The sequence below is a fragment of the Parendozoicomonas sp. 2304DJ65-17 genome (genome assembly GCF_058148445.1).
The window spans coordinates 1-57,671 of the sequence record NZ_JBYVJV010000003.1 but is presented as its reverse complement, the minus strand read 5'-3'; the positions used below and the strand labels follow the sequence as shown (position 1 = coordinate 57,671).

At 48.4% G+C, this 57,671-nt stretch carries 49 protein-coding genes, 9 tRNA genes and 1 rRNA gene (1 of these 59 running past the window's edge); 17 read left to right on the top strand and 42 right to left on the bottom strand.

Annotation, left to right across the window (positions count from 1 at the left end; genetic code table 11):
* Nucleotides 1-1,532, bottom strand: partial view of an ExeM/NucH family extracellular endonuclease gene (locus ACY2RR_RS09690; RefSeq protein ID WP_490107942.1) — the 5' portion only. 1,099 nt of this gene lie to the left of the window's left edge; only the first 1,532 of its 2,631 coding nucleotides appear in the window; its start codon is at nucleotides 1,530-1,532; its stop codon lies beyond the left edge, outside the window.
* Nucleotides 1,533-1,921: 389 nt separating this feature from the next.
* On the opposite strand from ACY2RR_RS09690, the gene ACY2RR_RS09685 reads away from it, so the two are divergent.
* On the top strand, nucleotides 1,922-2,137 hold the full coding sequence (locus ACY2RR_RS09685; protein ID WP_490107941.1) for a hypothetical protein: 216 nt from the start codon (nucleotides 1,922-1,924) through the stop codon (nucleotides 2,135-2,137).
* Here the strand turns inward: ACY2RR_RS09685 and ACY2RR_RS09680 are convergent.
* From ACY2RR_RS09680 to ACY2RR_RS09650, 7 genes are all read right to left on the bottom strand, one after another.
* Nucleotides 2,131-2,574 (bottom strand): CopD family protein, encoded by a 444-nt coding sequence (locus tag ACY2RR_RS09680; RefSeq protein WP_490107940.1) that lies wholly within the window; start codon nucleotides 2,572-2,574, stop codon nucleotides 2,131-2,133. The genes ACY2RR_RS09685 and ACY2RR_RS09680 overlap by 7 nt on opposite strands.
* 104 nt (nucleotides 2,575-2,678) lie before the next feature.
* Nucleotides 2,679-4,028, bottom strand: a complete 1,350-nt coding sequence (locus tag ACY2RR_RS09675; RefSeq protein ID WP_490107939.1) for a replication-associated recombination protein A — start codon at nucleotides 4,026-4,028, stop codon at nucleotides 2,679-2,681.
* Nucleotides 4,025-4,753, bottom strand: a complete 729-nt coding sequence (gene lolA / locus ACY2RR_RS09670) for an outer membrane lipoprotein periplasmic chaperone LolA (protein WP_490107938.1) — start codon at nucleotides 4,751-4,753, stop codon at nucleotides 4,025-4,027. Before lolA ends, ACY2RR_RS09675 begins: the two co-directional genes overlap by 4 nt.
* 33 nt (nucleotides 4,754-4,786) lie before the next feature.
* Nucleotides 4,787-7,138, bottom strand: coding sequence for a DNA translocase FtsK (locus ACY2RR_RS09665; RefSeq protein ID WP_490107937.1), 2,352 nt, complete (start codon nucleotides 7,136-7,138; stop codon nucleotides 4,787-4,789).
* Nucleotides 7,139-7,208: 70 nt separating this feature from the next.
* Nucleotides 7,209-8,267 (bottom strand): ADP-ribosylglycohydrolase family protein, encoded by a 1,059-nt coding sequence (locus ACY2RR_RS09660; protein WP_490107936.1) that lies wholly within the window; start codon nucleotides 8,265-8,267, stop codon nucleotides 7,209-7,211.
* 198 nt (nucleotides 8,268-8,465) lie between these two features.
* Entirely contained in the window at nucleotides 8,466-9,269 is an 804-nt protein-coding gene (locus ACY2RR_RS09655) for an ABC transporter permease (RefSeq protein WP_490107935.1), read from the bottom strand.
* Nucleotides 9,253-9,915: an ABC transporter ATP-binding protein gene (locus tag ACY2RR_RS09650; RefSeq protein WP_490107934.1), complete on the bottom strand. Its 663-nt coding sequence runs from the start codon at nucleotides 9,913-9,915 to the stop codon at nucleotides 9,253-9,255. The genes ACY2RR_RS09655 and ACY2RR_RS09650 overlap by 17 nt, the downstream gene beginning before the upstream one ends.
* A 98-nt stretch (nucleotides 9,916-10,013) precedes the next feature.
* Here ACY2RR_RS09650 and ACY2RR_RS09645 point away from each other — a divergent pair, with 98 nt between their 5' ends.
* The gene (locus tag ACY2RR_RS09645) at nucleotides 10,014-10,979 is read left to right on the top strand and encodes a response regulator (protein WP_490107933.1); all 966 of its coding nucleotides are present in this window, start codon (nucleotides 10,014-10,016) and stop codon (nucleotides 10,977-10,979) included.
* A 65-nt stretch (nucleotides 10,980-11,044) separates the two neighbouring features.
* Here ACY2RR_RS09645 and ACY2RR_RS09640 read toward each other — a convergent pair whose 3' ends face one another.
* Both ACY2RR_RS09640 and ACY2RR_RS09635 read right to left on the bottom strand, forming a co-directional pair.
* A complete protein-coding gene (locus ACY2RR_RS09640) occupies nucleotides 11,045-11,887 on the bottom strand; it encodes a nuclear transport factor 2 family protein (protein WP_490107932.1) in 843 nt (280 codons plus the stop codon).
* 72 nt (nucleotides 11,888-11,959) lie between these two features.
* Nucleotides 11,960-12,895, bottom strand: a complete 936-nt coding sequence (locus ACY2RR_RS09635) for an SET domain-containing protein-lysine N-methyltransferase (protein ID WP_490107931.1) — start codon at nucleotides 12,893-12,895, stop codon at nucleotides 11,960-11,962.
* A 118-nt stretch (nucleotides 12,896-13,013) separates the two neighbouring features.
* Here ACY2RR_RS09635 and fabI point away from each other — a divergent pair, with 118 nt between their 5' ends.
* On the top strand, nucleotides 13,014-13,811 hold the full coding sequence (fabI, locus tag ACY2RR_RS09630; RefSeq protein WP_490107930.1) for an enoyl-ACP reductase FabI: 798 nt from the start codon (nucleotides 13,014-13,016) through the stop codon (nucleotides 13,809-13,811).
* 84 nt (nucleotides 13,812-13,895) lie between these two features.
* On the opposite strand, the gene ACY2RR_RS09625 is transcribed toward fabI, so the two are convergent.
* The 12 genes from ACY2RR_RS09625 to ACY2RR_RS09570 form a co-directional block, all read right to left on the bottom strand.
* Entirely contained in the window at nucleotides 13,896-15,812 is a 1,917-nt protein-coding gene (locus ACY2RR_RS09625; RefSeq protein ID WP_490107929.1) for a SurA N-terminal domain-containing protein, read from the bottom strand.
* Between the two features lie 258 nt (nucleotides 15,813-16,070).
* On the bottom strand, nucleotides 16,071-16,346 hold the full coding sequence (locus ACY2RR_RS09620) for an HU family DNA-binding protein (RefSeq protein WP_490107928.1): 276 nt from the start codon (nucleotides 16,344-16,346) through the stop codon (nucleotides 16,071-16,073).
* A 263-nt stretch (nucleotides 16,347-16,609) separates the two neighbouring features.
* Nucleotides 16,610-19,024: an endopeptidase La gene (gene lon, locus ACY2RR_RS09615; protein ID WP_490107927.1), complete on the bottom strand. Its 2,415-nt coding sequence runs from the start codon at nucleotides 19,022-19,024 to the stop codon at nucleotides 16,610-16,612.
* 302 nt (nucleotides 19,025-19,326) lie between these two features.
* On the bottom strand, nucleotides 19,327-20,622 hold the full coding sequence (gene clpX / locus ACY2RR_RS09610) for an ATP-dependent Clp protease ATP-binding subunit ClpX (protein ID WP_490107926.1): 1,296 nt from the start codon (nucleotides 20,620-20,622) through the stop codon (nucleotides 19,327-19,329).
* A gap of 299 nt (nucleotides 20,623-20,921) precedes the next feature.
* Nucleotides 20,922-21,569 (bottom strand): ATP-dependent Clp endopeptidase proteolytic subunit ClpP, encoded by a 648-nt coding sequence (gene clpP, locus ACY2RR_RS09605; protein ID WP_490107925.1) that lies wholly within the window; start codon nucleotides 21,567-21,569, stop codon nucleotides 20,922-20,924.
* A gap of 90 nt (nucleotides 21,570-21,659) precedes the next feature.
* Nucleotides 21,660-23,015, bottom strand: a complete 1,356-nt coding sequence (gene tig / locus ACY2RR_RS09600; protein WP_490107924.1) for a trigger factor — start codon at nucleotides 23,013-23,015, stop codon at nucleotides 21,660-21,662.
* Nucleotides 23,016-23,198: 183 nt separating this feature from the next.
* Nucleotides 23,199-23,283: transfer RNA gene (locus tag ACY2RR_RS09595), tRNA-Leu, on the bottom strand.
* Between the two features lie 40 nt (nucleotides 23,284-23,323).
* A tRNA-His gene (locus tag ACY2RR_RS09590) sits at nucleotides 23,324-23,399 on the bottom strand.
* A gap of 36 nt (nucleotides 23,400-23,435) precedes the next feature.
* Nucleotides 23,436-23,511: transfer RNA gene (locus tag ACY2RR_RS09585), tRNA-His, on the bottom strand.
* A gap of 92 nt (nucleotides 23,512-23,603) precedes the next feature.
* Nucleotides 23,604-23,679 (bottom strand) — tRNA-His (locus ACY2RR_RS09580).
* A gap of 154 nt (nucleotides 23,680-23,833) precedes the next feature.
* A tRNA-Arg gene (locus tag ACY2RR_RS09575) sits at nucleotides 23,834-23,910 on the bottom strand.
* Between the two features lie 67 nt (nucleotides 23,911-23,977).
* Nucleotides 23,978-24,054 (bottom strand) — tRNA-Pro (locus ACY2RR_RS09570).
* Nucleotides 24,055-24,281: 227 nt separating this feature from the next.
* Here ACY2RR_RS09570 and ACY2RR_RS09565 point away from each other — a divergent pair.
* Nucleotides 24,282-24,851 (top strand): PhnA domain-containing protein, encoded by a 570-nt coding sequence (locus tag ACY2RR_RS09565; protein ID WP_490107923.1) that lies wholly within the window; start codon nucleotides 24,282-24,284, stop codon nucleotides 24,849-24,851.
* A gap of 69 nt (nucleotides 24,852-24,920) precedes the next feature.
* Here the strand turns inward: ACY2RR_RS09565 and ACY2RR_RS09560 are convergent, their stop codons facing one another.
* Entirely contained in the window at nucleotides 24,921-25,643 is a 723-nt protein-coding gene (locus ACY2RR_RS09560; RefSeq protein WP_490107922.1) for a DUF3581 family protein, read from the bottom strand.
* Between the two features lie 197 nt (nucleotides 25,644-25,840).
* Here ACY2RR_RS09560 and ACY2RR_RS09555 point away from each other — a divergent pair, with 197 nt between their 5' ends.
* Nucleotides 25,841-27,535 (top strand): serine/threonine-protein kinase, encoded by a 1,695-nt coding sequence (locus ACY2RR_RS09555; RefSeq protein WP_490107921.1) that lies wholly within the window; start codon nucleotides 25,841-25,843, stop codon nucleotides 27,533-27,535.
* A gap of 59 nt (nucleotides 27,536-27,594) precedes the next feature.
* Here the strand turns inward: ACY2RR_RS09555 and cysS are convergent, their stop codons facing one another.
* From cysS to ACY2RR_RS09540, 3 genes are all read right to left on the bottom strand, one after another.
* Nucleotides 27,595-28,977: a cysteine--tRNA ligase gene (gene cysS, locus ACY2RR_RS09550; protein ID WP_490107920.1), complete on the bottom strand. Its 1,383-nt coding sequence runs from the start codon at nucleotides 28,975-28,977 to the stop codon at nucleotides 27,595-27,597.
* 33 nt (nucleotides 28,978-29,010) lie between these two features.
* Nucleotides 29,011-30,708, bottom strand: a complete 1,698-nt coding sequence (locus tag ACY2RR_RS09545; RefSeq protein WP_490107919.1) for a glutamine--tRNA ligase/YqeY domain fusion protein — start codon at nucleotides 30,706-30,708, stop codon at nucleotides 29,011-29,013.
* A 154-nt stretch (nucleotides 30,709-30,862) separates the two neighbouring features.
* Nucleotides 30,863-30,988 carry a hypothetical protein gene (locus ACY2RR_RS09540; protein ID WP_490107918.1) on the bottom strand — a complete coding sequence of 42 codons (126 nt, stop codon included), beginning with the start codon at nucleotides 30,986-30,988 and terminating at the stop codon, nucleotides 30,863-30,865.
* Nucleotides 30,989-31,071: 83 nt separating this feature from the next.
* Between ACY2RR_RS09540 and yjjX the strand changes: the two genes are divergently transcribed.
* Nucleotides 31,072-31,686 (top strand): inosine/xanthosine triphosphatase, encoded by a 615-nt coding sequence (gene yjjX, locus ACY2RR_RS09535; protein ID WP_490107917.1) that lies wholly within the window; start codon nucleotides 31,072-31,074, stop codon nucleotides 31,684-31,686.
* A 68-nt stretch (nucleotides 31,687-31,754) separates the two neighbouring features.
* Here the strand turns inward: yjjX and ACY2RR_RS09530 are convergent.
* From ACY2RR_RS09530 to uvrC, 5 genes are all read right to left on the bottom strand, one after another.
* Nucleotides 31,755-31,841, bottom strand: a tRNA-Leu gene (locus tag ACY2RR_RS09530).
* A gap of 62 nt (nucleotides 31,842-31,903) precedes the next feature.
* Nucleotides 31,904-31,977, bottom strand: a tRNA-Cys gene (locus ACY2RR_RS09525).
* Nucleotides 31,978-32,006: 29 nt separating this feature from the next.
* A tRNA-Gly gene (locus ACY2RR_RS09520) sits at nucleotides 32,007-32,082 on the bottom strand.
* Between the two features lie 90 nt (nucleotides 32,083-32,172).
* On the bottom strand, nucleotides 32,173-32,742 hold the full coding sequence (gene pgsA / locus ACY2RR_RS09515; RefSeq protein WP_490107916.1) for a CDP-diacylglycerol--glycerol-3-phosphate 3-phosphatidyltransferase: 570 nt from the start codon (nucleotides 32,740-32,742) through the stop codon (nucleotides 32,173-32,175).
* A 94-nt stretch (nucleotides 32,743-32,836) separates the two neighbouring features.
* Entirely contained in the window at nucleotides 32,837-34,675 is a 1,839-nt protein-coding gene (uvrC, locus tag ACY2RR_RS09510) for an excinuclease ABC subunit UvrC (RefSeq protein WP_490107915.1), read from the bottom strand.
* Between the two features lie 130 nt (nucleotides 34,676-34,805).
* On the opposite strand from uvrC, the gene ACY2RR_RS09505 reads away from it, so the two are divergent.
* Nucleotides 34,806-35,693, top strand: a complete 888-nt coding sequence (locus ACY2RR_RS09505; protein ID WP_490107914.1) for a hypothetical protein — start codon at nucleotides 34,806-34,808, stop codon at nucleotides 35,691-35,693.
* A 2-nt stretch (nucleotides 35,694-35,695) separates the two neighbouring features.
* Here ACY2RR_RS09505 and ACY2RR_RS09500 read toward each other — a convergent pair whose 3' ends face one another.
* The 3 genes from ACY2RR_RS09500 to ACY2RR_RS09490 form a co-directional block, all read right to left on the bottom strand.
* Nucleotides 35,696-36,373, bottom strand: coding sequence for a response regulator (locus ACY2RR_RS09500; RefSeq protein ID WP_490107913.1), 678 nt, complete (start codon nucleotides 36,371-36,373; stop codon nucleotides 35,696-35,698).
* 189 nt (nucleotides 36,374-36,562) lie between these two features.
* Entirely contained in the window at nucleotides 36,563-37,177 is a 615-nt protein-coding gene (gene bamJ, locus ACY2RR_RS09495; protein WP_490107912.1) for a BamJ family beta-barrel-assembly machinery protein, read from the bottom strand.
* A gap of 165 nt (nucleotides 37,178-37,342) precedes the next feature.
* The gene (locus ACY2RR_RS09490; RefSeq protein ID WP_490107911.1) at nucleotides 37,343-38,800 is read right to left on the bottom strand and encodes a catalase; all 1,458 of its coding nucleotides are present in this window, start codon (nucleotides 38,798-38,800) and stop codon (nucleotides 37,343-37,345) included.
* Between the two features lie 268 nt (nucleotides 38,801-39,068).
* Between ACY2RR_RS09490 and ACY2RR_RS09485 the strand changes: the two genes are divergently transcribed.
* Both ACY2RR_RS09485 and ACY2RR_RS09480 read left to right on the top strand, forming a co-directional pair.
* A complete protein-coding gene (locus ACY2RR_RS09485) occupies nucleotides 39,069-40,673 on the top strand; it encodes an alkaline phosphatase (protein ID WP_490107910.1) in 1,605 nt (534 codons plus the stop codon).
* 78 nt (nucleotides 40,674-40,751) lie between these two features.
* On the top strand, nucleotides 40,752-41,297 hold the full coding sequence (locus ACY2RR_RS09480) for a DUF3299 domain-containing protein (protein ID WP_490107909.1): 546 nt from the start codon (nucleotides 40,752-40,754) through the stop codon (nucleotides 41,295-41,297).
* On the opposite strand, the gene chrA is transcribed toward ACY2RR_RS09480, so the two are convergent.
* The 5 genes from chrA to ACY2RR_RS09455 form a co-directional block, all read right to left on the bottom strand.
* Nucleotides 41,281-42,504, bottom strand: a complete 1,224-nt coding sequence (gene chrA / locus ACY2RR_RS09475) for a chromate efflux transporter (protein ID WP_490107908.1) — start codon at nucleotides 42,502-42,504, stop codon at nucleotides 41,281-41,283. The genes ACY2RR_RS09480 and chrA overlap by 17 nt on opposite strands.
* On the bottom strand, nucleotides 42,504-42,821 hold the full coding sequence (locus tag ACY2RR_RS09470) for an antibiotic biosynthesis monooxygenase family protein (protein ID WP_490107907.1): 318 nt from the start codon (nucleotides 42,819-42,821) through the stop codon (nucleotides 42,504-42,506). The genes chrA and ACY2RR_RS09470 overlap by 1 nt, the downstream gene beginning before the upstream one ends.
* Nucleotides 42,822-42,880: 59 nt before the next feature.
* Nucleotides 42,881-43,063, bottom strand: coding sequence for an NF038104 family lipoprotein (locus ACY2RR_RS09465; protein ID WP_490107906.1), 183 nt, complete (start codon nucleotides 43,061-43,063; stop codon nucleotides 42,881-42,883).
* Nucleotides 43,064-43,304: 241 nt separating this feature from the next.
* Nucleotides 43,305-44,234 (bottom strand): electron transfer flavoprotein subunit alpha/FixB family protein, encoded by a 930-nt coding sequence (locus ACY2RR_RS09460; protein ID WP_490107905.1) that lies wholly within the window; start codon nucleotides 44,232-44,234, stop codon nucleotides 43,305-43,307.
* On the bottom strand, nucleotides 44,234-44,983 hold the full coding sequence (locus ACY2RR_RS09455) for an electron transfer flavoprotein subunit beta/FixA family protein (protein ID WP_490107904.1): 750 nt from the start codon (nucleotides 44,981-44,983) through the stop codon (nucleotides 44,234-44,236). The genes ACY2RR_RS09460 and ACY2RR_RS09455 overlap by 1 nt, the downstream gene beginning before the upstream one ends.
* A gap of 330 nt (nucleotides 44,984-45,313) precedes the next feature.
* Here ACY2RR_RS09455 and ACY2RR_RS09450 point away from each other — a divergent pair, with 330 nt between their 5' ends.
* Both ACY2RR_RS09450 and ACY2RR_RS09445 read left to right on the top strand, forming a co-directional pair.
* Entirely contained in the window at nucleotides 45,314-46,969 is a 1,656-nt protein-coding gene (locus ACY2RR_RS09450) for an electron transfer flavoprotein-ubiquinone oxidoreductase (protein ID WP_490107903.1), read from the top strand.
* A 120-nt stretch (nucleotides 46,970-47,089) separates the two neighbouring features.
* Nucleotides 47,090-47,545 (top strand): DMT family transporter, encoded by a 456-nt coding sequence (locus ACY2RR_RS09445; protein ID WP_490107902.1) that lies wholly within the window; start codon nucleotides 47,090-47,092, stop codon nucleotides 47,543-47,545.
* Between the two features lie 31 nt (nucleotides 47,546-47,576).
* On the opposite strand, the gene ACY2RR_RS09440 is transcribed toward ACY2RR_RS09445, so the two are convergent.
* Complete coding sequence (locus ACY2RR_RS09440; protein WP_490107901.1) at nucleotides 47,577-48,152, bottom strand: DUF1285 domain-containing protein; 576 nt, start codon at nucleotides 48,150-48,152, stop codon at nucleotides 47,577-47,579.
* A 121-nt stretch (nucleotides 48,153-48,273) separates the two neighbouring features.
* Between ACY2RR_RS09440 and ACY2RR_RS09435 the strand changes: the two genes are divergently transcribed.
* Both ACY2RR_RS09435 and ACY2RR_RS09430 read left to right on the top strand, forming a co-directional pair.
* Nucleotides 48,274-49,200: a YiiX/YebB-like N1pC/P60 family cysteine hydrolase gene (locus ACY2RR_RS09435; RefSeq protein ID WP_490107900.1), complete on the top strand. Its 927-nt coding sequence runs from the start codon at nucleotides 48,274-48,276 to the stop codon at nucleotides 49,198-49,200.
* A 198-nt stretch (nucleotides 49,201-49,398) separates the two neighbouring features.
* Nucleotides 49,399-50,382 (top strand): hypothetical protein, encoded by a 984-nt coding sequence (locus ACY2RR_RS09430; protein WP_490107899.1) that lies wholly within the window; start codon nucleotides 49,399-49,401, stop codon nucleotides 50,380-50,382.
* Between the two features lie 38 nt (nucleotides 50,383-50,420).
* Here the strand turns inward: ACY2RR_RS09430 and ACY2RR_RS09425 are convergent, their stop codons facing one another.
* On the bottom strand, nucleotides 50,421-51,311 hold the full coding sequence (locus tag ACY2RR_RS09425; protein ID WP_490107898.1) for a prenyltransferase: 891 nt from the start codon (nucleotides 51,309-51,311) through the stop codon (nucleotides 50,421-50,423).
* A gap of 205 nt (nucleotides 51,312-51,516) precedes the next feature.
* Between ACY2RR_RS09425 and ACY2RR_RS09420 the strand changes: the two genes are divergently transcribed.
* The 4 genes from ACY2RR_RS09420 to ACY2RR_RS09405 are packed head-to-tail and all read left to right on the top strand — an operon-like array spanning nucleotide 51,517 to nucleotide 57,067.
* The gene (locus tag ACY2RR_RS09420; protein WP_490107897.1) at nucleotides 51,517-53,322 is read left to right on the top strand and encodes an extracellular solute-binding protein; all 1,806 of its coding nucleotides are present in this window, start codon (nucleotides 51,517-51,519) and stop codon (nucleotides 53,320-53,322) included.
* Nucleotides 53,323-53,362: 40 nt separating this feature from the next.
* Nucleotides 53,363-54,454 carry a microcin C ABC transporter permease YejB gene (locus ACY2RR_RS09415; RefSeq protein ID WP_490107896.1) on the top strand — a complete coding sequence of 364 codons (1,092 nt, stop codon included), beginning with the start codon at nucleotides 53,363-53,365 and terminating at the stop codon, nucleotides 54,452-54,454.
* The gene (locus ACY2RR_RS09410) at nucleotides 54,451-55,497 is read left to right on the top strand and encodes an ABC transporter permease (RefSeq protein WP_490107895.1); all 1,047 of its coding nucleotides are present in this window, start codon (nucleotides 54,451-54,453) and stop codon (nucleotides 55,495-55,497) included. Before ACY2RR_RS09415 ends, ACY2RR_RS09410 begins: the two co-directional genes overlap by 4 nt.
* Entirely contained in the window at nucleotides 55,490-57,067 is a 1,578-nt protein-coding gene (locus ACY2RR_RS09405; RefSeq protein WP_490107894.1) for an ABC transporter ATP-binding protein, read from the top strand. The genes ACY2RR_RS09410 and ACY2RR_RS09405 overlap by 8 nt, the downstream gene beginning before the upstream one ends.
* A 295-nt stretch (nucleotides 57,068-57,362) precedes the next feature.
* On the opposite strand, the gene rrf is transcribed toward ACY2RR_RS09405, so the two are convergent.
* Nucleotides 57,363-57,478 (bottom strand): 5S ribosomal RNA (gene rrf, locus ACY2RR_RS09400).
* Nucleotides 57,479-57,671: the final 193 nt, after the last annotated feature.

Genomic DNA, 57,671 nt, shown 5'->3' with positions numbered 1-57,671 from the left:
TTGGCCTTCTTGGTGTCGATCTTGCCGCTGCTGGTCAGAGGGATTGGCTGCTGGTATTCGTTGTAATCGTTAAAGCACTGCGAGCCCTTGGACTTGAAGTGATTGATAACAACGGAGAGTGAACGGACAGAGCCGTCTTCCAGAGGGATCTCGAATTCCTGCAGCAAGGAATTACGCTGACCTTTGAACAGCGTCTTGGTAACAGTTTCATCCTTTTGGATGCCCTGGTACTCAGCCTGCTGGGTGGGCATTTCGATAATTTCAGAAGTGCCTGCTAGCTCTACGCGGGCTGGACGGAACAGCATTCCCACTGCGATGGCATCGGTGCCGATGTGCTGGCCGTCTGGAGATTGTACAAACTGGTAATGATCTGCAGGGTTTGGCAGGGCATCGTTAATGCCGTTTACCAGATCCTGGATAGCAGAGTTAGCACCAAAGCCGTTGTTTTCAATTTCCAGCAGACCAACGATGTCGGCATCAATCTTCACAATAGCGTTGATGATCTTGGTACGCTGTTTGGTGAAGTCTTCAACGTTGTCGCCAGCACCACGATTCTGACCCAGTGGGTTGCTGTCGCCGCCAACACCAGAGTTGAAGTAGTTCAGTACGTTAAAGCTGGCGACTTTCAGGTCACTGTCGTAAGGAACGTCAGGGTATTCCTTGCGATCTGAGAACTCGTGAACGAAGTCAGCAGCTTCCAGATCTTCACCGGTTTCAGGAATCAGACGGAACTCGCCATAGCTGTAACCGATCACACCTTCCAGGTTCTCAACCTTGTCGCCAATACGGATGTAGCCGTTATAGGCGTTAAAACCCTCGAAGTAAGGCACTACACCGTTTTTAGGTTTCTGGTCCGTGTCGATAAACAGTTGACCTTTGCTGTTTTCGGCGGCGAGGGCTTTGGCTTCTGGGCTGAGGGCTGGGAATTTCTGGGTGGGCTTGAAGAGAGGCTTTTCGAGAGACAGCATCATGTTATTGCGGTAGCTGCTGTAATCGAAACCAAAGTTACGGGTTACTACCAGGCCGGAGTCAGAAGTCGTGACCAGCATACCTTCATAAGGTTCCAGCTGTTCTTCCAGTGGCAGGTCTGGATCAAGCTCAAGTACGGCAGGCTCTGGTGGCGCAATGTTCTCTTCAATGATCTCAATGTTGCTGCCGGTCAGAGAGAGCTGGGTCTGGCCATAATACTCACGTACCTGCCCTTGCAGGCAGACATGACTGCCCTCTTCAACACCAGCAGGAATATTTTTGGAGTAAACAAAAATACCATCAGACGTTGCTGGATCATTATCGCTGTTTATGTCCTGCACAAAGAAACCTTTGTACAGGGAGGTGGCTTTTTTGGTAACGACACCTTCTATTACGACCTGATCGCCAGAAAAACTACCGTCAGGTACCAGCGGGCTGCGGTCGCCATCGCCCTGTACATCATAAATTGGTGTTGGGGAGGTGTCGCATACCCAGGCGGAAGCCAAGGGAGAGGTCAACGTTGCGACAACCGCAGCGGCCAGAGGAGTCAGTTTTGTATTCATGGTCTTAAATCGTTATTAGTTATTGCGCTTTGTTTTTGCTGTTCAGGGGTTCAGCCAAATGCGGGTGTGCGAGTTATACCTGAGGATGCACCCAGGCTTATGCTCAAAAAGCCACAAACAAAGGTGTTCTTATTGGTTGTTTTTGTGCGTTTTATAAGCAGCGCATTAATCTCATGATGAAAAGTCGCTGTCCAGTACTGAAGAGAATCTTATTAAAAATCATTGATCCAGATTGGGGAACAGTAGACAAAAAAGGTGAAACAGATAACGAATAACCAAGTTAGGCTTACAATGATAAAAAGCATTGAGTGGGAGGGTTCATGATACGATCGAGGCAAACTCTTATTTGCCTTCATGGTCTGTTGGTCTGCCTGCTACTTTCAGGGTGCATGACCGAAGCCGCAAAACATGCCGTTAGCAGCCAGCTGCCAAAATTTAAAATTCCCGAGATACCAGAGGAGCTAGCCCAAAGCGCCCCCCCTCCCACGATACAGCCTCGCCCCGGACAGCTGGCAGCATTGATTCAACAACAGATTGAGAGTGGCGGACAATGTCTGATTCTGGAAGTTGCTCAGGAACATTCAAACTGGCTTGAGAGTCAGTAAAACCAACCGGTTTTGAAAGACACACCAGCCACAACAAATAGCACAGAAAGAACAGTGACTGGGACAATATGGAAAGCCAGTGACACCATATTATCCTGTGACAATTTAGGAATAATTCTTAACCTTGCATCAATAGCCAAAGCGAAGGTACAACCCAACAGGGCAAGCTTCATAGTGATTATCCGCGCCAGCGGGTTGGAAAAATCAAACCATTGCGATAAATCTGGTAACAAACGAAATGCCAGGTGCAGCCCTGTCAGGATCTGAATAATCAGTGCCGGTATTCCTATCTTTTCATAGGCATTCTCGAATCGAGACAGAAACTCAATATCTTTATTCCTAAGGGCTTGGGGAAGTATCGTGGTTGCCAGCACCAGGTGGCCACCCGTCCAGACAGTTGCTGCCAGAACGTGAAGAAACAGCATAATTCCGTACATCACCCCACCTCATAAATTATTTTTGGTAACTATACAGTGGCACTTCAACAGATGTGAGTAGATGGCAGAAATATCTACACAATCTTTGTGAAAACGAAGAGGAGTTACCCTCTTCGCCTTTGATTGGAATGTTGATCCAGTGACTTAAGCCAGTTCAGTTTTTCACTGATCTTACGCTCCAGCCCACGGTCGGATGGGTCGTAGTACTTCCGGGGCCCCATATCATCCGGGAAATAGCACTCCCCAGCCGCATACGCATGCTCTTCATCATGAGCATAGCGATAGCCTTCTTTGTAACCCAAGTCTTTCATCAGCTTTGTGGGTGCATTACGCAGATAGATAGGCACTTCAGAAGAAGGATTAGTGCGAACATCTTCAAAGGCTGCAGCCATAGCCCGGTAAACAGCATTACTTTTCGGGGCACTGGCGCAGTAAATTGTTGCATGAGCAATAGCCAGATAACCTTCGGGAGCACCCAGTCGTTCAAACGCCTGCCAGGCATTGAGAGCCATCTCTAATGCTCTCGGATCAGCATTACCAATATCTTCACTGGCAATAGCCACCAGACGACGAACGATGTATAGCGGATCAGCGCCACCATCAATAATTCGCGCCATCCAGTACAGTGCCCCATCAGGGCTGGAGCCACGCACCGATTTATGGAAAGCGGATATCTGGTCATACCACGCTTCTCCGTGATTATCGAACCGGCGCAGGTTATCAACCAGAACACCTTCAAGAATTTCACGGGTGATCACACCATCAGCGGCCAGATCACTGGCAACCTCCAGCAGGTTTAAAACCCGGCGGGCATCACCATCGGCAGCCTGAACAATAATATCCCGTATCTCATCAGAAACCTGAATATCCTGGTCACCGAGACCTCGCTCTTTATCAGACAGGCCATGATCAAGAACATTACGCAGCGCTTCATTTCCCAGGGATTTGAGCACATAAACTCTGGCACGGGAAAGCAATGCGTTATTCAGTTCAAAACTGGGATTCTCAGTGGTAGCTCCCACAAAAATCACAGTGCCATCTTCAATATGGGGAAGAAAAGCATCCTGCTGGGCTTTGTTAAACCGGTGCACTTCATCAATAAACAGAATTGTGCGACGGCCGGATTGAATCCGATCCATCTTGGCACGATCAACAGCCGCACGAATATCCTTTACCCCAGCCAATACCGCAGACAGGCTTTCAAAGCGCGCATCACAAACATTGGCGACGAGACGGGCAAGGGTTGTCTTCCCCACGCCAGGCGGCCCCCACAAAATCATTGAATGAGGAAGCCCCTGCTCTAACGCAACTCGAAGCGGTTTACCCTTTCCGAGAATATGCTCCTGCCCTAGGTAATCATCAAGGGAGCGAGGACGCATACGGGCAGCCAGGGGTTCATAAGCCTGACCTCTGGCATCTGCCACAGGCTCTGAGAACAGTGATTCAGTGGTCATTTCTTTACAGCTGGAGGATTAAGGGCAACGGATGTTTGATCAATTACATCGGTGCCGGGTGGCACGTAGAGTTCAAAGTCCTTATCCTTTGCTTTTACATTCTGTTTTACATCAGAAAATTGAATACGGGTACGGGAACCAAGAGTATCCAGCAAACTCATCTCTTCCAGAGTTTTGCCTTTGAAGTACAGTTGCAACTCCTGGAACGGGCTGTCGGTATTTTTTGGCATCAAAGTAAACAGATGATTGCCATCAGCCTTTGACATTTTCACCCGAAACTCTCCCAGCATCTTGGTGGTATCACCACTCAGAAGAAGCGCAGGCGTGGCACTGGTACGCTGATCAAGATCCTGCAGGGTGACCTGATCGAGATCCTTATCGTAGTAACTGACCCGATTACCGTCAGACACCACTTCCTGAGGGAAAGGTTCTAGCACATTCCAGCGGAACAGATCTGGTCGCTTGAGCAACATAGTACCGTTGCTTTGCTGAAGCCTGCGACCGCCATCATCCAGAGTCTGTTGGTCAAACTTGGCACTCAGAGTTTTTACCCCAGACAGCAGGGATGACAATTCATTAGCAGCTTCCCGTTCTTCCAGGGAAATCACCTTCACATCTGCTGCCTTATCAGTTTTTGCCACCGGTGCGGCCATAACATTCCAGCTCAGCGAGCAGCAGATCACGACAGCGGTCAGCGGCTTAGTCAGCCTGATACCTGATAACATGTTCCTGTCCATAACAATAATTTTTGCTCCTGCTTATCGCGGAGGCGGTGGAGCAATCACTTCCCGATTGCCGTTGGAGCCAGCTGGGCTGATAACACCAGCACGCTCCATCGCTTCAATAATATTCGCAGAACGGTTGTAACCAATCTTCAGCTTTCTCTGCACCGAAGAGATGGACGCTTTGCGGGATTCAGTCACAAAGGCCACGGCTTCATCATAGAGTGGGTCCTGCTCTGAATCGGCATCACCAAACTCACCACCGCCCTCTTCGGTTACGCCGTTAAGAACTTCGTCAATGTAGTTGGGTTCCCCCCGACGCTTCCAGTCCGCGACCACTCGGTGAACTTCTTCATCACTGACAAAAGCGCCATGAACACGTACGGGCAGACTGGTTCCCGGTGGCAGATACAACATATCACCATGTCCCAACAATTGTTCGGCTCCACCCTGATCCAGAATGGTTCTGGAATCAATTTTGGAAGAAACCTGGAAGCTGATTCGGGTTGGCACGTTTGCCTTGATCAAACCGGTAATGACATCCACAGATGGACGCTGAGTGGCAAGAATCAAGTGTATACCAGCGGCACGGGCCTTCTGGGCAATACGGGCAATCAACTCTTCCACCTTCTTGCCAACAATCATCATCATGTCGGCAAATTCATCAATTACCACCACGATAAACGGCAGTGTTTCCAATTCTGGAGCAAGATCTTCGGGAGAAATCGATTGATAGAGGGGATCACGCAAAGGCTCACCGGATTTAGCCGCTTCTTTAATCTTGCGATTAAAGCCGGCAACGTTTCTCACGCCCATAGCGGCCATCAATTTATAACGCCGCTCCATTTCCGCCACACACCAGCGCAGGCCGTTGGCTGCTTCTTTCATATCGGTGACAACTGGTGCCAGAAGGTGAGGAATACCATCGTAAACCGACAGTTCCAGCATCTTGGGGTCAACCATAATCAATCGCACATTTTCTGGAGAAGCTTTGTACAACATGCTAAGTATCATGGCGTTCACGCCCACAGATTTACCGGAACCTGTGGTACCCGCCACCAGCAGATGCGGCATTTTGGCAAGGTTGGCTACAATGGGCTGCCCCGCAATATCGTGACCAAGAGCCAGAGTCAGTGCTGAATCTGCCCCATCAAACACTTGGGAAGCAATCAGTTCACTGAAATAAACAATCTCCCGGTCTTCGTTGGGAATCTCAATTCCAACAACTGACTTTCCGGGAATCACCTCAACCACACGCACACTGATCACGGCTAGTGAGCGGGCCAGATCTTTGGCAAGGTTAGTAATCTTGCTGACTTTTACCCCAGCGGCAGGTTGAATTTCAAAGCGGGTAATCACAGGTCCGGGATGAACAGCCACTACCTCTGCATCAACACCAAAATCTTTGAGTTTCAGCTCCAGCAAACGGGACATGCCTTCCAGAGACTCTGGGGAGTAACCCTTCTGCTGGTTTTTATCTGGGGCATCCAACAAACCAAGTGCTGGTTTTTCACCAGCAGGAGCATCATCAGCAAACAAAGTCTGCTGCTTTTCTTTGACAACCTTCGGACTGATTTCCGGAGCTTTAGGCGGTGGCGCAATCTTTGGAGGTTCACGGCGTTGCTGGCGGGCTTTTTCTTCAACCAGCACTTTCTCCCGCTCTTTTTTCGCTTTTGCAGCATTCCGCTTTTCTTTGAATTCCTGCAATCGTACTAGAAAAGCAAGCCATCCTTGCTTAATAGCCGACAGGCTTTTCAGAGCGTAATAACCAACATTGTCCATCAGCGCAAACCAGGACAAATCAGTAAGCAGGGTGACACCAAACAGCAACAAGGCAAATAAAACCAGCGTTGTACCGTGGAAGCTCAGCAGGGGCAGAATCAGCTCTATGGCTTGCTGACCAATAATCCCGCCATTGCTGGAAGGCATATCGCCCATGCCTCCAAGATGCAGAGTCAGCAAAGCTCCACCACAGACCAGACAAAGAACCATACCGATAAAACGCAGGGTCAGCATGGCACCGTTCAGAGGTTCAGGATCATATCGATCTCGGAACACGGTCCAGCCCCGGAAGAAAAACAGGAAAGGAAAAAGAAAACCAAAATAGCCAAACAGGTTCAGAAACACATCAGCCAGCCAGGCTCCTGCACGCCCCCCCATATTGGCTACATCAGCAACAGGGCCAATACGGGTCCAGCCCGGATCATCTGGCGAATAGCTAACCAGCGACATTAACAGGTAAAGACCCAGCACCAGAAAAGCCAGCATCAGCCCTTCACGTAAACGAAGGGAGAGCCAGTTCTGAGCGTCTCCGGCATCCTGCGCAACTGCTTTTCCGGAACTCTTTACTGAGCTTTTACCTGAATCGGAATTCTTCCCTTTCTTCACACTGCCCGCCGCATCCGTGATTTTTAAACATACGTCCTTGTATTGTATGGCTTTTTAGCGAGCTAGGAAATCAGTTCACCATATCCCCTAACTTACGGGCTTTATTAATGATGGCCTCGCCGTCTGCCAAACCTTCGAGAAAACGTATGGGAATTTCGTTTAAACCATTAACCGCACCAGCCATCGCCCCGGTCAATGCGGCTCTTGCCATATTATTTCCGCCGCCGTTACTGGCTGAAAGCGTGGCCATTTCATAATCACTGGGGAAACGATAAAGAAGGTAATACGCCGCAGGGGCCAGATGCATAAACTGGCAATCCATACCAAACACATGACTGATATATTTTGGTTCTTTGATAGTGACCAAACCCTGATGCTGGGCAACTTCACCATACCCCGGTGTTAAGAAGCGGTCATAGCCACCAACAATGCGATAAATTTCTTTGTTTTTGGTCAGGCCTCGCATGTAAGTGCTGATATCCTGCACAGCCACACCATTAATAAGCCCCTGAACTACCAGGCCATAGGCAACCTGGTTGCCACGGGTAAATGAATCACTGAATATCACTTTCAGAAACTGATCAGACTCACGGGCAAACACTTCAGGATCCGCATACAGTGCAGCCAGAAGAACAATAAGCTGAGCGCCATCCGAGGTATCCTGACTGGTGGCCATACCGGAGCTTTGCCAGGTAAGACCATCACGGCGTTTTTTCAGAAGGATGCGATATAGGCTCTCGGTATAACGGCCTGAGTAGGATTCCCCATCAAGGGTTTCAAACAGGTCATCAAGACGCTGGAAAAAGTCAGGCGGGTTAAAGCGCCCTTCACTGGTTATGCTCTCCAGCAGCAAGGTATAGATTTGGCCACTTTGGGAAACATCCCCCGCCCGCAGCCCCTGGTCGTAACGGTGCTTGCTGACTCTTGCAAAGGCATGATCCCCATCAGGCTTGGGGTCAACATAATTATCAACCCAGGCCCCATGCTCTTTGTGGAGAGCCGCCATATCGTAATACCAGTGGGCGCCCATCCCCAGAGCTTCGCCCACCAGTAATCCAACAACTGCGCCTGCAGCACGCTGAGCCCGCGCATCTACCTTTTTCTTCTGCGTATCATTTTTGTCAGTCATAACAACACCAACCTGTTTGTCAGAGCTACTTGCAGAGGTGGCTTCAGAACCTGAAAGACTAAAGCAACCTGTAGAAAACATTGTTGAAAACACAACCGTAAAGGCCAACCTCCATCTTTGCAGCTGCCTGAAAGCTGAATACGCCATGTACATCCCCCTCAAAATAAAAGCCGTTAGAGCGGGGAAGATAGACAGAGTTCAACTACTGTGCCGGAGAAACACGGTTTTATCGAGAACACCGAAAGGATTGAAAGCAACCCGCAGGCAAGGCTGCAGGTTCATGGCGATAGCGCAGATCACAGATAAAAAAATCCCCACCATAATAGCTATCTGGTATTTGGCGGCCACAAGAGGCAAGGCACCACCAAGAATCTGTCCGGTCATCATTCCTGGCAGGAAAACAATACCCAGTGTTGCCATGCTGCCTAAAATAGGAGCCAGAGCAGAGCGAAACGCCTTCTTCATTGCCACATCAGAAGCCTCAGCAGGTGTTGCCCCAAGAAGAAGATCTGCAAGATAGGCTTCCTCATTATCTTTCAGCTCACCAAAGAACACTTCGAGCGCACGAATATTTCCCTGCAGGCAGTTACCCAACAACATGCCAGTAATCGGTATCAGATAGCGGGCATCAAATAAGGAATCTGGCTGAACCAGCATCACCAGAAATAAACCTGTCACTAACCCGGTGGAAACCAGCAAGCTAATCTGGGTGATGATAAACAGACGGGAAACCCTGAGCCCTGCTCTTTTCACAATATCGGTATTAGCAACGGTTATCATCACCAGCAACCAGACAATATTGACCCAGATATTATTCAGCTCAAACAGGTACTTCAGATACAGACCGACCAAAAGCAGCTGCACGACCATACGGCCGACACTGGTTACCATGTTTTTGCAAATATCAAACAGTTGCCAGCGATACAGCATCACCAGCGGCAATAAAAGCAGTGCTGTGAAAGCCAATAAATTGATCAGGGAAATATCAACCACACTGGACATGACCATCTCCTGTGCTTTCGATTATCTGACCATTGTCTACGATAAGCTGCCTTGAACATCGACAAACCCAGCGCTGGTCGTGGGATGAGGAAATGATTGTTTTGCTTCCAGATAACAACAAATCAATAACAGCCTGGGCTGCTTTATCATCAAGAGCCGATGTGGGCTCATCGGCAATTATCACATCAGGTTGCAGAAGCAGTGTGCGAGCAATATTCACTCTCTGTCGTTGACCGCCCGAAAGAGATGAAGCTGTTTTATTGAGAATGGAGACTGGCAATAACAGTTGGTCCAGTAACTCTCGAATATCCTGATCCGTGCATTTGCGGGATTTGTAAGCTGCAAAATGGAAAGGTCTGAGCAGGACTTCCTTAACACTGTCGTCAAATAGACGAGATTCCTGCCCTATATAACCAGAGCGACTGCGAACAGCGCCAATACTGGTAGGCGTTACAACTTCTCCATCAAATTTATACTCACCCTGCTGCCACTTAACACCGCCAAGAAGCAGTTTCAGCAAAGTGCTTTTCCCACCACCAGACGGCCCGGTCAGCACAACACTGTCCCCGCTAACGATCTCAAGGTAAAGATCGCTAAAAATAGTCACCCCTTCTCGTGTGACTTGAATACCGTTTAGATCGATCATACTTGTTGTCTGGATAATTGAACTTTCTGGCACTTTACGGCCAGTGTTGTTTATTTGAAGAAATGTTAATGGTATAAGGTCATACAACCATAACAATAATGACCAGCCACATTATGACTGCAATTACTCAGGCACTAGTTGTTGACGATTCCAAATCTGCCCGTTATTCCTTAAAGAAAATGCTGGAAAAGCAGGGTGTTGAGGCAAGCTTTGCAGAGTCTGCCGGAGCTGCACTTAACATTCTTGAAACCCAGAAGCCCGATGTCATTTTTATGGATCATCTTATGCCGGGCATGGATGGGTTTGAAGCAACTAAAGCCATCAAATCAAATCCTTTAACCAGTACCATCCCCGTAGTTATGTGCACTTCTCGCGAAGGTGCCGCTTACGAAGATGAAGCGAAAATAAACGGTGCAACTGCTATTTTACCGAAGCCAGCACCAGAAGAAATCCTGATCAGAATCCTGACAGAACTCTCCGAAACAAAAGACATTGCTACCGAAGAGGAAGTTCTTGAGACTTCCAGCAATGATGAAGCAAACATCCAGCAAATTCTGGATCAGCGCCTGGAACAACAACGCCCCGCCCTGCTTTCAGAGTTGGAAGGATTAGCAGAAGGAATTGTACAGAAACAGATCCAGACGCAAGCCGGACAGCTGGATGCACAGCTGCAGCAACAGATTGGCGCATTGTTCGAAGAACATCAGAATGAGCAGGTTCAGCTCAATGATGGCCGTATCGCAGAGATTCAACGGAAACTGCAAACATCTTTCGACACACTTATCGATGAAAAAGTTAAGCACTCCGTCAGGCACGAACTATCTCAGCAGAATACCGATGAGGAATTCATTAATCAGATAAGCGCCAAGGTTAAAGACGAACTCAAGGATCAGCTTACTGGCGAGCTCAAGACCGCACTGGCCGAACAAGAAAATGCTCTCTCACAAACCCTCAAAAAAGAGCTTGAGCAGACATTCAGCAAGAAAATACAACAATCCCAGATGATTGGTTTTACTGGCGTAGCTGCTGGGTTTGCCGCACTGGCTGCAGCCTTAATTCTTTAATCGATTGAATTGAACTCAGGTGCTGTGTATTCAATACCTGAGTTCAACCCAAAATAAGTCAGTTATCAAATACTCTCTAGCAGTAACGGCAGAGAATAATGACCATGCCGACATAACCATTCCCCCTTCATTTTCTGTAGAAAGAATGTTGATCGTACAGGTTGAAGAGTGTGAGTCTTACCCGTCTCTTTATGTGTGGCAACTGTTGCACCGTGGCATGACAAGCAGGCATATTCGCCTGACAGAAAGACAATTGGCGCAACCGTTTGGGTCTCCAGAGAAAACTCACTAAACATTTTGCTATACCAGTGCCTGCACTCCTCAGCAGACCGAGCACCTTCCCCCTGACAAATACCAAAAAACAGGCTTCCCTGATCTTCAGATATTTGAGAAACCATACCTTCAACATCTTCCGAGCGAACATACTCTGTACGCTTTTTTAGCCAGCCATGAATTGCATCGGTTTCTGCGCCGTTTGAACCATAACTTTCCAAACTGGGGAGTGGTCTTTGGACCATATCTGCAGACGAGACAGGCAAACTGATATGGCCATGGCGTATTTTCCAACCACCATCCACCCATTCCAGAAACCAGGTTGTCCGAATACCCTTTGTTTCCTTACTTCCACCGGTCAACATATGCTGGGTTAAATCCATTTCTGTCACCAGGCAACAGGTGAGATCATCACCAAACACAAGTACAGGGTGCTGAATGACTTCAGCCGTTTTTACAACCTTGTTTCGCTCATCTGATGCAGTTCTAAGCAGTTTACGGGAGGTATAAATATCTTCTTCAAACAATCCCCAGCCACTGATATCCCCATCAATATTGAGATTCATGATTCTGCTGGTATCACGATCTCTGCAGTACTGCGTGAATTCTGAGAAAAACCGTTCAAGCCCTTTCATAACTGCACTCAATAACTGAAAGCAGCAAGCATAGATTAACTTCAAGAAAGGAGGGGCAGGCAGACAGGCTCTTTAATAGCCCAACCAGTAGAAGCGACCGTAATCAACCAGAATCTCTTCGCCTTTGCTGATCGGGCGCTTGCTGACAACGTAAATGTAGGGCCAGCCCTGACAGATCACCATGGTGAAAAAAGCATTATCCTGAAGCACCGGCTCACCGGGGCGATAGGTTGTATTGGCATTAATGCAAACAGTGACATTGCCATAGCCATAACCACACAGATCAAGGCGCAGGGTATCCATAGAACAATCCACTGCGTAGCGCCCCACGTTATGACCGTGAACCCCCTGCTCTTCCTGCAGGTCCTGACCATGACAGTATTTACCCAGATATGGCCCAAGCACTGTGAACTGATCAATATCACGGGCTGCGAGAACGCCACTCTGCCCCCGCAATCCAAGTCTGGCATCATCTTCCGGCAAAATAATATGCTTCATTGTTTTTTCAAGGGTGCTCGCTCGCTCGGAAGCCTCCATGGCAAGCCAACTCTCAACAATCCCTTCCCAGGTTGCTGAGCTTGTTAATGAACGATGCTTTCCCTTGGGGCGAATACCTTCAGGCATAATCAAGCGAGTTTTGTGCTGACCACTGCTAAGCCGCTTGTAAAGCCACTCGGCTTCCTGCCCAAAATGCTGCATAGGTGCCCGGTTATCCCAGTACCGGGTCAGAATTTGTATGGCTGAAGCTTTACGTTTACGTGGTTTAACTTCTTCTTCCTCCTGCGGCCGAATAAGACTGTAGTCAGGAGGGATGGCAACAGGAATCACAGGAATCCCCTGTAAAGTGATACGTCTTTCCCATTCTGGGTCGGTGGAGTCAGCAAGCTTTCGACCAACATCATCGAGCTTACGAGTAGATTCTGAGGACGACTGCAACTCCGCAGACTCCTGTGGAATACTGGTATGAGTGTGAATGGCTCCCGAAGGAATGCGCGAATTTCCCGGCATAGCAAACCTATTCAACATTTCCTTACATATTCACTATAAGCCGTTATCGAAAGAGATGTTCGGTTTCTCTATACTGGAGCAATTCATTTTTTAAGCCACAAAGCCAAAGGAAGACCACATGTCTTTTCTCAAGGGAAAACGTGTATTGATTGTGGGTGTAGCCAGCAAGCTGTCTATTGCTCATGGCATTGCCGAAGCCATGCACCGGGAAGGTGCTGAACTGGCTTTCACTTACCAGAATGAAAAGCTCCAGGGACGCGTTGAAAAGTTCGCTGAAGGCTGGGGCTCTTCTGAAGATCTTTGCTTCCCCTGCGATGTTGCTGACGATACTCAGATCGAAGCCGTATTCACAGAACTGGGCAAGCGCTGGGATGGCCTGGACATTATTGTTCATGCAGTTGGCTTTGCTCCTGGTGACCAGCTGTCTGGCGATTTCACCTCTGCCACTACTCGTGAAGGCTTCAAGATTGCCCACGATATCAGCTCTTACAGCTTTATTGCCCTGGCTAAGGCCGGTCGTGAGATGATGCAGGGTCGCAATGGTTCACTGCTAACACTGTCTTACCTTGGCGCTGAACGCACCATGCCCAACTACAACGTTATGGGTCTTGCCAAAGCCAGCCTGGAAGCCAGCGTCCGTTACCTTGCTACCAGCCTTGGCCCTGAAGGCATTCGCGTTAACGGCATTTCTGCAGGCCCCATCCGTACACTGGCCGCCAGCGGTATTGGCAGCTTCCGCAAGATGCTGAACTACAACGCCGACCGTGCCCCTATGAAGCGTAATGTAACCCAGCTGGAAGTCGGAAATGTGGCTGCTTTCCTGTGTTCTGACCTGGCCAGCGGCATGACTGGTGAAATCACCTATGTTGATGGTGGCTTCAATATCACGGCTATGGGCTCCCTGGAAGAAGCGTAATCTAGCTTTTAACCCCAGAAACTCAGACACAAAAAAACCGCTCATTGAGCGGTTTTTTTTGTCCTGAAAAAGGAGTGAAAGCTTTTAGCCTTCACCACCTTCCTCAGTCTGAACATTCAGTTTCACATCAGCACGTTCGCGCAGGTTACGAACATACTCATCATAAAGCTGAGTACCGTTTCTCACGGCTAGGTTGGCACCCATCATACGCATCTGATCGGCAGATACGATTTCAGTACCAGGAATAACATTGCTCACACGAATAACCGCAATATCACCATTAGGTAGACTGGTTGAAGCGAAGCTGGAACCACCATCAGCAGGGTGTGGCAGACGGAAAGCTTCAGCAACTATCTGGGCAGGAACTTCACGACTGAATCGAAGAGACTTAGCCTGTTCCTGCCAGTTCAACGCATTAGCCTTAGCAACAGATGCCACGTCAGCACCACCAGACAATTCGGTAACCAGCTTGCCAGCTTTCTCCTGCAGCTGCTCTTCACCCAGCTTAGTCCGCAATAAAGTCTCTACTTCTCCGCGAACATCTGCCAGTGCCTTACGCTCTGCCTTAACATGCTCACGAACACGAACAACCATAACCTGACCTGGAGACACTTCAATCAGATCACTGTTTGCACCAAGATTCAGAACATCTTCACTGAACGCAGCAGTAACAACAGCCTGATTAGCAGCAAGACCTTCACCACCTTCACGACCGAACAGACCGGTATGCATAATTTCCAGCCCCAGAGTCTCTGCAGGCTGAGCCAGGTCAGAGGCTTCAAAGCTGATATCAGCTAACTGCTGAGATTTCTCTACGAAGACTGGACCAACAGTCTGTTCTCGTAGCTCCTTAACAAGGGAAGCACGCATTTGGTCAAGAGACGGGATACGAGTTTCAGAAGCTGCATCACGGCGAATAATCACCACACCAAACTCTGCAACTACTGGCTGGGATACTTCACCACTTTCAAGTGCCGCGAGGGTGTCATCAAACTCATCTCCAAAGAATCCGGACTCTACAACACCCAGGCTACCGCCTTTTGCAGCAGATTCTGGATCATCAGAGAACTCTTTTGCCAGAGTTGCAAACTGAGTACCGCCATCAATCTTCGCACGCAGACCTTTAGCTTCCGCTAATGCAGCCGCTTCATCGCGGTTATCATTGATTTCGAGAAGAATCATGGATGCAGACACCTGCTCTTCCGCAGCCTGCTTCAATTCCGCAACACGAGACTCATAACGAAGACGAATATCTTCGTTGCTGATTTCAACCTTATCGGCCAACTTGTCTCTGTTCAGGACAATGTAATCAAGGCTAACCTGTTCAGGCTGCATAAAGCGGGAAGAATCTTCTTCATACAACGCCTGAATTGCATCTTCAGAAATCGCAGCGGCCTTGCGAGCCTGCTCAGAATCAAGAATCATCCAGGCGACATCGCGGATCTGGTTCTGCAGATTGCTCAGGCTTTGCAGCTCATAAGCTGTCATAAATTCTGAAGCAGCAATACCAGCTCTCAGCTGGGTAGCAATCATCTCTTCACGAAGGAAGGAGCGGAACTGCGCCATACTCATACCCATGCTGCGCACATACTGGAGAACACGGTCAGGGTTATAGCTGCCATCTACCTGAAACTCAGGGGCTGTGCGAATAACCTGATCAATCATCTGATCAGAAATCGCCATATCGTTAGCTGCGGCCTCTGCACGTACAACACTACGCTGTACCAGAGATTCCAGAGCACTTTGCTGGAGAAGACGATCATCCAACATAGACGGATCAAAGTTCTGGCCCATCTGCTGAATCAGCATCCGGCGCTGTTGATCCATAGTTTCCAGCAACTGCTGCTGGGTAATGGTTTCATCGCCAACCGTAGCAATATCCGGATTGCTGGTATTGGGCCTCAGACTCTCCAGTCCGAATACGGCGAATGTAAAGGCTATAGCTGCCACGATCACTTTTGCGACCCAGCCTTGCGCCTTATCCCTCATGTCCTGCAGCATAATGACCCCTGCAACGTCCTAAAAATCATGGCCATACGGGCCAACTTATTTCCCCCTGACAGCATATTCAGGGGGCAGCAAAATAAAGTCCGAAAGCATAACAGACCCCACACCAAGAATCTGCCTCAACCCGCAGTATTAACAATATTTTATGGACAGCAACCTATCCAAAAACGTTGCCAATGGGTATTTATCTCAGACAAAAGAAAGGCGCACCCACAGGGCACGCCTTTTGAAACCGCTATGGCTAATCTGGGATTAACCGTTTACAGCTTCTTTCAGAGCCTTACCAGCCTTGAAGCTTGGCACCTTGGAGGCAGCAATCTCGATAGGCTGACCAGTCTGTGGGTTACGGCCTGTACGAGCGGCGCGGTCTTTCACGTCGAAAGTACCGAATCCAACCAAAGATACAGCGTCACCGCCGGTCAATGCTCCGGTGATGGAATCGATTACAGCATCCAGTGCACGGCCTGCAGAGGCCTTAGGGATGTCAGCAGAAGCCGCAATAGCATCAACCAGTTCTGATTTATTCACTCTTTTCCCCTTACGATATACTCATCGTTCTCGTGATGTGAAACCCGGTAGAACATCTGCCCTGCAGACATTCCAGTGCTCTCCCTGAACACCGGTAAACTCAGAAAAGTTACGGTAAAACCCGTTGGGCAGAACGTCCAGGCATGTCTAAGTTTATAGGTATTTTTTATACCAACTGATTTCCTTAACTGTCAAGAAGACCGCTAAAATAAAGAGCCGACGCGGGAATTTTCTTGCGCCGACTCATTATTACCAGAAATAAATCAGTGGGTATTGATACCTGTTTCCTTGACTTCTTTACCCTCTTCTTCTTTCACCACAGCTTCCGTTTCAACCAGTGGCTTGGGAACATACTGGAGTGCAACCTCAAGAACCTGATCAATCCACTTCACCGGACGAATATCTAGATCCTGTTTGATATTCTCAGGAATCTCCTTCAGGTCACGGGCATTCTCATCAGGAATAAGAACCGTACGAATACCGCCACGGTGAGCGGCAAGCAGTTTCTCTTTCAGGCCACCAATCGCCAGCACCTGACCACGGAGAGTAATCTCACCAGTCATGGCTACGGAAGCACGCACAGGAATACCCGTGAGTACGGAAACCAGCGCTGTGCACATGGCAATACCGGCACTTGGGCCATCTTTAGGCGTCGCACCTTCCGGCACATGGATATGCAGATCGTTCTTTTCGTGGAAGTTCGCAGGAATACCCAGAACTTGTGCACGGCTGCGAACAACAGTCATTGCCGCCTGAATAGACTCCTGCATGACATCACCGAGAGAACCTGTTTTAGTCACCCGGCCCTTGCCAGGGACAGAAACAGTTTCAATTGTCAGCAGCTCACCACCAACGGACGTCCAGGCCAGACCAGTGACCTGACCCACCTGATCCTGTTCTTCGGCAAGACCATAGTTAAACTTACGCACACCGGAGTAATGTTCAAGATCATCAGGACCAACCACATCAGTCACATCTTCACGACCCAGGGCTTTCTCTTTGATAACTCGGCGGCAGATCTTGGCAATTTCGCGCTCAAGACCACGAACACCAGATTCGCGGGTGTAGTAGCGCACCAGGTCACGCACAGCATCATCACTGACGTCCAGCTCACCTTTCTTCAGACCTGTACGTTTCTGCTGCTTAGGCACCAGATAACGACGGGAGATATTAATCTTTTCATCTTCCGTGTAACCCGGAATACGGATCACTTCCATACGATCCAGCAAAGGCGCAGGAATATTCATGGAGTTAGATGTGCAGACAAACATCACGTCTGACAGATCGTAATCCACTTCCAAGTAGTGGTCGTTGAAGGCACTGTTCTGTTCCGGATCAAGAACCTCAAGCAGCGCAGATGCGGGATCACCACGCATATCAACGCCCATCTTATCGATCTCATCCAGCAGGAACAGTGGGTTTTTCACGCCAGATTTAGACATCTTCTGGATCAGCTTGCCAGGCATAGAACCAATATAGGTTCTCCGGTGACCGCGAACCTCAGCCTCATCACGCACGCCACCAAGGGCCATACGCACAAACTTACGGTTAGTGGCCCGGGCAAGAGACTCACCCAAAGAGGTTTTACCAACACCAGGAGGGCCTACCAGACACAGAACCGGACCTTTAAGTTTGCGGACACGTTGCTGCACGGCGAGGTATTCAAGGATACGCTCTTTAACTTCTTCCAGACCGTAATGATCTTCATCAAGAATCTTTTCAGCGCGCTTGAGGTCATGACGAACCTTACTGCGCTTTTTCCAGGGCACATTGATCATCCAGTCAATGTAACCACGCACCACGGTAGCCTCCGCAGACATTGGAGACATCTGCTTGAGCTTCTTCAGCTCAGCCATGGCTTTGTCCATTGCCTCTTTAGGCATTTCTGCCTTTTCAATGGACTCTTTCAGGGCTTCCAGCTCATCCTGCTCATCTTCCAGCGTACCCAGCTCTTTCTGGATAGCCTTCATCTGTTCATTCAGATAGTACTCCCGCTGACTGCGCTCCATCTGCTTCTTAACGCGGCCACGGACACGTTTCTCAACCTGAAGCAGGTCAATCTCGGTTTCCATCAGGTTGATCAGGTATTCAAGACGCTCAACCAGATCAACAATCTCAAGAATCTTCTGCTTCTCTTCAACATTAAGAACCATATGAGAAGCAATACTGTCTGCCAGACGGGCAGGCTCACTTACCTCAGAAAGGGAGCTGAGAACTTCTGCCGGAACCTTCTTGCTCAGCTGAACATACTGCTCAAACTGACTGTAGAGCGACTGGGTAAGAACCTCACCACGACGCTCTTCGACTTCATCTTCTTCGAGAATATCGATAACAGAAGTACAGTATTTGTCCTGCACTTCCATAGATTTCATAACGGCACGCTGGCCGCCTTCAACAAGAACCTTAACGGTGCCATCAGGGAGTTTTAAAAGCTGAAGAATATTGGCGACCGTACCCAGCTCATAAAGATCATCAGAACCCGGATCATCATCCTGGGCATTACGCTGGGCAACAAGAAAAATACGGCGATCAGCTTCCATTGCAGCATCAAGAGCCTGAATGGATTTGTCTCGCCCAACAAACAGGGGAATAACCATGTGAGGATAGACGACGACGTCTCTCAGCGGTAACAGTGGCAGCTCAGTCCTTTCGCGCTGACGAGTATCTTGTTGTTCCATATACAGCCCTCTCTTGTTGTACTTTCCGGTTATCAAAAATACGTTTTAACCGGAGGTGCTCTAATGACCCTGTTGTCATGAAGAGCTTGTCATCTAAGATGAGGGTTCAAGTCACAAAATACAAGGACAAACAGGGTCAAACCTCAGACTCTTACCTGCTCTACAGGTTCCTGCGAAGCAGTCAGTGTCGATAACAGGCGTGAGAATCAGAGAAAGTTAAGACAAACAGTTATGGGTAACTGTTCAGAAAACAAAAGGCCGGGTAACAACCCGGCCTTTTACTGTTACCAAAAACAGAGATGTTATTCCTCAGGCAACGCACGCTGCTGAGGCTGCTCTTTGTTCTCGTACATTAACAGCGGCTCAGAGTCACCACGGATAACACTGCCGTCAACCACAACCTTGGTAATGGTTTTGTCAGACGGAATGTCATACATGGTATCGAGCAGCACGTTCTCCAGAATAGAACGCAATCCACGGGCACCGGTCTTACGCTCCATGGCCTGTTTAGCCACTTCTTCCAGAGCGTCCTGACGGAAGTCCACTTCCACATCTTCCATTTCCAGAAGACGGCCATACTGCTTGGTCAGAGCATTCTTCGGCTCAGTCAGAATGCGAACCAGAGCTTCAGCGTCGAGCTCTTCCAGAGTTGCGATAACCGGCAGACGGCCAACAAACTCAGGAATCAGGCCGAACTTCACCAGATCCTCCGGCTCAACAGTCTTGAACGTTTCACCAACACTCTTGCCGTTATCCTTGCTCTTCACTTCGGCAGTGAAACCAATGCCGCCCTTTTCGGTACGGTCACGGATAACTTTTTCCAGGCCGGCGAACGCACCACCACAGATAAACAGAATGTTAGAGGTATCTACCTGCAGAAATTCCTGCTGAGGATGCTTTCTGCCGCCCTGGGGAGGAACAGAAGCCACCGTTCCTTCAATCAGTTTCAGCAGCGCTTGCTGCACACCTTCACCGGACACGTCACGGGTGATGGATGGGTTGTCAGCCTTGCGGGAAATCTTGTCAATCTCATCGATATAGACGATACCCATCTGGGCTTTTTCTACATCGTAGTCACATTTCTGCAACAGCTTCTGAATAATATTTTCAACGTCTTCACCCACATAACCGGCTTCGGTCAGAGTTGTTGCGTCAGCCATGGTGAAAGGAACGTTAAGAAGACGGGCCAGAGTTTCGGCCAGCAGAGTCTTACCAGAACCAGTCGGTCCGATCAGCAGGATATTGCTCTTGCCGAGCTCCACATCGTCTTTTTTGCGGCTGTCGCCGGCCTGCAGTCGCTTGTAATGGTTATAAACGGCCACAGAAAGGACTTTCTTGGCACGTTGCTGACCAATGACATATTCATCGAGAATATTCTTGATCTCCCGGGGCACAGGCAGCTTTTCGCTGGCACCTTCAGGCACATTCTCCTGAACCTCTTCACGAATAATATCGTTACAGAGATCAACACATTCGTCACAGATGAAGACCGAGGGACCAGCAATGAGCTTGCGCACTTCATGCTGGCTCTTGCCGCAGAAGGAGCAGTAAAGAAGCTTTCCGCCGTCTTCGCCCTTTCCATTTGTTTGGTCGGTCATTCGCTAATACCCTGTTATCACGGGACTATATAATTGAGAAACACAATCGAGAAACAGTCAATAAAGACACAGATTAATAGAAATACGGTCTTTTATCACACTCTTCATCAGAGCCGGCACATCCGGTACCTATCCTGTCCACTCACAAACAAGATGCGGGTTTTATACTGATTTTTCAAGGTCAAACCCCATTCAGTAACAAAACCGGCACAAGATAGCTGCAAAACACTGCCTCAAAATACAGAAAAACCTGCACGGTCACATATTATGACCGCACAGGTTCGGAGATATCAAAGAACCTACTTACCGGACTCATCATCCTGAACGCGGCGATCCATAACCTTATCCACCAGACCATATTTCATGGCATCTTCAGCAGACAGGAAGTTATCCCGGTCAGTATCCTGCTCAACAACCTCAAGAGGCTGGCCAGTATGATGAGCTAGAACCTTGTTGAGTTTTTCCTTGATGGTCAGGATTTCACGGGCATGAATCTCAATATCTGAGGCCTGCCCCTGGAATCCGCCCAGTGGCTGGTGAATCATAACCCGGGAGTGAGGCAGGCAGAAACGCTTACCATTCTCACCGGATGCCAGCAGCAGAGCACCCATACTGGCCGCCTGACCAATACAGTAGGTGCAGACATTTGGCTTGATAAACTGCATGGTATCGTAAATCGCCATACCAGCTGTTACCGAACCACCGGGAGAATTAATGTAGAGATGAATATCCTTGTCAGGATTTTCGGCTTCAAGAAACAGCATTTGGGCAACAATCAGGTTGGCCATATGGTCTTCAACCTGTCCAACCAGGAAGATGACCCGTTCCTTGAGTAATCGGGAGTAGATGTCGTAAGAACGCTCACCGCGAGCAGTTTGTTCCACAACAATCGGCACCAATCCGCTGGCACTGATGTCGGGAGCGCGGTAATCGATAAAATTGGACATATCCTTGGGTGGCTCCTTGTCAGTCTGGAATGCCGCCTTATGGCGACATTCCGTTCAGGGGCCGGGGGGAGTGAAAAACGTCCGCCTTAATCAGGCTTCAGCTTCTTCCTCTTCGGCACCCTCTTCGGTTTTGGCCGGGGCCGGCTTGATAGCTTCTTCGTAGCCGCAGGCCTTTTCAGTTACCTGAGCAGCTTCAAGAATAGTATCTACCACCTGCTCTTCGAGCACAACATACTGAACCTGACTCAGTTGCTGTTCGTTACCGTAGTACCAATCGATAACCTGCTGAGGCTCTTGATAAGCAGAAGCGATCTCTTCAATCATAGCCCGAACACGATCTTCATCGGCCTTCAGCTCTTTCGCCTTAACGATTTCGCCAACAATCAGACCAAGACGTACGCGCTTCTCAGCTTCAGCCTTGAACATTTCGCCTGGCAGCGCGGAAGCGTCCAGACCCTGCATGCCCTGACCAGCGAAACGCTGAACAGCCTGCTCCTTCAGACGATCAATTTCCTGATCAACCAGAGCGGCTGGCAGGTCAACAGCGTGAACGTCCAGCAGACCATCCATAACCTGATTCTTAACCTTGTTCTTAACTGCCTGGCTCAGCTCACGATTCATGTTCTTGGTGATTTCAGTGCGGAAACCTTCCAGACCACCTTCCTTCACGCCGTAACGGGCAAAGAAGTCATCATCCATTTCAGGCAGAACAGGCTTTTTCACTGTCTTAACAGCGATAGCGAAGACAGCGTCTTTACCTTTCAGGTTTTCAGCCTGGTAATCTTCAGGGAAAGTGACGTTAACGTCTTTCTCTTCACCGGCCTTCATGCCAACGATACCGTCTTCAAAACCTGGGATCATGCGACCGGAGCCCAGCTCCAATTCCTGACCCTCAGCAGCGCCGCCGTCGAAAGCTTCGCCATCAACAGTGCCCTTGAAGTCGATAACAACAGTGTCGCCCAGTTCAGCAACAGCGTCTTCAGCCACTTCTTCAAAAGACTTGCTCTGCTCACGCAGGGTTTCCAGCATTTTGGAAACGTCTTCGTCAGCCACTTCAGCTACAGGCTTTTCAACCGCGATCTTGGAGAAATCACCCAGTTCGATTTCAGGGTAAACTTCCAGAACAGCGATGAATTCCAGATCGCTACCTTCTTCAATATTTTTGGGTTCAATTTTAGGAGCGCCTGCAGGGTGCAGTTCTTCCTTGATCACGGCTTCCATATAGGAAGACTGCATGACCTCACCCAGGACTTCCTGGCGTGCACTCAGACCGTAGCGCTTTTTAACTACCTTAAACGGTACTTTGCCAGGACGGAAACCGTCCAGCTTCACCTGCTTACTCATTTTCTTCAGGCGGGCATCCACCTGAGTCTCTACGGTTTCAGCAGGTACCGTAATAGTCAAACGGCGCTCGAGGCCGGAAGTCGTTTCAAGTGAGACTTGCATGGTTAATCCTCATAAACCAAGTGTTGCTACGAGCGTTTTTCAGTTGAAAGCTCAGAAAAGTGCAACAGGGTATCAGATTCTTTGGTCGCACAGAACAAAGCTTTTCAGCGGACTGCAGATTTGCACGACATTCACGTACGAAAAAAGGGGATAAGCATGCTTATCCCCTTAATTCAAATTTAATGGTGCGGATGGAGAGACTCGAACTCTCACGCCTTTCGGCACTGGTACCTAAAACCAGCGTGTCTACCAATTCCACCACATCCGCAGATCAATCAATTATCCAAATATCGAATAATTAATCAAATTGGGGTGGACGAAGGGGATCGAACCCTCGACCGCAGGAGTCACAATCCTGAGCTCTACCAACTGAGCTACGTCCACCATCAAACCGAAAAACAAGACCAACCCAAAGGGGAATGGGGTGGACGAAGGGGATCGAACCCTCGACCGCAGGAGTCACAATCCTGAGCTCTACCAACTGAGCTACGTCCACCATCTTATCTTTCAAACACTTATCAAAAAGCCCACTGGACCCTCTGACAACTGAAAACGTTATTTTATAACCATTTCCAGCATTTTTTAAAGTGGGGTGGACGAAGGGGATCGAACCCTCGACCGCAGGAGTCACAATCCTGAGCTCTACCAACTGAGCTACGTCCACCACAATTCTTTAAAACGCAAGGCTTTCACACCCCACAAGCAGATCGGCATACTACCTGACCCACCAAAACTTACAAGCCCTACCAACAAATCCTAGACACAAGAAAAAAACCGCAGAAGGCGACAAAAATAAATGCACTGGGAAGTTTTGGAAATGGCACGCCCGGCAGGATTCGAACCTGCGACCGATGGCTTAGAAGGCCATTGCTCTATCCAACTGAGCTACGGGCGCTCGAAAACTGTCAGACAACTACTAACCCATAAACATGAGCCGTTAAAACAATCTGAATTCTCAAAACTGGTCGGGGTAGAGAGATTCGAACTCCCGACATCCTGCTCCCAAAGCAGGCGCGCTACCAGACTGCGCTATACCCCGAAACTTGTTGCTGAATGCGTTGCCGTGTTCAGCAGACGCGGCGAATATTACTGATCCATGAGGCCTTCGTCAACGGCAAAAAACACATCACCAACAAACAGTTAACTCATATCGAACTTATTACAGATTAAGCAGAAATATAAGAAACAGCCACTATCTCTCCTACCTTTCTTATAATTAAGCGCCACCCCATAATACGCCGCCTTAACTTTCCCAGGTGTAAAACCATGACCGTTGAACAAACCCTGCATCAGCGCAGCGAATCCAAGTGCGAACTTTGCAGCTCTGAAGACAATCTTGGCGTGTACGAAGTTGCCCCTTCAGATTCTTCAGCTGATCAGTGCGCATTGATTTGTCAGAAGTGTCAGGGCCAGATCAATTCCAGCGAACTGGATGAAAACCACTGGCATTGCCTGCGGGACAGCATGTGGAACCCCAACCCTGCTGTACAGGTAATGGCGTGGCGCCTACTGAAGAGCCTGCCTGCCGGAGGCTGGGCACAGGATTTACTGGATATACTCTATCTGGAAGATGATATCCAGAAATGGGCAGAAGCCGGATTAAGCGGTGACGATGAAGATAATGCGCCGACCTTAGATAGTAACGGCACCCCTCTTCAAGATGGCGACACTGTTACCATTATTAAAGACCTTGTGGTAAAAGGCGCCGGCTTCACCGCCAAACGGGGAACAGCGGTTCGAAACATCTCCCTAACCTCGAACCCCGATCACATTGAAGGCCGGGTCAATGGCACCCGCATCGTACTGCTGAGCTGCTACCTGAAAAAATCCAACTAATTCTTTCAGCCAAAACAAAGAAGGGGCTTCGTTTGAAGCCCCTTCTTTATATATTCAATTCAAAAACGCTCAGGCCGCAAAACCACCCTGATAGTCATCTCGCCGCCGAATATACTGATCAACAATGTCATCCATAACCGGCTGATCGAATTCACGAAGACTGGAGAGAACCATGGTCTTCTTACCGCGCCCAACGACTTCACCGCCATCCTTAAAAATAAATTCCAGAGAAACATTACCGCGACGACCATCCACCTGCAGTTCAGCACCACAAGCTTCCAGCTCAGGATTCACAAGATCTGTACGGTCCAGATCAATGGACATGCTTTCATAAATCACTAATGGGCGTGCCGGGTTAATCATCACGCCGCCATCTTTCATTAACGGCACCAGCACGTGAGGGAAGTTTTCTCCGGAAAACGCCACATAACTACGAATCAATTTTTCAATAACACCAGCATCCGTAATTCGCTCGCCATCACTGCAAATTTCCAGATATTCCTTACCGGATTCATTTGCCAGCGCTTTGCATCCACTGGGCAAGTCAATTAACGACAATGATTCATCGTCACCAACCATTCCTTTAAAGTGAACACGCAGGCTTTTACTCACCCCTTCCTCCGCAAGAATCTTGGCAAACAGAAGATCACCAGGCACACAGAATCTTTTGCTATCAACATCGTGAATAGGATTAAAATCGTTAGCCACCTGCTTGGCAAACTGACTGGCCTGCTCGCGGGTAAAAGAAAAACGATTATTGGCCTGAGGAGTAAAGAAACGAGTCAAAAACATACTGTGCGCCAAGGGATAATTCCCTTACATGTCTCCGGAAGATTGGAATAAGGCCATCATAAACCAGAGCCTTGTAATTTCTGTATGGTAAAAACGTAGTTTTTTGTACACAGCCCTTCTCAATGCAACCTGCACAATAGCAACTACTCTACCCCTCTGTGCAATCCTTGCACCGAAATAGCAGCATAAAGGCAACGATGCGTATAAAGTTTTGGATTAACAACCTCATCCTTATTTGTCTTTGCGGTACATGTCTTCCTGTCTACAGCACCTGGTACATAACCATTTTAAAAACAAATGGCACCACTGCGAACATTAAACAAATAGTGAGCAAACAACTTATTGACCAAGAGTGGATAACAGTCACCATTCGCCCCCTCACAGAAGCCTCACCACCATCTCCCTCAGATTTCAAAAAATTAATAAAAGTAGAACAGCCCGGCATCCCATTAAAGAGATACATGGGAGAGAACAACGCGACTTTCCTCGTTGGAGAAAAACTCGGAGCTTCAGGAAACATGCTATTTGCATGCTGGCTTATCAATGATGAGACAGACTACGATGGTCATCGCACCACCCTTGGACAATTATTCACCCAAATCCTTCACGCACGCCCCACCGCAGATCTAGACCTCACACCCCATGAGGCAAAACTCAGCAAAACAGTTAAGGGTTCCCCAGATTACCTTGAAATACCAACTATCAAAGAGGGCAAAGGAAAACTATTCACACTCTCAAACATCACCTTTTCAGGGATAACACGACACACGATCACACCAACCAGTCATCCCCCTCAAACACCCATGGAAGGCCTCATCCAGACATTCGGGACACTTACCCTCGAAAAAAAACCAAGTGCTTTTAGAACGCCACAACCCAAATATACCCCAATGCCTCCGCCAAGCACTCCTGCAACAACCGCAACCCCTCCCTCAATTCCGACATTATCAGGAGAGCGGGATTACCCATCCTTTGTACAGCTTGAAGCCATGGGAATAGAAAATCGTCCCGAATTACTTAACTGGCGCTTTTATAACGAACTCCATACCGGAAAGTTTGGAGCCGTTCATTTATATAAAGCCCCAAAACCTGGAAAGGAAATGCTTGTTTTCAAGAAGATAAACCTGCAGCACGAAAAGGCTCGCTTTCTCTATCGTGAAGCCTACTTTTTGAAAGAGCTCCAACACGAAGCCATTGTGCAAATCCAGGGTATGGCAATCAATCAGACAGACAATGGTGAGGAACTATGGCTGGCACTTGAGTACATTCCACATGGTGACATGAAAAGCCTGCTACGAAACGAACACTTCCGATTCACACACCAAAACATTCGAAGAATCACTCAGGTTATCGCCAAAACCATTCAGTACATCCACCATCGCCACTATGCCCACAGAGATTTAAAGCCAAGAAATATCCTTCTGACTTTTGACGGTCTAAATCCCATCATGATCAAACTGGCTGACTTTGGATTGGCTAGCTACGCCGGCCCCGACGCAACCATTCTGCTAAAAAGTGGCAGTGCAAACTACATCTCAACAGAGATCATGTCCGCCAGTGGCCCCATAGAAAATGTAATGGCTGGAGACATCTGGGGAATAGGCGTTCTTGTGATCACTGCATTTACAGGTGACAACCCTTACCCACATACACTAAACCGACAGGAATTGTTCCAATGGCGTACCGACAATCCAGACAAAGAACCCGGCACTCCCCACTTCAAAAGACGATTGCGACAATGGTCACCCCCCATACCCGAAGAAGCCATTGACGCAGTTCAATTCTGCTGCGCCCCTCTACCAGAACGACCTGATATCGACCAGCTCATGAGCCATCCCTACTTCCAAAGCACCCCAGAAAAAGGGACCTCTCTCCCTCACGCCAACCTCTAAAAAGAAAAAGCACCCATAGGTGCTTTTTCAAGGTCATACTTTACTGGAATAACATCACATCAACGTTCAATCTGCCAAGTTGTACCTTCGCGGGTATCCTTCAGTTGCACGCCCTTCTCTGCAAGCTCCTCACGTACACGATCCGCTTCGGCAAAATTCTTTGCCTTTTTGGCCGCCTTACGCTTTTCGATCATTTCCAGAATCCAGGCTTCATCAACATCACCACCGGATTTCAGGAATGACTCAGGATTGTCCTGCAGAATACCCAGAACAGCACCCAGCTCTTTCACCAGAGCAGCCAGCTCAGATGCATTGCCAGCCTTGTCTGCGCGCGCCTTGTTCAGGGCTCGTACCAGCTCAAACAGCACACCCAAAGCTTCCGGAGTATTAAAATCATCCTCCATTGCCTTATGGAAACGCTGCTCAAATTCAGTACCCCGCTCAGGCGCCACTCCTTCAACATCCAGACCATTCAGAGACGTATACAAACGCTCCAGACGAACAGCCGCTTCTTTGAGGCTATCTTCTGAATAATTGATTGGGCTACGGTACTGACTGGAGATCAGGAAGTAACGCACAACCTCAGCCGGATACTTTTCCAAGACTTCACGGATGGTGAAGAAGTTGCCCAGACTCTTGGACATCTTTTCGTTATCCACCCGCACAGCACCAGCATGCATCCAGGTGTTTACAAAGGCTTTGCCATTAGCTGCTTCACTCTGTGCAATTTCGTTTTCATGGTGCGGGAACTTAAGATCCGGGCCACCGCCATGAATATCAAACGTTTCGCCAAGGCAGCACTTACCCATAGCGGAGCACTCAATATGCCAGCCAGGGCGACCGTTACCCCAGGGAGATTCCCAGTAAGGCTCGCCCTCTTTCGCCCCTTTCCAGAGCACGAAATCCAGCGGATCTTCTTTCTGCTCTTCCACACCAATGCGGGCACCGGCCTGCAGCTCTTCCAGAATCTTGCCGGACAGCTTGCCGTAGCCTTCAAACTTATGAACCCGGTAATACACATCGCCATTACCCGGCGCATACGCAAAGCCCTTGTCGATCAGCGTGCTGATCATGTCCTGCATTTCAGCGATATAAGCCGTTGCCTTTGGTTCTTCATCGGGAGGAAGAACCCCCAGCTCAGCGCCGTCTTTGTGCATCTCGGCAATCATACGGGTGGTGAGATCGGTGAACTCTTCACCATTCTCGTTCGCACGCTTGATGATCTTGTCATCAACATCGGTAATGTTGCGAACATAGGTCACCTTGTATCCGCGGGAACGCAAATAACGGGTCACCACATCGAAAGACACCAGCACCCGGGCGTGCCCGATATGACAGAGGTCGTATACGGTCATACCGCACACATACATACGAACCTCGCCGTCATGAATCGGCTTAAACTCTTCCTTTTTACGGGACAGGGTGTTGTAAATCTGTAACACGTCAGTTTCCCTCAACTGTCTCAGCAGGTTGCCTTACGCTTTGGCAGCCCAAGTGTCTTTCAGGCCAATCGTCAGGTTAAACACAGGCTTTTCAGCACTGTGGTCGTAACGATCCGCGACAAAGTATCCCTCACGCTCGAACTGGAAGCTCTGCTCCGGGTCAGCATTTACCAGACTTGGCTCAACCCAGGCTTCGGTGACCTTGAAAGACTCAGGGTTCATATGAGTCAGGAAGTCCTCATCACCACGGTCTGGAGCTTCATGGTTGAACAGGCGATCATAAATACGCAGCTCAGCCTTCTTACCAAGCTCAGCGGACACCCAGTGAATTACACCACGGGGGCGAACACCTTCTGGTGGATTCTCACCCACGGTGCCAGGCACATAGCTGCAACGGATTTCTACAATCTCACCGCTTTCGTCCTTGATGGTTTCCTCATGTTTAATCACATAAGCACCACGCAAACGAATATATTCCTCACTGACCAGACGCTTGAACTTCTTACGGGACAAAGTGTTGTCTTCGTTAAAGTCCGCACGGTCAACATACAGCTCGCGGGTAAACGGCAGCGTACGCTCACCCAACTCAGGACGATTCGGATGAACCGGAGCCGTCATATTCTGGGTTTCACCTTCTGGCAGATTGGTAATGACAACCTTCAAAGGATTCAGAACCGCCATGGCGCGACCAGCATTGGTGTTCAGGTCATCACGAATCGCATGCTCCAGCATGGAGAAATCAGCAATACCATCCGTACGGCTGATGCCGACCATTTCCGCAAACTTGCGAATAGAACCCGGCGTGTAACCACGGCGACGCATACCAGAAACAGTTGGCATACGAGGATCATCCCAGCCGGTGACTAGTTTTTCATCGACAAGGCGCTTCAGCTTACGCTTGGACGTCACTACATAGTTCAGGTTGGTACGGGCAAACTCATACTGAGTTGGCTTGGCCGGTACCGGCAGATTTTCCAGAAACCATTCATACAGAGGGCGGTGATCCTGGAACTCCAGAGTACAGATGGAGTGAGTCACGCCCTCAATGGCATCTTCCTGCCCATGAGCAAAATCATAGCTCGGGTAGATGCACCACTTGTCGCCGGTCTGGTGGTGAGCAACCTTACGAATACGGTATAGCACCGGATCGCGCATATTCATGTTGGCACTCTGCAGGTCGATCTTGGCACGCAGACAGGCTTTGCCTTCTTCGTACTCGCCGGCACGCATTCTTTCGAATTCGGCCAGGTTTTCTTCCACACTCTTGTTGCGGTCTGCAGTTTCCACACCGGGCTTATTAAAGTTGCCTCGTTTTTCACGCATGGTTTCTGCGTCCTGGTGATCCACATAGGCCTTGCCTTCGCGAATCAAATGCAGCGCCCACTCGTAGAACTGGTCAAAGTAGCTGGAGGCGAAACGAACATTGCCCGCCCACTGGAAGCCCAGCCATTCTACATCTTCCTGAATCGCGTCGATGTAAACCTGTTCTTCTTTTTCCGGGTTTGTGTCATCAAAACGCAGGTTACACTCACCTTCGTACTTTTCCGCCAGACCAAAGTTCAGGCAGATAGAGGTGGCATGCCCCACATGCAGGAAGCCATTAGGCTCCGGCGGAAAGCGGGTGACAATTTTGTTTCCGGGAACACGGCCTTCTGCGAGGTCGCGCTCTATAATCTGTTCCAGAAAATTACTGGCTTTACCTGCTTCACAGGATTTGTCTGTTTTGCTCATGGGTTGCGTGGGTAGCTTTTAAGAGATAAATACCGGTCGCCTTGCTGAAAAAAGGAACCGCTCCTGCGTTCATATTAGCCACAGAGTTGTGAATGAGCGTCAGGTTTGTCCTTTAGAGCATGACAACAGAAGAAAATCTGTTTAACGCGCTTGGTTATTGCGGTTGCTGAACAGCCTGTTGCTGCGCCTGATCAGCAACCATACTACAGCCGCCTACGCCAACAATCACAGCACCCACGAATACAGCTGTCAGCACACTGACCAGCATTTTGCGCATCATCAAACAAATTCCTTATACAACCTCCCGGGAACCCGGGAAGAAAGACACCAAACATCCCTGAAAAAGGGAAATTTCACACGAATGTGCAGATTATCATTATCACCGGAACAGGTACAATTCCACGCTTAATTACTTCCACAAATATTGAGAAGGCACCTGTTTTGCCCAATAGCACCACTCCAGACACCATCAGTATTATTGTTGCCTCAATGAACCCTGCAAAAATCAAAGCGGTAGAAAGCGCCTTTGCGGAAGTTTTTCAGCAACAACTTAACGTTACCGGCATAAAAGTCGCCAGCAATGTTGCTGAACAACCCATGACTGATGCCGAAACTCTTCTCGGTGCCCGCAATCGGGTAAACAATGCCCAAAAAGAACAACCATCAGCGGATTACTGGGTAGGTCTTGAAGCCGGCATTGAAGGCGACCACACCTTTGCCTGGATGGTTATCTGTAACGGCAAACAAAATGGAGAAGCCCGCTCAGCCAGCCTTCCTCTGCCACCAGCAGCACTTAACGGCGTAAAAACAGGAAAAGAATTGGGTGATGTAATGGATGAGCAGTTCGGCACATCCAATATCAAACAGAAAGGTGGGGCGATTGGATTACTGACCAAAGGCATCCTTACCCGCTCATCTGTCTATCATCAGGCACTGATTCTGGCCTTGATCCCATTCGTGAACGAAGAAAGATTTTAAAATTTACAAACCCAGAAACGAAAAAACTCCGGAAAGTCCGGAGTTTTTTAAATACGAAACGCAAAATATGGTGCCCGGAGCCGGAATCGAACCGGCACGACCTAATGGTCGGCAGATTTTAAGTCTGCTGTGTCTACCAATTTCACCACCCGGGCAGAGTATCGCCATTCAGGCAATCTACAAAAAAACATCGAAACGTAATGGTTCGATGTAGATTTGGAGGCGAGTACCGGAGTCGAACCGGTCTAAATGGAGTTGCAGTCCACTGCATAACCGCTTTGCTAACTCGCCTTTATTTCACCACTCTATAACAAAAAGAGTGGAGCGGGAAACGAGATTCGAACTCGCGACCCCAACCTTGGCAAGGTTGTGCTCTACCAGCTGAGCTATTCCCGCATTTCGTCTTTCTCTCTGGGCAGCCCCAGAAGACGAGCGCTATTTTATGAATCTGCGCTTATATGTCAATACGCTGATATATAAAGAGTTTTATTTCTCTTCTTTAAAAGGCGTAAGATCAGGCCAGGCGGCCTTCAAATAAACCATCATCGACCAGATTGTCAGAACCGCAGCCACCAGCAACAGTATCAAGCCAGCAATACCTACCAGCCCTTCACCAAGCTCATTCCCCTTGGTGAGCAGAAGCAAAGTAATAGAACCCATCTGCGCAGCGGTTTTCAGCTTACCGATAAAATTAACCGCCACGCTGGTGCGTTTGCCCAGCTCAGCCATCCATTCACGCAGAGCAGAAATCACAATTTCACGGCTGATAATAATAAGACCAGGAATGGTCATCATCGGGCTATCAAACTTCTCAATCAGAATTGCCAGAGCAACGGCCACCATCACTTTATCAGCGACAGGATCAAGAAAGGCTCCGAACGGAGTTGTCTGGTTCAAACGACGAGCAAGATAACCATCAAACCAGTCAGTGAACGACGCCACCATAAAGACAATGGCTGCCACAAGATATGTCCATTGGAATGGCAGGTAATGAATCACCACGATTACCGGGATCAACAGCAGACGGATAAGGGTAAGTATGTTCGGAATATTCATGGTGTACGGCTTAGGTCCTTGATCTTGGGCGTACTGCCCGCAGGCAAGTCTACCAGACTTGCCTGCCGTAATGGCATAGCAGAAAAGACGGCTTTTAACCGGCGCTCAAGGCATCGTGAATCTGCTGAGCCATAGCCTGACTGATTCCCTGAACTTTAGCCAGCTCCTCCACCGTGGCCTCTTTCACACCTTTAACACTGCCGAAAAACGACAACAAAGCCGCTCTCCTCTTCGCGCCAACGCCCGGAATATCTTCCAGCTGGGATCGGGTTCTCTTTTTATCTCTACGCTGTCGATGACCGGTAATAGCGAATCGGTGGGATTCATCCCGCACCTGTTGCACAAGGTGCAACCCCGGTGTGGAAGCATCCAGAGCGTACTCTTTATTGGTGCGTCCGTTAATCAACACCTCCAGCCCTGGCTTCCGGGTTTCACCCTTCGCTACCCCAAACACGGTTATATGATCAAGCTGCAGGCTATTCATCACTTCCATAGCTTTATTCAGCTGTCCCAATCCACCATCAATCAACAAAAGATCTGGCAGAACGCCCTCTTCCTTTAAAACCCGGCAGTAGCGTCGTTCAACGGCTTGGTGAATAGCGGCATAGTCATCCCCCGGAGTAATACCACTGATATTAAAACGGCGGTAATCACTTTTGCGGGCACCTTCCTGATCGAAAACCACACAGGAAGCCACTGTACCCTCACCCATGGTGTGACTGATATCGAAACACTCAATCCGTTCCGGCATGGAACTGAGAGACAGCGCCTGTTGAAGCGAGAGGAAACGTTCATAAATATTGCGACGATCAGCCAGGTGGGAAGTTAATGTTTGGCGGGCATTGCGTTCAGCCAATGCCAGCCAGTCTTTTCTCTGACCTCTGACTTTATGGCGCAAGGTAACAGCTTTACCAGCCACAGAACGAATGGCTTCTGAGAGCGCCTCATGCCCGGCGATTTCCACCGGAAGAATAATATCCCGAGGGAAATCACGACTCCCCGCAAGACTGATGTAAAACTGCCCCAGAAAACTTTCCAGATTTTCCGCCAGACTGTCTTCATGACTGAAATCAGGAAAGAAATGCCGTGTACCCAGAACCTGCCCTCGGCGCACAAACATTACCAGTACACAGCTGCCACCCGGTTCACTCACGACTCCGACAATGTCCGCATCGCCAGAATCCACAGCAATCACCTGCTTCTCCTGCACCTTACGCAGATGATGAATGCTGTCCCGATAATCAGCCGCAGCCTCAAACTCCAGCTTTTCGGAAGCCTGCTCCATCCGGGAAATCAGATCGTAGATCAGCTCCTGATTCTTCCCCTCCAGAAACCCTATGGAATCCTGCACATCCTGTTGGTACTCAGCATCTTCAACCAAATCAACACAGGGGCCTTTGCAACGCTGAATCTGATATTGAAGACACGGGCGAGTACGGTTGCGAAAGTAACTGTCTTCACACTGCCGAACCCGAAATACCTTTTGCAACAACACAAGGCTTTCCCGGGCTGCTCCAGAGCTGGGATAAGGGCCAAAGTAACGCCCCTTCTTACGTTTAGCGCCGCGATGCAGAGCCAGACGAGGCCAGCGCCCTTCTGACAAAAAGATGAATGGGTAGGATTTATCATCCCTGAGCAGAATATTATAGGGAGGACGATTTTCCTTAATCAGGTTCTGCTCAAGAATCAGCGCCTCCCCTTCACTATTGGTGACAATAGTTTCGATGGAGCGAATCTTCTCAACCATCGCGGTTGTTTTCACGCTGCGTCCCTGAGGACGAAAATAACTGGCCAGCCGTTTTTTCAGGGATTTGGCTTTACCCACATAGAGCTTCTCTCCATTTCCATCCAGCATCTGATACACGCCAGGCTGCTCAGATGCTGTTTTAAGAAAAGCTTTATGATCAAAAGGTGATGTAGATTGCGATGACATACAGGCTAAGCCAAAAAAGTTCTGCGTAAAGGCTGAGAACTCTAGAGTACCTCTCACGTACATTTCAGAAAAGCACCCCAGCACAGCTTTGCTAGACTCACAACAATCACCACACTCAAGGATGAGATCAGTGAAACTGTTCAAGGTCATTAGCTGCGCACTTATACTCAGCTCTTCCGCATATCTGCACGCCGCCCAGACAACCACTGAAAAGCCAGCAGCACAGTCAAAGAAAGACGCCAAAATCGTAGAAAAAAGAGAACGCCTTTCGAAAGAAATGAGGCCACTGGCATTGAGCTATGGATCCACTACTGCCGCCTGGAACCGCCACTCCATAGGGCGCCTCACACTTGGCTCACGTTACATGCTACGGGATCATTATCTGGCCTGGCTTGAAATGGGTCGTAAAGCTGAGCCAAAGAAAAGTTACGAAGAACTTATGAAAGAAGCCATAAAAGAACTTGAACCCAGCACCCATGAGCGCCCCATGAATATGACACAACAGGCTGCTCCCACCGCAATATTGCGTAGTGAGTTCACCAATAAAATGAAGGAATGGACAACCAAGCAAGCTTCTGGGCGATTTTACAACGGCAGCAACACATCACCAGAAGATGCCGTACTGGCCTGCATTAAACCTCAACCAGCAGGAAGTACTGAAAACACCCTCAGGCACACCAGCGAAGCCTGCGAGCCGGGAGTCGATGCCATGAGTCACTGGCATGAAAACCTGGAAGGGAAAACCAGAAAACAATTAATGGAAAGGATGAAAACCTACACCTCCATGTTCATTACCTTTCTGGAAGCTGGTTTGAACTTTTCACTGTACCGGGAGATGGTACAACACCGTTCAGCTTTTCGAGATAACCTTAACGCCATGTTCGATGCAGGCATGCACCCGGAACATATCTCGGAGCGGCTTTATCGCGATGGCGTGTACTTCGAAGTGGTGCATAACAAAATCCGCTACCACTTCAAAAAGAAACAGGTGGGCGTTCCTACGCCCCCAGCTAAATAATGTTAGCTGACAACATCTAGTGTGCCCTTCTCCTGAGGAGGGCCAACTTCAACCAAGCCATGACGAATGGCCAGCCTTGCCAAAGCCACATCATTTTTTACGCCAAGCTTTTCAAAAATCCGGTAGCGATAGCTGTTCACGGTTTTAGATTCAATTTTCATCTGCTCAGCGATCTGGGACACTTTGAAACAATCGATCACCATCATTGCCACCTGAAACTCCTGAGGTGACAAAGCATCAAACGGATTGGATGTTTGGGTAAAGGATTGAACAGCAATTTCCTGAGCGATATTAGGACAGATATAACGCTGACCAGAATAGACACTCTTTATTGCCCGCACCATTTCCTGCAAGTCTCCACCTTTAGTGAGATAGCCCCAGGCACCGGCTTCAAGAATTTTTCGGGAATGAACTGCATCATCCAATGCAGAGAGAGCGATAACTTTTGCATCAGGACAACTGGCTGCTAAACGACGAGTGGCTTCCAATCCACCCATACCCGGCATCCGGATATCCATCAAAACTATGTCGACAGGTGTTGTACGACAAAAAGCCTGAACTTCTTCACCTGAACATGCTTCCCCGACAACATCAACACCCTGGGTATCTGCCAGCATGCGAACAAGACCACATCTTACAAGCTCATGGTCATCTGCTACCAGAACACGAATGAGAGCCACAAAGCACCCCATATATTATCGTTATTAGTGGTGGCGTCCTGCCGTCTATATCCAAACATCTTTTACATTTCTCCTGAGAGAATCAGAGAAATGTAAAGAAACAGCATACCATTTCAAGGGGGCTGGTAAATAGCTTCAAAAAAATAACAGCAGCCTGAAGAGGCTGCTGTTATTTATAAAGAGTCAGTTTCAGGCAACAACTGCCAGAACTTCCACTTCAAAGACCAATACAGAATATGGAGGGATGGAGCCGGCACCGTTTGCGCCGTAAGCCAGATCCTGAGGGATAAACAGCTTGAACTTGTCGCCTACAACCATCAGCTGCAGAGCTTCAACCCAGCCTGCGATAACGCCAGTTACAGGGAACTCAGCTGGATCATTACGGGCAACGGAGCTGTCGAAAACAGTACCGTCAATCATGGTGCCGTGGTAGTGAACACGAACAGTGTTGTCTTTAGAAACAGCTTCACCGTCGCCTTTTACCAGCACTTCATACTGCAGACCGGATTCAGTGGTAGTTACACCTTCACGGGCAGCGTTATCAGCCAGGAAAGCGTTACCAGCAGCGATAGCGTCGGCAGATTTGGCTTCAGCAGCTTCCTGCATTTTCTTGGTGATAATCTGGAAAGCTTCGTTGATAGCTTCCGGAGCAACGGCCATCTCTTCACCGTTCAGGGAATCCGCCAAGCCTTGCTGTACAGCAGCGATGTCCAGGCCTTCGAAAGTCTGACGGGCAAGCTGGTCACCCATTTGACGACCGATACCGTAGCTGGCTTTTTGTTCCATGGATTCGTATTGAGACATTGACAACACTTCGTTTTGTTGGAAAAGCCCGGAGTCTGCTGGAAACAGACCATAAATACAAGATCAGGGGGCATCTGCAGGGAAGGGGAAAGCGGCAGAGCTACCATTCAAACCCAAAAGGAAGCATTTCAATGGCAGCGCCCGGTTGATACATGCTAAACGATACTAACCAGCATCCAAATCAGATACCGGAATATTTAAAGCTATTGCAACCCCCTCCCCATAGGCTTTATCGGCCTGCATACAGTGGCAGATATGGCGTAACTGTATTTCTTCAGGTGCATCACCAATGGAGCGGGCAGTGTTTTCAAACAATAACTGTTGTTGCTCAGCAGACATCAACCGGAACAAATTACCCGCTTGGGAGAAATAATCTTTATCTTCGCGATGATCCCAGTGCGCAGCAGCACCACTCAATTCGAGAGGCGGCTCACCATGCTCTGGTTGCTCTTGCCACTCTCCTTCACTATTGGGCTCGTAACCAATAGTACTGCCATAGTTGCCATCCACCCGCATCTGACCATCACGGTGGTACCCATGTACCGGGCAACGGGGCGCATTCACAGGAATAGAATTATGGTTCACGCCCAAACGGTAACGCTGGGCATCACCATAGGAAAATAATCGCCCCTGAAGCATTTTATCTGGAGAGAAACCAATACCAGGAACAATGTTGGCGGGATTAAACGCAGCCTGTTCCACTTCAGCAAAATAGTTTTCAGGGTTGCGATTCAACTCCAGAACACCAACATCCATTAGCGGATAGTCTTTGTGGGGCCAAACCTTGGTCAAATCAAAGGGATTATAAGAAACCTTTGCAGCATCAGCTTCTGGCATTACCTGAACCTTAAGATTCCATTTTGGATAATCGCCAGCTTCAACACTTTCAAACAGATCTTTCTGGTGGCTTTCCCGATCTTTACCAATCAACTCTTCTGCTGCTTCATCGGTCAGGTTTTTTATACCCTGCTGAGACTTCAGGTGGAACTTCACCCAGAAACGCTCATTATCCGCATTAATAAAACTGAAAGTATGACTGCCAAAACCATGCATATGGCGATAGGTTGCAGGAATGCCACGATCACTCATAACAATGGTGATTTGATGCAGAGCCTCTGGCAATGCCGTCCAGAAATCCCAGTTATTTTTGGCGCTGCGCAAATTGGTTTTTGGGTCACGCTTCACCGCATGATTGAGATCCGGAAACTTCAGTGGATCACGAAGGAAAAATACAGGCGTGTTATTTCCAACAAGATCCCAGTTGCCTTCTTCCGTATAGAACTTTACGGCAAAACCGCGAATGTCTCTTTCCGCATCAGCGGCACCACGTTCGCCAGCTACAGTTGAGAAGCGGACAAAGAGATCAGTTCTCTTACCAACCTCTGAAAAGATTTTCGCCTTGGTAAATTTGGAAATATCGTGAGTAACAGTGAATGTACCGTAGGCGCCCGAGCCCTTGGCATGCATACGCCTTTCGGGAATAACTTCCCGGTCAAAATGCGCCAGTTTCTCTAAAAACCACACATCCTGCAGAAGTTGAGGACCTCTGGGACCAGCCGTCATTACATCTTGATTATGGGCGACCGGGCAACCAGTGACTGTTGTAAGTTTTTTACCAGCCATCAATAACTACCCCTTTACCTTGCTTACCGGATCAAAGAGTCCCTGATGACATAGCCGATCATCAAGGACATAGAATTTCCTCATCTGAAAAAGGATAGACGGATTTCAAAATCCGCACCCTGTCACAAAAATGAAACAAAAGTTGATTGAGCAACACAAAATACGACACATGTCATATTTCATGACCTCTCCTCAACCGATAGTATTGCCGCCCCTGCAAAAGTGACAAATACAAATAAATTTCACACAACAAAGAAGAAGTAGCAGTATGAAATACAAGCCTACCAAAGGCATTCTTACCGCAGGCATTCTGGCAACCTCTCTTGCCATGCCAGCTATCAGCCAGGCGGCCGCCAAGAATGTCATTCTGATGATTGGTGACGGTATGGGTATTCAGCAGGTTGGCCTGCTGGAAACCTATGCTAATCGTGCTGAAAGCTCACCATACAATGGCGAAATGACAGGTCTGGCCAAGATAGCCAAACACGGCAAAATTGCCCTGTCCCGAACCAGCCCTATCGATACACTTGTTGTTGACTCTGCCTGTTCAGCAACACAGCTTGCTATCGGCGAACCAACTCTTTCAGAAGTTATTGGCATTGATGCTGAAGGTAATCCAACCGAAACCATTCTGGAACTGGCCGAAAGTTATGGTATGGCAACCGGTCTGATTTCTGATACCCGCGCCACACATGCAACACCCGGTGCTTTTGCCGCCCACGTTGCTCACCGCAGCATGGAGAATGAAATTGCGGTACAGATGATTGACAATGATGTGGACGTTATCCTCTCTGGTGGTGCACGTCACTTCCTGCCTCGGAAAGTGAATGATAAAGGCAAAGCCTACAACACCTGGGTTCGCCGAACTGAAGGTGCATTCAGCGTAAAATCCAAGCGCACTGACAATGTCAACCCTCTGAAGAACGCTATCCGTGCAGGTTATAAGACAGCTTTCACTTGGGAGCAGATGGAAAAGGTTCAGGAAGGTAAACTGCTGGGGCTGTTTGCCAGCTCTGCCATGATGAATGGCATCGACTGGGAAGAGACTAAAGACACCCCAACCGCACGTACCCAGCCAACTTTAAAAGAGATGACCATGAAGGCACTGGACATCCTTTCTCAGGATGAAGACGGTTTCTTCCTGATGGTTGAAGGTGGTCAGATTGATTGGGCCGGTCATGAGAATGACGCAGGCTCCATGCTTCATGAAATGCTGAAGTTTGATGAAACTGTTAACTACGTTTACGAGTGGGCCGCTCAACGTGGCGATACACTCGTTGTGGTAACAGCTGACCATGAAACTGGCTCTTTTGGCTTCTCTTACAATGCCAACAACATCCCTGATGTGGACTGGAGCAAGCCTGGTTCTGCCTTCGAGGGCCTGGGTTACCAGCCTCAGTGGAACTTTGGTGATCTGGATATTCTAGACAAGCTGGCGAACCAGAAGAAGTCTTTTGCTCATACCTGGTATGAGTTTTCAGACCTTGATCCCAGCGAACAGACGGCTGCTCGCCTGGCAGAAATGATGAATTCCTACAATGATTTCAATGTCACAGTTGAAATGGCCGGGCAGGTTCTGGCCACCGAAGCCAATGAGTTCTTTGTTGAGAACCACAGCTATCTGGGCGCCAAAACCTTCCCGAAAATTAATGACTTCAAGTCTTTCTATGTTTACGGCGAAGAAAACCGTGCTGACCTGATGGGTCGTGTTATGGCACGTCAACAGCACACTGTCTGGGGAACCGGAACTCACACTGACACCCCAGTTGGCGTCTTTGTTTATGGCCCACGTGGTGATAAGCGCAAGTTCAAGGGCATCATGAGCCACCCAGAGGTTGGATCAGCCCTGAAAAAAGTTATTACCAGTTACTAATACATAGCTGATAAATAAGAAAACCGGTCGTTTTCGGGCGATCGGTTTTTACCGTTCACTGCTTGTACGACCATTTTGATGAACAACACATTTAAATTTTTTATAGCCGGGCTTGCCAGCATTTGCCTGAACGTTGGGGCTGAAGAAAGCACCCAGCCAGACACCAAGATTGCATATCATACTTTGCAGTGGGATGACCTTACCCCAGACCCTGATTTAAAACTCCTTGAACAATACAAGAATGGCGAACTATCCAGTGGAGAACTGCGCACATACATCAATACGTTCTATCAGACACCGCGCCCGGAACTTGATACTATGAAAGTATCACTGACTGGCTATCTGGTGCCGCAGAATGTTGGAGAGAGTGGCGAGAGTACTCATTTCGCGCTGGTCAAAAAAATAGGCAGCTGGAGCCATACAGACAAACAACTGAAACCGAATCAGGTTGTTATTGTAAAGTATCCAGCAGGCCTGCAGCTGGAGCACTCAACCCGTGTTCGCTATCGGGTTACAGGAACCCTCAACGTGGGTGACTACACAACACCAGCTACCGAAAGTTTTTATCAAATTGCAGCTAATAAAATTTACGTTGACCCTAAACGCTTTAATGAAAAGTATTAAGAGCCATCAGCACGCTTGCCAAAGTACAGAACATAACAACTCTTAAAGGGGGCTGTTTCCATAGCGTCAGCATGGCGAAACCAATCAGCACTATTGCAAGGTCAAAACCACCTGTAATACCTGATGTGAAAACCGGATCATACAAAGCGGCACCCAACAACCCTACAACAGCAGCATTTACACCTGCGATCGCACGAACAGCGAAAGCATTGTGAGATATAGACTGCCATAGCGGCAACGCAGCAGAAACCAACAGGAAACCCGGCAAAAACATAAACAATAGTGCAACAGAAGCACCGGCTACACTACCAAACTCATTCGGAACAATGGCACCGAGGTAGGCAGAAAAAGAAAACATTGGCCCAGGAATAGCCTGCGATGCACCATAGCCGGCCAGAAAGCTTTCATTGCTTACCCAACCACTGGCAACCACAGAGTCTTCCAGCAGCGGCAAAACAACATGCCCTCCACCAAACACCAAGGCTCCCGCGCTATAAAAAGCCTCTGCCAAGCCCAACAGTTTGGATTGATCTGCGCACAACATCAGTGCGAATAACAAAAAGGCAAACAGAGCAAAAAGGATAAATCCCGTGCGTTTGCCGTAGGAAATTTTCAGAGAGGCCTGAGATTCTGAAGCCACCTCCCGACACAACCAGATTCCTGCAACAGCACCACCGAGAACTACCAGAATCTGGACCCAGGCTGAACCTGCCAGCAACAGAACACTGGCAGCAACAACTGCAATACTGCGCCGTTGCATATCTGGGCACAGTTTTTTAAACATCCCTAACACGGCATCCGCCACCACAGCACAGGCCACCAGCTTTAAACCGTGGATAGCAGCCTCACCAATTGAGCCTGAGAGATAAGGAAGAGCGGAAGCGAAAGCAATTAACAACAGAGCAGAAGGAAGGGTAAATCCAATAAAAGCGGCAAAAGCACCAAACCAGCCAGAACGCAGCAACCCCAGCGCAAACCCAAGCTGACTACTGGCCGGGCCGGGTAAAAACTGGCAAATAGCCAACAACTGGGCATATTGGCTCTCGTTCACCCAGCGCTGTTTTTCCACCAGTTCTTTATGAAAATAACCAAGGTGTGCGACAGGCCCACCAAAAGAAGTCAGCCCCAGCTTGAAGAAGGTACCAAAGACATTGGCAACACTACCTTGAGTATCTTTATGGTTGCTGTGCGGTAATGAAGTATTCATCAGGCGCCATACTCCCGCTCAACCTTACTGATTCTGACTCTAAACTCTGAATACCATTGTTCACGACCAAGCCGACGTGCTTCACGGTGCTCAGCGTTCTGCTTCCAAGCCTTTATCGATTCGAGATCCTGCCAGTAGGAAACGGTGACCCCCACTTCCTCTCGTGCCGATTCCATACCGAGAAAACCCGGCTGCTTCGAAGCCAGCTCAACCATACGTGTAGCCATATTGCCGTAGCCATTATCACCCTCTGTACGAACAGAAGAAAAAATAACGGCAAAGTATGGCGGCTTTGGTGTTTTCGCCAGAAAGCTCATACGTCCACCATCGGGTTTTTATCGTTTTTTATTTTTCCGATAAGCAGTTGAGAAGACGGTTAATCGTCGTCTTCATCATCTCCATCGGGAATAACAGCACCAACAACTGCAACAGTTCCCTTAACTGTTACAGCGACAACATCAACAGCAGTGGATACCACCGCGTCGGTTACGGCAATAACCGTACACCCATTCAAAAGCGACAAACAGGAAAATAACAACAGAGTGAAAAGTTTTTTCATGGAGGGGAAATACATCAATCTCAATGGAAGGCCCAAGTCACTGCCATAACAGACAGTGGGAAAACCTGTTGAGAATAACCCGAACCTTTAATCTCTGCCCATTCTTGGCTATTACCTATTTTTTCTTGATATCAACAACCGAAACAAAAGTTTTGAGCACTAAAAAACCCGCACCAACAAGTTGATACGGGTTTTCTGCACAGGGCCAGTGCAATACTGCTATTTGCTACTGCACTAGGAGTTAAACCTTGCCGGTCAACTCTGGTACAGCTTCAAACAGATCAGCAACCAGACCGTAGTCTGCTACCTGGAAGATTGGAGCCTCTTCATCCTTGTTGATAGCAACAATGATCTTGGACTCTTTCATACCTGCCAGATGCTGGATGGCACCAGAGATACCAACGGCAACATACAGCTCAGGAGCAACAATCTTACCGGTTTGACCAACCTGCATATCGTTAGGTACGAAGCCAGCGTCAACAGCCGCACGGGATGCGCCAACAGCAGCACCCAGTTTGTCTGCCAGGCTGTAGAGAATTTCAAAGTTCTCACCGTTACCCATGCCACGACCACCAGATACTACGATACCGGCAGCAGCCAGCTCTGGACGGTCAGACTTGGCCAGTTCTTCGCCAACAAAAGCAGAAGTACCAGCATCGTGGGCAGCACCCAGCTGTTCAACAGCAGCAGAACCACCAGTGGCAGCAGCTTTATCGAACGCAGTACCACGAACAGTGATCACCTTAACAGCCGCAGAAGACTGAACAGTTGCGATCGCGTTACCGGCGTAGATTGGACGCTTGAAAGTATCAGCACTTTCAACGCTAACGATGTCAGAGATCTGATCAACGTCCAGCAGAGCCGCTACGCGAGGCAGAATGTTCTTACCGTTAGTGGTCGCAGGAGCCATAATGTGGCTGTAATCCTTACCGGCTTCAGCAATCAACAGGCTCACGTTTTCAGCCAGCTGGTTCTCAAAGGAAGCGCTGTCGGCAACCAGAACCTTGCTTACACCATCAACCTGGGCAGCAGCTTCCGCTACAGAACCACAGGAGGAACCGGCAACCAGTACATCAATATCACCGCCAACAGCTTTGGCAGCGGTTACTACAGCCAGCGTTGCAGCATTCAGGCTGGCATTGTCGTGTTCAGCTATTACCAGAACGCTCATCAGATCACCTTCGCCTCATTCTTGAGTTTCTCAACCAGCTCATCCACGCTGCCAACCTTGATACCAGCCTGGCGCTCAGCAGGAGCTTCCACTTTCAGTTGAGTAATGGTTGAAGCGGTTTCAACGCCGTACTCTGCCGGAGTCTTAACAGCCAGAGGCTTGCGCTTAGCCTTCATGATGTTAGGCAGAGATGCGTAACGAGGCTCATTCAAACGCAGATCAGTGGTCACAATCGCAGGCAGGTTCAGCGCAACAGTTTGCAGACCGCCATCAATTTCACGAGTGACATTCACTTTGCCGTCAGCCACTTTCACTTCAGAAGCGAAAGTACCCTGAGGCAGGCCTGCCAGTGCAGCCAGCATCTGACCAGTCTGGTTGTTATCGCTATCGATAGCCTGCTTACCCAGGATAACCAGGTCAGGCTTTTCTTCTTCGTAAACTGCTTTCAGCAGCTTGGCAACAGCCAGAGAGTCGAGCTTGTCTTCAGTTTCTACCTGAATACCACGGTCAGCACCCAGCGCCAGAGCGGTACGAATCTGCTCCTGGCACGCTTTAGGACCCATGGACACTACGACGATCTCACTGGCAACACCCTGCTCTTTTAACCGCACGGCTTCTTCAACGGCGATTTCGCAGAAAGGGTTGATGGCCATTTTTACGTTGGTCAGATCAACATCTGTATTGTCAGACTTAACACGTACCTTGACGTTGTAGTCGATGACGCGTTTGACAGCTACAAGAACCTTCATATGTATGCAGCCTTCCTTTTCGTTGTTGGGCTGGAGCGGTTTGTGAGTACAACCGCTGCCCTGCATCACAAGAGCAGGCGCAGGCTACTCACCCCCTTCGCGCGACCGAGTGTATCAGTAGCACAGTACGTATTCAAACGTATGTTTGATACGCAGCCACCTATACCGTCCTGCATCAATAAGGAGGGAAATAAGCAGGCTGACAATTTTTATATACGTAGTTGCCGTTGGCACTAGCGAAAGTCACCAGTATAATGCGCAAAAAATTTAAACGAGCGTTTGACTCGAACAAGTCGAAATTCGCCGCATTGCCCAAGCAGGAGGTCTGTCATGGAACGTGAATCCATGGAATTTGATGTTGTCATCGTTGGCGGTGGCCCGTCAGGTCTATCCGCAGCCTGTCGTCTGATGCAACAGGCTCAGGAAACCGAGCAGGAACTGACTGTCTGCCTGGTAGAAAAAGGTTCAGAAGTTGGTGCACATATCCTTTCCGGTGCAGTCTTTGAACCCCACGCCCTGAATGAACTCTTCCCAGACTGGAAAGAAAAAGGCGCCCCTCTTAATACCCCGGTTACCGGTGACGAAATTCACTACCTGACCGGCCCGAAAAGCGGTAAGAAATTCCCAGCCTTCATGACTCACAAAACCATGCACAATGAAGGCAACTACATTATCAGCCTTGGCAACCTGTGCCGCTGGCTGGGTGAGCAGGCAGAGCAACTGGGTGTAGAGATTTTCCCCGGCTTCGCCGCTCAGGAAGCCATCGTTGAAGATGGTGTGGTGAAAGGCATTATTACCGGTGATATGGGTATTGCCGAAGACGGCTCCCATAAAGACAGCTATATGCCTGGCATGGAGTTGCGTGCCAAGTACACCCTGTTTGCCGAAGGCTGCCGTGGTCATATCGGTAAAAAACTGATCAATGACTTCAAACTCGATGAAGGCAAAGATCCTTCCCACTACGGTATCGGTATTAAAGAACTTTGGGATATCCCTGCCGAGAAACATCAGCCCGGTCTGGTTCTGCATTCTGCAGGCTGGCCTCTGACAGAAAGTGGCTCTACCGGTGGTAGCTTCCTGTATCACCTGGAAAACAATCAGGTGGTTGTTGGTCTGATTACTGACCTGAACTACTCCAACCCACACGTAAGCCCGTTTGATGAATTTCAGCGTCTGAAAACCAACCCTCTTTACAAGCAATATCTTGAGGGCGGCAAGCGTGTTTCCTACGGTGCCCGTGCTCTGAACAAGGGTGGTCTTCAGTCTCTGCCGAAGATGACTTTCCCAGGCGGCCTGTTGATCGGTTGTGATGCTGGCACTATGAACAATGCCAAAATCAAAGGCTCTCACACAGCCATGAAGTCCGGCATGCTGGCTGCCGAATCCGTATTCGCAGCTATTAAAGGTGGCGACGAAGGCGGTCAGGAACTGACTGCATTCACTACTGCCTTTGAAAGCTCCTGGCTCCACGAAGAGCTACATGCCCAACGTAACTTCGGCCCACTGCTACACAAGTTTGGTGCCTTTGTGGGCGGCGCTATCGCCTGGTTTGATATCAACATTTTCAACGGCAAACTACCTTTCACTCTGCGCGACCCATCTGCGGATTACGCTCAGATGAAGCCAGCTTCCGAGTGCCCGAAAATTGATTATCCAAAACCTGATGGCAAGCTGACCTTCAATAAGCTGGATTCTGTATTCCTATCCAGCACTAACCATGAAGAAGACCAGCGCTGTCATCTGCAGCTGAAAGATGCCGACCTGCCGATTCGTGACAACCTGCCCAAGTTCGACGAACCCGCCCAGCGCTACTGCCCGGCCGGCGTTTATGAGGTGGTCAAAGATGAGGAAAGCGGCAACCAGCGTTTCCAAATCAACTCACAGAACTGCGTACACTGTAAAACCTGTGATATTAAGGACCCAGCTCAGAACATCACCTGGGTAACCCCAGAGGGTGCTGGCGGCCCGAATTATCCAAACATGTAAGCTTCATTAATACCCAAAACCCGGCCTCTGCGCCGGGTTTTCTTTTTCGTGCCCACGAATATCTCTATCCTAAACCGTGAACAACTTTCACTTTATTCAAACCCTCAGGCAGATTTCATTATGAGCAATACTCTTTCCTACTCTTTGCTGATGTTTATTGCCGGTCTGGGTATTCCCATCATGGCGGCTTTGAATGGGGGACTGGGAGCCCGTCTCCAGAATCCAGCCCTTGCTACAACTTTGCTGCTGAGCGTAGGTTTAATGATTGCTGCTGGTTATCTGTTACTTATGTCCAGAGAGGTGCCCACAGAGATTTTTCCTGAAAAAACACCGTGGTATTTTTACTTCGGTGGTTTCTTTGTGATGTTTTATATCCTGACAATCACCTGGGTCGCACCCCGTTTTGGTGTTGCCAATGCTGTGTCGTTTGTACTTCTTGGGCAGCTGGTTGCCATGAGCGCCATTGATCATTTTGGTCTGTTTGGCGCCCAGGTGTTTACTCTTGATCTTCGTAGACTTGCTGGGCTCGCCCTGATGGCTGTGGGAGTTTTTATGGTTTTAAGCGTAAAAAAATAAATACCCTTTTTGTCTGGTGCCAGTAATCCCCCTATTCTGGCACTGGAGCAATCAGGAAGAATTCTTCACAACTTTCCACTCCATACCAATCCATGCCATCAACAGTACGAATATCAGCTATCTCTACCAGCTCATAAAATACATTCCTGTGAATACGAGCTTCCAACCGGGCACGAATATGAATGTACGGCGCAGGTTCTTCTGTTCCGGGTGCACGCTCAACCCGTAAAGGGTGTTCAGTACTGGCAACAACGCTGTCCCCCACATTGGTGACAAACTTCAATGCCGCTTTGTCATCTTGAATGATTTGTTCGACAGAGATCACCACGAACGGAACATCTTCAACAGTAATACCAACTTTCTCAACCGGCGTTACCAGAAAGTAATCATCATCGTCCCGGCGCAAAACCGTAGAAAACAGTCGCACCATACGCTCACGTCCAATAGGGCTATTCATATAGTGCCAGGAGCCATCCCGCTTGATCACCATATCAATATCGCCACAAAACGGCGGATTCCATTTATGCACAGGGGGTAAACCACCTTTCTTGCTGGCCTCTGCTACCTGTTCCAGCAAACCACCCGCTCTATCTTTTTTATCTGTCACAGGATTGCCCTCTCCCCGTCATAGAACTGCAATACTTCTCTGCCATGTTGCAGATAATATGCGCCAACCATCATGAAGTCAGTATATGGGGTGCAATACTGCAAAATCGAGGAACTCGACAATGATTCAGGGAAGAATCCTGCGCAGTCTCTCCAATCCTTTTTCCAGACTATGGAAAACATTCAGCCACGCAATTTTTGATAAAGCCTGCCAGTGGCTGACTCAGGAAACCCCACTCACCACGACAGTGACCGACTATGAAGAACTGCGCCACGAGCTGAAACCCGGCGATGTAGTTCTGGTGGAAGGACGCTCCCGTGTCGCAAATATTATCCAGCGCCTGACCATGAGCCGATGGAGCCATGCGGTTCTTTATATTGGCCGCTTGGAAGATATTGAAGGTGAAAAGCTCAAACAGGCCGTGATTCGCCACTTCGACCGTTCCAGCTGCTCCAAACGCAACCCACAACTGATTATCGAAAGCGAACTTGGCATCGGCACCGTCGTGCGCCCCCTTCTGACGTATAAAGGTGAACACCTGCGTATCTGTCGCCCCGATGGACTGGCTCCCCAGGATCGCAACCGGGTTCTGGCATTTGCAGCTTCACGTTTGGGACAGGCTTACGATATCCGGCAAATTCTGGATTTACTCCGATTAAGCATTCCCGGAGGGATTTTAAGCCGCTGGCGCTCGGTGCTATTCCAGAATACCGAGACACCTGAACCGACTCCCAGAACCACCTGTGCAACACTGATTGCCGAAGCCTTCAGCTTTGTAAATTTTCCGGTCAGGCCACTGGTTCTTCAGGATAAAAAAGGTCATCGCCTGTATCAACGCAACCCTCTTTACTGCACACCGGGAGATTTTGATTACTCCCCCTGGTTTCAGGTCATGAAGTTTCCCTCCTCTGAGACCAGCTCCCGGGGCTTTTACCATAAATTGCCATGGCAACAGGGAACTCACCAGAATGACAAACTTGAACACGCACACCTTGATGGTCAGGCACTGGCAAAACTGAGGCGTAGCCGCGAGAGCCAGCTTCACTAGTGAACAAAAAAATAAACCTGCCAGAAGTGGAATAGACAGAGATACCTGCTACATATTGAGAATCATTCTCATAGCAGCTGTGGTATTTCAGTGAAAAACAGGCATTTTTCTCTATTTTTTGATGCTGAGGTCGCTTTTTCCTCATTCAACCGAAAGTGCACCCGTGCATTTTGCCTGTTAGCTCTGATCACACCGATCATGGGTTACACAAAGGTTACAGAGTTGTTTCCCAAGGGGGCACCGGCTTCATTCCAGATAAATGAACATACCTCAGTCAATGGCACGTCTCTGGCAACCATAACGCTGCGAGGGCTTCCAGGCACATACTCTCGCCTCGCACCGCTCGACAGAAGCACCAAGCCAGATTGTCACCAGCTTCAAGATGAACTACTCGATACATTCAACCTTGATCATGGACAGATAACCTTTGAGTGCAGTCGGGCTCCGGTAGCTGAAACAGCTATCACCTTAACATTAAAAGAAAAACCTGACTGGAAGCTCGCACGTATTACCTGGAATACTGGCTGGATGACTCTGACCGGCACACTTAAATCTTCCCTATCAATAGATAGGGAGCGAGTTCAGGGTCTATTAAGCAGTCAAAATAAAATGCTGGAAACGTCTTCAGCTCTAGCGAAGCAGTGGCCGGGGCTGGGCATGGATAACAAGAACCTACCAGCATCTGCCTGGTCATTTCTCACAGGTAGTAAAGGTGCACTATTTAATGGGCTTGTTGTCGCTTGGCACGGTTTCGAGCTTTACAACCACGGTGCGAAATCACTCAATGCTCTAAAAACAGGCAGTATGGCCAGCCTTTCCTCAAATCTTATAGCCCTGATAATCCACACTTTGGATGGCCTTGAACATGCAGATAACACGGCTCTTGGAAACTATGTTCATCTGAACTTCCGTGGAGATATTATTAAAGCCAGCCCTGCTCCTCATGCTACCAATATATCTTTATCCGGTATATCGCTTCTGCTTGCCGTTGATGGGCTGTTAACCCATGACCACGATCATGGTGTTGGTCATAGTCATGGTGGGCATGACCATGCATCTTCAAAGATTGATACTGCTATCTATATCTTTGAACGCCTTCATATTCTGCATCACTTGTACGAATTCTCAGAAGCTCTCAGCAGCTGGTACTACGGTGAAGACCCACACGAACACCACCATTAATGCTCAGAGGGCGACTTCTCAGCCGCCCTTCAAACAATCTAAATAGCTGCCATAAAACAGATGCCGAAAATCAGGAAATAACGGCCAGTTAACGGTGGCAGCTTTACAAGGCGTTTCCGCTCAGATTGCTCACGAACACTCTTTAAAAGGTAGACTGGCTTCTTTAGTGCCAGCGCAGGAAGAATCATCAAAAACGGAAAAGACAACGCACCAGAAAAACCAATAAGCAATGCCGAGACAAGAGCAGCTACACCCAGCAGCTGATAGATAACAGAAGAAGCGCCATAGCCAATCCGTACAGTAAAGGTGCCAATACCGTTACGGATATCTTCATCAACATCGCGCAATTCGTTAGCCAACAACAACATGCTGGAGATCAGGCTGACAGGAACAGAATACAGAAAAATATGATCCCCGAGATTACCGGCTACAGCCAGATAACTGCCAGCGACCATCAAGACACCGGTGAACAGAAATACACCTACAACACCAAGCCCGCGGTTTTTATAGGCAATCGGAGATGCGGTATAAAAATAACCACCAAGAAGCCCCAACAAACCAATCAGCAGCAGTTCCCACCCGGCATGAAAAACCAATACAACGCCCATCGCTGCCGCAACAACTGACATGGCCGCCGCAATTTTGGTGTTTCTTTTGATCATTTCAACAATATTGCTGGCATACAAATCATCACGACCTGCCCAGAGCGCGAGATCGGCATAATCATTAAACAGGTTGACCGCACCTTGAAGAAGGATACCAGCGATTAGAACCAGTGATGCCCGGAAAAAATCCCCATCACCAGCCCCATAAGCCAGTGCAATGCCCAAACCACAGGTCACCACCGCAACACTAAGTGAGAATGGCCGAAGAGCCCGCACAAACAAATATTTTGCGGGACCAGGAAGATGTAAAGCCTCTGAACTCATTGCAGTGATTCGCCCTGTAAGAAACCGGGAGAATAATAGTGAAGTCTGTTCGGCACGCCTACCCGCACACACCGAAATGATCAGAACTTTCAAAGGATATTAATGCTCGCATGAAACATTATGACTGCCAGATATAACGGGAACAGCAGTTCTCATATAAACACCTATAGTTTCAGGCAGGACACTCAAAATATAAGGTTCTGCCTTGATCTTTATTACCCGAGCCATTGCTTTATTACACGCCTTCACCTTTTCTATCTACGCCTTGGCTGACCCTCAGAAAGATGCCGATGGCATTACCTTCACGCACGCCGTCGCACTCCATGGCCAGCCAAAACATGGCATGGATATGAAACATTTTGAATATGTGAATCCGAATGCACCCAAAGGGGGAACACTGAATGTTTCCCAAATTGGCAACTTTGATACGTTTAACCTGTACGGGCCAAATGGAAAGGCACCCTATGGCCTGTTTTATACCAACGACACTCTTCTGGTGCGCAGCTGGAATGAACCGCTAACAAAGTACGGAGTGATTACAGAAAAGGTTGAACGCCCTGCAGACAACAGTTGGATTGCCTTTCATATTAACCCTGCCGCTCGTTTTCATGACGGAAAACCCGTAACTGCGGAAGATATCGTCTTCAGCTTTAAGGCATTAACGAAGAAAGGTAATTTATTCTGGCGACAGTTCTATCAGGACATAGCCAGCGTAGAGGCCACCTCAACTCACCGAGCCCTGTTTACCTTCAAACATAATAAAAACCGGGAACTCCCCCTACTCCTTGGTCAGCTGCCTGTGTTAGCAAGCCACTGGTGGAAACAACGGGACTTTAGTGAAACAACTCTCGATATACCTGTTGGCAGCGGACCTTACAAAATTCATCGCTTCCAACCCGGTCGTTTTGTTGAGTACAAAAGAAACCCTGACTACTGGGCTAAAAACCATCCGGTTAATGTTGGACGATTTAATTTCGATATTATTCGCTACGACTTCTTCCGGGATAACAATGTCGCCATGGAAGCAGTGAATAGTGGCGAGCTTAACTGGCGCATTGAGAGCGATCCCCGCTTCTGGGAAAAAGGTTATAACCGCAAAGCCATTGAGGAAGGTAAGCTGATCAAAGGCAGCTGGGTAAACCACAACCCACAAACAACCTCTCTGGTATTTAATAGTCGCAAACCATTGTTTCAGGATATCCGGGTCAGAGAAGCCATCGCCTCTCTGCTGGATATTGACTGGGTTATCAGCCATCTCCTGCATGGTTCATCCCGTCGTGCCCACAGCCTGTTTGCTGGAACAGAACTCGCTTCAACCGGGTTACCTGAAAACAATGAGCTTACCCTGCTCTCACAATGGAAAGACCAGTTACCTCCCCGCCTTTTTACCGAGCTATGGCCACCTGCGGCCAACAAAAGCAAAAGGGAAAAGCTGAAATATGCATTGAATCTTTTCAAACAGGCAGGCTATTCCCTTAAAAACAGCAAGATGACCAACCAGAACGGACAACCTGTTGTAATGGAAATGTTATTGGGCGATCCAAGTCTTGAGCGTCTTATCCAGGGGCAGGTACAGCGCCTTGCTGAAGCCGGTATAGAGATGCGCTTGCGAACGGTAGAAAGCTCCCGTTACCTCAAGCATATAAAGAGCCTGGACTACGACATTATTCTGCATACGTTCCGCCACACTCCTTCACCAGGGCAGGAGCAGATAAGCTTCTGGGGAAGTGAAGGCAGAGATGAACCTGGCACATTGAATTTTGCCGGCGTTAACAATCCTGCAGCTGACGGAATAACCCGGCAAATTCCATCGGCTCAAAGCTGGCCAGAGCTGGTGACACTGGTACACGCACTGGACCGCGTTTTGCTATGGGACTTTAAGGTTATTCCTTTGCTTTACAATCCTAACTGGCAGGTTATTTACAGCAATAAACTGGCTCATCCTGATCAAATGCCTAAATACAGTATTGAAAGAACAACATGGTGGGCTGTTCCTGAGTCTAAACTGTAAGCAATACGAAAGTCCTACAACCATAACAACGTAACTGTTAATGGCTGCATATATCCTCCGTCGTTTGTTACTGCTGATTCCAACACTGCTTGGAATCCTGTTGCTGAACTTTGTTATTGTGCAGGCAGCTCCAGGTGGCCCGGTAGAACAGATGATCGCCCAACTGGAAGGCTTTGATGTTGGCGCAACAAGCCGTATAAGCGGTGCAAGCGACGCGGATTCACAGCTCAACACCCTGGAATTCAACGAACATCAGGGCAGCCGTGCGCTCTCTCCTGAACTGATCAAACTTATAGAGAAACAATATGGCTTCGACCGCCCTGCGCCAGAACGTTTTTTTAAGATGGTGAAAGATTATGTCACTTTTGATCTTGGCCAGAGTTTCTACCGCACTATTGAAGTGACCGACCTGATTATTGAAAAACTGCCGGTTTCTATGTCACTGGGACTGTGGAGCACTTTGCTTGTTTATCTGATATCCATTCCTTTAGGGATTACCAAAGCCATAAAACACGGTACGTCTTTCGATGGCTGGAGCAGTCTGATTATTACCACAGGGTACGCTATTCCGGGATTCCTGTTTGCCATGCTTCTGGTCATTCTATTTGCCGGAGGCTCTTATTGGCAGATATTTCCTCTTAGAGGCCTCACTTCAGATAATTTCGAGCAACTAAGCTTCGCAGGTCAACTAGCCGATTATGCCTGGCATATGGTGCTTCCGATTACCGCTCTGGTTATAGGAAGCTTTGCCACTCTGACTCTGCTTACCAGAAACGCTTTTCTTGAAGAAATTCGCCATCAATACACCGTTACCGCCCGCTCCAAGGGCTTAACAGAACATCAGATACTGTTTCGACATATTTTCCGCAATGCCATGCTACTGGTAATCTCCGGCTTGCCGGCAGCTTTACTGAGTATCCTGTTCACCAACAGCCTTCTTATTGAGATTATTTTTTCTCTTGATGGTTTGGGTCTGTTGGGGTTTGAAGCGGTTATTCAGAGAGATTATCCGGTTGTTTTCGGCACACTCTATGTATTCACTCTGTTAGGTCTGCTAATAAAGCTTGTTGGCGATATTACTTATGTAGTGATTGACCCTCGCATTCATTTTGAAGCGAGGGCAACACTGTGAAGCATTCTCTTTTCAAGAAAAGACTTTTTAATCCGCTTAACCAAAGACGTTGGCAGGTTTTCAAAAAACACCGGCGCAGCTATATTTCCCTATGGTTGTTCCTAACTATTTTCATGACCAGTCTGCTTGCCGACGTCTTGGCCAATAACCGCCCACTATTGATTTTTTATCAGGGAAAAGTTTTTACTCCCTTTATAAACAGTTATCCGGAAACAGTTTTTGGTGGTGAGTTGGAACTGGAACCTGATTGGCAGGATGACTATATCAACCAACATATCGAAACGAATGGCGGAACTATCATCAGAGCTCCGATTCCATTCAATTACAGTACGATCAATTATCAACGGCCGGCACCTGCTCACCCTTCCTCGGAAAACTGGCTGGGGACAGATGATCAGGGGCGGGATGTTCTGGCCAGAGTTATTTACGGATTAAGAACGTCCATTTTATTTGGACTAACTCTTACTCTTGGCAGCACACTTCTTGGAATTGCAGCCGGTGCAATTCAAGGCTACTACGGAGGAGCTGTCGATCTTGCTGGACAACGTTTTCTGGAAGTCTGGTCGGGCCTCCCTGTACTTTATCTCTTAATTATACTTTCTGGATTAATTGATACCAGTTTCTGGTCACTGCTCATTATTCTTTTGTTGTTTTCATGGATGCCACTTGTTGATTTAGTAAGAGCAGAATTTTTGAAAGCAAAAAACTATGAATATGTGCTCTCCGCTCGAGCCATGGGGGTTCATACCCACAGGATCATTACCAGACATATTCTTCCTAACGCTCTGGTTTCAACCTTAACCTATCTGCCATTTATTTTGTGTGGTGCCATCACAACCTTGGCATCCCTGGATTTTCTTGGTTTTGGATTATCCGCAGGCTCGCCTTCCCTTGGTGAATTGATTGCTCAAGGAAAAAATAACCTTCAGGCACCATGGTTAGGAGTCACAGCGTTTGTAGTCACATCTTCTCTGTTAATTCTGCTGGTATTTATTGGTGAAGGAGTGCGGGATGCCTTAGATCCGAGGATCATCCATGGCTGAACCGCTACTAGAAATGCAGGATGTCTCAATTTTTCTGAATGGCCAGAAGAGGCTGGTCAGCAATATAAATTTGAAGGTTTATCCTGGTGAAACTCTGGCTCTTGTGGGTGATTCTGGTGCTGGAAAATCTTTGACGGCTTACAGCATTCCTCAGCTTTTGCCAGAACAAATGAAAGCAACTGGAAGGATCATATTTAACGATCAGGAACTCCTAACGCTGCCACCTCAAAAAATCAGAGATATTCGTGGCGGCAGTATCAGTATGATTTTTCAGGAACCCATGTCATCCCTAAACCCCCTGCACACAGTTGGCAAACAGGTACAGGAAAACCTGACTCTTCATAGTGGATTAACAAAAGCAGAAGCCAGAAAGTGCACTATTGCCCTATTTGAAGACGTTGAACTCCCCGATCCTGAAAATTTGATTGATCGCTTCCCGCACCAACTCTCCGGCGGGCAAAGACAGAGAGTTATGCTGGCCATGGCGATTGCTAATAAACCCAAGTTATTAATCGCAGACGAACCGACCACAGCTCTGGATGTCACCGTAGAGCAACAAGTCCTGAAGCTGATCAGAAAGCTTCAGGACAAATATCATATGGCTGTATTATTCATTACTCATGATCTGGGCATTGTAAGGCGCTACAGCAATTCCGTTTGTGTAATGTCCAATGGCAGGATTATTGAACAAGGAGAAACAGAAGGCGTATTTCACAACCCCAGACAGAAAATCACTCAGGAACTGATCAGCAGCCAACCATCGGGAACCCCTTACCTAACTCCCAGTGGACACGAACTGCTTCTGCACCTTACAAACTTTAAAGCCTGGTATCGAAATGCTCGATCATGGTTCCGTAAAAAAAGAATTATCCCCGTAGTCGATAACATTACCCTTGCTTTAAAACCAGGTGAAACTTTGGGTCTTGTGGGGGAAAGTGGTTCCGGGAAAACATCTCTTGGACTGGCTATTCTGCGCATGCTGAGTTCAGAGGGAGAAATACATTTCAAAGAGTTTCCAGTGCACCAACTCGATGAGAAAAGCTTCCGCCCTATTCGCAAAGATATCCAGCTGGTATTCCAGGATCCATTCGGCAGCTTAAGTCCAAGAATGACAGTAAAGGATATTCTCGAAGAAGGGTTGATCATCCATACCAAACTCAATGAGGAAGCAAGACATCAATTAATACTCAGCACTCTTAAGGAAATTGGTTTCGATGAAACAATTCTGGAACGCTACCCCCACGAATTTTCTGGTGGTCAGCGCCAGCGAATTGCCCTTGCCAGAGCGATTGTATTGAAGCCCGCTTTAATAATTTTGGATGAACCTACATCATCTCTGGATCGCAGATTGCAGCTCCAGCTCATAGAGCTTTTAAGAAAGCTTCAGAAAAATCACAATATTGCTTACATATTCATCAGCCACGATTTATCTGTAGTTCGAGTAATGAGCCATCGAATAGCTGTGCTGAAAAATGGGGAAATAGTTGAGAGAGGAGTTACTGAAGAACTGCTCAGGAACCCTCAGCACCCCTATACAAAAGCCCTCTTTGACGCAGCTTTTTCACAGTAGTCTCCCAAAACAGTTAAACCTGTTCTGCTTTAAATTTAGCGTTTGGACATAACCTAGCAGAAAACTTTAAATGAAAGCAAAATATATGATTGTATAATAAGAAAGATTTACAATATCAAAACTCAAGCATAAGCATTCAAAAGTTCGTTTCTTTTCAACGGAACAGAAACTCAAATCTATAAGCAGGCTAACTTAAGCAGTAAAGACAGGAGAGAGTTGAAGGGATTACGGAGTATCTTTTCGATTTAATAAGCAAAAACCCCGAACACAAAGTGCTCGGGGTTTTCTAATTAAAGCCTGGCGATGACCTACTCTCACATGGGGAAGCCCCACACTACCATCGGCGATACTTCGTTTCACTACTGAGTTCGGGATGGGATCAGGTGGTTCCAAAGCCCTTTCGTCGCCAGGCAAAACTGTGATGAAGACGATCATTCGATCTTGTGTCTCCATCTATAGAATCTGTCGTTTGTTGCTGACACTGTAGTATGTGTCGATCGTTTCGCGTTACTTGGATCTTCTTTCTTAAGATCGCTTTGGCGTTATATGGTCAAGCCGCACGAGTCATTAGTACTGGTTAGCTCAACGCCTCACAACGCTTACA

What these genes read in the sequence shown, in the direction of transcription:
- ACY2RR_RS09425 (WP_490107898.1), bottom strand. Translation starts at nt 51,311, where the DNA reads ATGAGTTCAGAGGCTTTACATCTTCCTGGTCCCGCAAAATATTTGTTT.
- ACY2RR_RS09675 (WP_490107939.1), bottom strand. Translation starts at nt 4,028, where the DNA reads ATGACCACTGAATCACTGTTCTCAGAGCCTGTGGCAGATGCCAGAGGT.
- ACY2RR_RS09625 (WP_490107929.1), bottom strand. Translation starts at nt 15,812, where the DNA reads ATGCTGCAGGACATGAGGGATAAGGCGCAAGGCTGGGTCGCAAAAGTG.
- ACY2RR_RS09485 (WP_490107910.1), top strand. Translation starts at nt 39,069, where the DNA reads ATGAAATACAAGCCTACCAAAGGCATTCTTACCGCAGGCATTCTGGCA.
- ACY2RR_RS09460 (WP_490107905.1), bottom strand. Translation starts at nt 44,234, where the DNA reads ATGAGCGTTCTGGTAATAGCTGAACACGACAATGCCAGCCTGAATGCT.
- ACY2RR_RS09640 (WP_490107932.1), bottom strand. Translation starts at nt 11,887, where the DNA reads ATGAAAGGGCTTGAACGGTTTTTCTCAGAATTCACGCAGTACTGCAGA.
- lolA (WP_490107938.1), bottom strand. Translation starts at nt 4,753, where the DNA reads ATGTTATCAGGTATCAGGCTGACTAAGCCGCTGACCGCTGTCGTGATC.
- ACY2RR_RS09545 (WP_490107919.1), bottom strand. Translation starts at nt 30,708, where the DNA reads ATGAGCAAAACAGACAAATCCTGTGAAGCAGGTAAAGCCAGTAATTTT.
- ACY2RR_RS09680 (WP_490107940.1), bottom strand. Translation starts at nt 2,574, where the DNA reads ATGTACGGAATTATGCTGTTTCTTCACGTTCTGGCAGCAACTGTCTGG.
- pgsA (WP_490107916.1), bottom strand. Translation starts at nt 32,742, where the DNA reads ATGAATATTCCGAACATACTTACCCTTATCCGTCTGCTGTTGATCCCG.
- ACY2RR_RS09685 (WP_490107941.1), top strand. Translation starts at nt 1,922, where the DNA reads ATGACCGAAGCCGCAAAACATGCCGTTAGCAGCCAGCTGCCAAAATTT.
- ACY2RR_RS09455 (WP_490107904.1), bottom strand. Translation starts at nt 44,983, where the DNA reads ATGAAGGTTCTTGTAGCTGTCAAACGCGTCATCGACTACAACGTCAAG.
- tig (WP_490107924.1), bottom strand. Translation starts at nt 23,015, where the DNA reads ATGCAAGTCTCACTTGAAACGACTTCCGGCCTCGAGCGCCGTTTGACT.
- ACY2RR_RS09555 (WP_490107921.1), top strand. Translation starts at nt 25,841, where the DNA reads ATGCGTATAAAGTTTTGGATTAACAACCTCATCCTTATTTGTCTTTGC.
- ACY2RR_RS09465 (WP_490107906.1), bottom strand. Translation starts at nt 43,063, where the DNA reads ATGAAAAAACTTTTCACTCTGTTGTTATTTTCCTGTTTGTCGCTTTTG.
- fabI (WP_490107930.1), top strand. Translation starts at nt 13,014, where the DNA reads ATGTCTTTTCTCAAGGGAAAACGTGTATTGATTGTGGGTGTAGCCAGC.
- ACY2RR_RS09635 (WP_490107931.1), bottom strand. Translation starts at nt 12,895, where the DNA reads ATGCCGGGAAATTCGCGCATTCCTTCGGGAGCCATTCACACTCATACC.
- ACY2RR_RS09560 (WP_490107922.1), bottom strand. Translation starts at nt 25,643, where the DNA reads ATGTTTTTGACTCGTTTCTTTACTCCTCAGGCCAATAATCGTTTTTCT.
- ACY2RR_RS09445 (WP_490107902.1), top strand. Translation starts at nt 47,090, where the DNA reads ATGAGCAATACTCTTTCCTACTCTTTGCTGATGTTTATTGCCGGTCTG.
- clpX (WP_490107926.1), bottom strand. Translation starts at nt 20,622, where the DNA reads ATGACCGACCAAACAAATGGAAAGGGCGAAGACGGCGGAAAGCTTCTT.
- clpP (WP_490107925.1), bottom strand. Translation starts at nt 21,569, where the DNA reads ATGTCCAATTTTATCGATTACCGCGCTCCCGACATCAGTGCCAGCGGA.
- ACY2RR_RS09540 (WP_490107918.1), bottom strand. Translation starts at nt 30,988, where the DNA reads ATGATGCGCAAAATGCTGGTCAGTGTGCTGACAGCTGTATTCGTGGGT.
- ACY2RR_RS09660 (WP_490107936.1), bottom strand. Translation starts at nt 8,267, where the DNA reads ATGACTGACAAAAATGATACGCAGAAGAAAAAGGTAGATGCGCGGGCT.
- ACY2RR_RS09450 (WP_490107903.1), top strand. Translation starts at nt 45,314, where the DNA reads ATGGAACGTGAATCCATGGAATTTGATGTTGTCATCGTTGGCGGTGGC.
- ACY2RR_RS09565 (WP_490107923.1), top strand. Translation starts at nt 24,282, where the DNA reads ATGACCGTTGAACAAACCCTGCATCAGCGCAGCGAATCCAAGTGCGAA.
- lon (WP_490107927.1), bottom strand. Translation starts at nt 19,024, where the DNA reads ATGGAACAACAAGATACTCGTCAGCGCGAAAGGACTGAGCTGCCACTG.
- ACY2RR_RS09435 (WP_490107900.1), top strand. Translation starts at nt 48,274, where the DNA reads ATGATTCAGGGAAGAATCCTGCGCAGTCTCTCCAATCCTTTTTCCAGA.
- ACY2RR_RS09645 (WP_490107933.1), top strand. Translation starts at nt 10,014, where the DNA reads ATGACCAGCCACATTATGACTGCAATTACTCAGGCACTAGTTGTTGAC.
- ACY2RR_RS09490 (WP_490107911.1), bottom strand. Translation starts at nt 38,800, where the DNA reads ATGGCTGGTAAAAAACTTACAACAGTCACTGGTTGCCCGGTCGCCCAT.
- ACY2RR_RS09655 (WP_490107935.1), bottom strand. Translation starts at nt 9,269, where the DNA reads ATGTCCAGTGTGGTTGATATTTCCCTGATCAATTTATTGGCTTTCACA.
- ACY2RR_RS09650 (WP_490107934.1), bottom strand. Translation starts at nt 9,915, where the DNA reads ATGATCGATCTAAACGGTATTCAAGTCACACGAGAAGGGGTGACTATT.
- ACY2RR_RS09415 (WP_490107896.1), top strand. Translation starts at nt 53,363, where the DNA reads ATGGCTGCATATATCCTCCGTCGTTTGTTACTGCTGATTCCAACACTG.
- ACY2RR_RS09480 (WP_490107909.1), top strand. Translation starts at nt 40,752, where the DNA reads ATGAACAACACATTTAAATTTTTTATAGCCGGGCTTGCCAGCATTTGC.
- ACY2RR_RS09430 (WP_490107899.1), top strand. Translation starts at nt 49,399, where the DNA reads ATGGGTTACACAAAGGTTACAGAGTTGTTTCCCAAGGGGGCACCGGCT.
- ACY2RR_RS09405 (WP_490107894.1), top strand. Translation starts at nt 55,490, where the DNA reads ATGGCTGAACCGCTACTAGAAATGCAGGATGTCTCAATTTTTCTGAAT.
- bamJ (WP_490107912.1), bottom strand. Translation starts at nt 37,177, where the DNA reads ATGTCTCAATACGAATCCATGGAACAAAAAGCCAGCTACGGTATCGGT.
- uvrC (WP_490107915.1), bottom strand. Translation starts at nt 34,675, where the DNA reads ATGTCATCGCAATCTACATCACCTTTTGATCATAAAGCTTTTCTTAAA.
- chrA (WP_490107908.1), bottom strand. Translation starts at nt 42,504, where the DNA reads ATGAATACTTCATTACCGCACAGCAACCATAAAGATACTCAAGGTAGT.
- ACY2RR_RS09470 (WP_490107907.1), bottom strand. Translation starts at nt 42,821, where the DNA reads ATGAGCTTTCTGGCGAAAACACCAAAGCCGCCATACTTTGCCGTTATT.